Below are 55130 nucleotides of genomic sequence, written 5' to 3'. Positions count from 1 at the left end.
ACGCGACGGCGTCTATTTTGTTCCCTCGGCCTATGACGGAAAAAAGCCGCTGCCCGTGGTATTCGATTTCCATGGTTCCAACAGCAATCCGCATGGCCAGCTGAACCGCAGCGGCTGGGACAAGCTGGCCGAACGTGACGGTCTGGTGGTGGTGGCGCTGGCCGGCAGCCTGAATGGCGAATTGCCCGGCACCCATGCCTGGAATGTTCCCGGTGTTACCAAGCGTCCGGGCGGGCTGGACGAGGTCGGTTTCATTCGCGATGCCATCACCATGGTGAAGGGTAAGTTCTGTGTGGATGAGGAGCGTTTTTACGGTTCCGGTTATTCCGGCGGCGGGCGCATGCTGTCGCAATTCATCTGCAATGGCAGCGTGGATTTCACCGCTGCCGGTTTCGTCGCTTCGCTGCGCGCGGGTTATCCGCTGGAGACCGAGGGCAAATGGGGACCGGATGCGGCAAGCTGCACGCCGGCGCGGCCGATGTCCATCATCGCCTTTGCGGGGCTGAAGGATCCCGCCAACCCCTATCAGGGCGGCGGCAAGTCCTATTGGCAATATGGCGGCGAGACGGCGCTGAAGCGCTGGGCCGAGATGGATGGCTGCAAGGGCGCCGCCAAAAGCAAGGTGGGCGAAAGTTTTACCGTCAATTCCTATGATGTCTGCAAGGCCGGCGCACGTATTCAGTCCTATGTCATCAACGACTGGGACCACGCCTGGCCGCGCGCCACCATGAAGGCGGAAGTGCTGGCCGCAAGCGCCGTCGTTACCCGCAAGCCGGGCGGCGAACAGACGCCGAAGGCGGAACCGGCCGTGGAGCGCAAGATGCCCACAGGCGAAGTGACGCGCACGGTTGATGCGGCGGAAAGAATGTGGGATTTCTTCCGCAATACGGAAGGGCAGCTGGTCGTGGATGCCGTCGTCAAGAAGGATTGCGGCGCAAAGGCCTCGTCCACTTCCGCAACCGCTTCGGAGACCGCGTGCAGCCAGAACAGCAAGCCATCGGCCCTTCCGGTCGCCAAGACGCTCAACCTGTCCGGCAGCAGCGCGCCCGTGGCAGAGGACGCATTGTAACCAAAGCGGTTGAAGGGCGCAGCCGGCTGGAGGAACTGTTCCAGGAAGGCTGCGCCAAAATCCGCCTGCCGGATACGTTTTCGAACGAAGCCGAAGCCATTCTCATCAATTCCTCCGGCGGCCTGACCGGCGGAGACGAACTTGAATGGCAGGCAGTCGCCGGCGCCGGCACCTCGCTGGTGGTAACCACGCAGGCCTGCGAGAAGGTCTATAAGGCATCCTCCGGCACAGCCACCGTTACCGCCCGGGTTTCCGCCGGGCCGGGCGCCAGATTGCACTGGCTGCCGCAGGAAACAATCCTTTTCGACCGGGCGTCGCTGACCCGCCGGCTGGAAGCCGATCTCGACCGGTCTTCCGAATTCATCGCTGTCGAAGCCGTGCTGCTCGGTCGCCAGGCCATGGGCGAGGCGATGGCGCATGGTCTTTTCCGCGACCGCTGGCGCATTCGCCACGGCGGCAAGCTGGTGCATGCCGAAGAGCTTCTGCTGGAAGGCGAGGTGGCGGCCCTGACCGCGAAACCGGCGGTTCTGGCCGGTCAGGTCGCCTTTGCGACGCTGCTTTATATCGGGCCTCTCTCCGAGGCGCTTCTGCCTAAAATCCGGGCTATTGCCGGGGAAAGCGGCGGCGCCAGCGAATGGCAGGGCAAGCTTGTCGTTCGCGTCTCTGCCGCCGATGGTTTCTCCTTGAGAAAATTGCTTTTTCCGATCATTTCGCTCTTGCGAAACGGCGCGCCAGTGCCGAAAGTCTGGAATCTGTAAACCCTTCGGATCGTCGGCAACCGGCGGCCTTCGGGGTCTGTCAACATGTCGGATCTGCTTGCCGCAACCATGCTTGCGGAACAGGTTCCAAGCTGCGGGACCACGATGAACCTTAGCCCAAGAGAAAAAGACAAGCTGCTGATTTCCATGGCCGCCATGGTGGCGCGCCGCCGGCTGGAACGCGGCGTGAAGCTGAACTATCCCGAAGCGATTGCGCTGATTACCGATTTCGTGGTCGAGGGCGCCCGCGACGGCCGTGCCGTGGCGGAGCTTATGGAAGCCGGCGCGCATGTCATCTCCCGCGACCAGGTGATGGATGGCATTGCCGAGATGATTCACGATGTGCAGGTGGAAGCGACGTTTCCCGATGGCACCAAGCTGGTGACCGTTCACGAACCGATACGGTAAGGAGAGCGAATATGGCGCTGGAGCTTCGGCCCAATTGCGAATGCTGCGACCGCGATCTTGCTCCCGACAGCCGGGATGCGATGATTTGCTCGTTCGAATGCACCTTCTGCGTCGATTGCGTGACGGATGTGCTTCACTGCGCCTGCCCGAATTGCGGCGGTGAGCTGGTTCGCAGGCCCGTTCGCCCGGCGGCGAAACTCGTCAATAATCCCGCGTCGACACGGCGCGTCCTGAAGGCCGAAGGCTGCACGGCGGCCAAAGTTGCTTGAGACAAAAGGGGAAATACCATGAAACCCGGCGAAATCATTGCCGCAGAGGGCAGCATCGAACTCAATGCCGGCCAGCCGACCGTGACCATCGAAGTCGCCAATTCGGGCGACCGGCCGGTGCAGGTGGGCAGCCACTATCATTTCTATGAGACCAATGCGGGTCTCCTGTTCGACCGCGACAAGGCGCGCGGCATGCGCCTCGATATTCCGGCCGGCACGGCGGTTCGTTTCGAACCCGGCCAGAAGCGGGAAGTGACGCTGGTGCCGCTTTCCGGCAAGCGCGAGGTTTACGGTTTCCGTCAACAGGTCATGGGGAGGTTATGAAATGGCGACGGCGCATTATCATGGAAGCTGCCAGTGCGGCGATGTGAGCTTCGAGGTCGACGCCGATCTCGATCATACCATCATCTGCAATTGTTCGCGCTGCAAGCGCCTGGGTTCCACACTGGCCTTCGCGCCGCGTGAGAGATTCACGCTGCTTTCCGGCGAGGACAAGCTGGCGGAATATCTCTTCAACAAACACAAGATCCATCATCTTTTCTGCTCCACCTGCGGCATCGAGAGCTTTGCTTATGCCGATGGTCCGGATGGAACGCCGATGGTGGCGGTAAACGCCAACTGTCTCGATGGTGTCGATCCCCGGGCGCTAAAGCCGCAGGCTTTCGATGGCGCGGCGGCCTGAGCGATGGAGATGAGCCGAAAAAACGTCCTTCTGGCGACCGTGCTTCTCTGCGCGACCGCCGGCCTGTCCATGCCGGCCGCCGCGCAGGGCGAGCCGGATTGCAAGGCCCCGCAGACGCAGGCGGACATGACCATCTGCGCCGACAAGGATTACGAAAAGGCCGACAAGCAGTTGAACGTCGAATATCAGAAGCTGCGCAAGCTGCTCACCGAGCGCGACAAGACGGCGGATGCAGACGGTAAGGGTGCGACCGACGCGCTGGTGACCGCCCAGCGTGCCTGGGTAGCGTTTCGTGACGCCAATTGCGCGCTTTCAGGCTTTCAGGCCCGCGGCGGCTCGATGGAACCGATGCTGATTTCCTCCTGCCTCGCCGAAATGAGCGGCAAGCGGGCGGAAGAATTGCGTCAGTTGTCGGAAGGTTTCTGAACGCATGGGGCGGCGCATCACGATCGTCGGAAATGGGGAGCTGCCGCCGGGCGCAGCCCGGCTCATCGACCGTTCGGACATCGTCATCCGCTTCAACGATTGCCGGTCGCTGGGGCTGGGCGGCACGCGCACCGATGTTGTGGCTGTGTGTAACACCGGGCGGCCGGGTCTCGAGATGACCGAGGGAACCGAATGGCGCGAGAGTGACGGTGTGCGGCAGGCCGCCGTCATCTGGTCCGTGCGTGATCCCGCAAAATTTTCCGAAATGGAACCGGACATACGCGCATGCTGGCCGGAGCTGACCGATTTCTGCGCTGATTACACCGAAGGCTTTGCCGCCATCGCCCGGGAAACCGGCAAGGGCCACATCGTCATTCCGCGCGGTGTGCATGAAAGGCTCGATGCCGCGCTCGAAGCCTATGCGCCCGGGCCCTATGTCTGCCCCAGCACCGGTCTTTTTGCCATCGCCCATGTTCTTGAGAGCGTGAGCGACGATGGCGACGAGGTGGCGATTGCCGGTTTCGGCCATCAGGGCTGGAGTGGCCATCCATTCGCTGCCGAACAACAGCTGGTCGAAGCCCTTGCGGGCGAGGGCCGGCTGACACGAATTTCTCCCACATCGATTTTCTCCGCGTCCGAAGGAGCCTGAGCCCATGCCCTACAAGATTTCCCGCGCCGCCTATGCCGGCATGTTCGGCCCGACCGTTGGCGACAAGGTGCGTCTTGCCGATACCGAACTCTTCATCGAGATCGAGAAGGACCACACGATCTATGGCGAGGAAGTGAAATTCGGCGGCGGCAAGGTCATTCGCGACGGCATGGGCCAAAGCCAGGCGACGCGGGCCGAAGGCGCGGTCGATACTGTCATCACCAATGTGGTGATCGTTGACCATAGCGGCATCTACAAGGCGGATGTGGGCCTGAAGAACGGCCGCATTCACGCCATCGGCAAGGCGGGCAACCCGGATACGCAGCCCGGCGTGACGATCATCGTCGGCCCGTCGACCGAGGCGATTGCCGGCGAAGGCAAAATTCTGACGGCTGGCGGCATGGACGCGCATATCCACTACATCTGCCCGCAGCAGATCGAAGAAGCGCTGATGAGCGGTGTGACCTGCATGCTGGGCGGCGGCTCCGGCCCGGCGCATGGCACGCTCGCCACCACCTGCACCGGCGCATGGCACATCGAGCGGATGATAGAAAGCTTCGATGCCTTCCCGATGAATCTGGCGCTGGCCGGCAAGGGCAATGCCTCGCTGCCCGCACCGCTGGAGGAGATGATCCTTGCCGGCGCGTCGTCGCTGAAGCTGCATGAGGACTGGGGCACGACACCCGCCGCCATCGACAATTGCCTGACGGTGGCCGATCAATACGATGTGCAGGTGATGATCCACACCGACACGCTGAACGAAAGCGGTTTCGTGGAAGATACGGTCGCCGCCATCAAGGGCCGCACCATCCATGCCTTCCATACCGAAGGGGCGGGCGGCGGGCACGCGCCTGATATCATCAAGGTCTGTGGCAATCCCAACGTCATTCCGTCTTCCACCAACCCGACACGGCCCTATACCGTCAATACGCTCGCCGAACATCTCGACATGCTGATGGTGTGCCACCACCTGTCGCCGTCCATTCCCGAAGATATCGCCTTTGCCGAAAGCCGCATCCGCAAGGAAACCATCGCGGCGGAGGATATTCTCCATGATATCGGCGCGTTTTCGATCATCTCTTCCGACAGCCAGGCCATGGGCCGCGTCGGCGAAGTGGCGATCCGCACATGGCAGACGGCCGACAAGATGAAGCGCCAGCGCGGCCGCCTGAAGGAAGAGACCGGCGAAAACGACAATTTCCGTGTCCGCCGTTACATCGCCAAATATACGATCAACCCCGCCATCGCCCAGGGTGTCAGCCACGAGATCGGCTCCATCGAAGTCGGCAAGCGCGCCGATCTGGTGTTGTGGAACCCGGCCTTTTTCGGCGTGAAGCCGGAGATGGTGCTGCTCGGCGGCTCGATTGCCGCCGCCCCGATGGGCGATCCGAATGCCTCCATTCCCACGCCGCAGCCGATGCATTACCGGCCGATGTTCGCCGCCTATGGCAAGCTGCGCACCAATTCCTCGGTCACTTTCGTGTCGCAGGCGTCGCTGGATGCGGGCCTTGCCCAGCGCCTCGGCGTCGCCAAGAAGCTGTTGCCGGTGAAGAATGTCCGCGGCGGCATCTCCAAGGCGTCGATGATCCACAATTCGCTCACCCCACATATCGAGGTCGATCCGGAAACCTACGAAGTGCGGGCGGATGGCGAGCTTTTGACCTGCGAACCGGCAACCGTGCTGCCGATGGCGCAGCGTTATTTCCTGTTCTGAGAAACGGCTGCTCCGCGCTCAGATGCACATGAGCGCGGTCAGCAGGCTTGCAATGCCGGCCATGAATAGCCCCATGGCCGCCATTGCGGGGACCTTTATCCTCGGCTGATCGATGATTGCGTCCGCTTCGCCCGCAAGCAGGGTTATGGCTTGCAGAAACAGGTAGAGGCAGAACAGCAAAGAGGCGCTGAAAAACAGGGCGGCTGGGTAAACCAGCCAATTGGAAAGGTCCGGCGTCCTGTTCTTGAAAGTGGCCAGAAGGAGGATCAGCGAAAGCCCGGCGCTGGCGATGATGCGGAAAACCGCCAGCATTTCCTTGGTCGATTCCTTGTTGCCGTCGTTCATTTGGACCGCTTGCGCCACCAGGACAGCCCCAGGATATCTTTCATCAGGTACGGCGGCTCGGTGTGGCTGTTGCGCTTGTCCTGAAATTTTTTCGATGAAGGCAGCTTTTCCTTCTCCGCTTGCCGCTTTGCATAGGTCTCCTCCCAGCAGGCGATGAATTCATCCGCGTGTCTGTAGCCAAGCTCGCAGGGCACTTTTCCGCTGCGCGCCGAGGCGCTGAGCGTTTCCACGTCAATGATGCGATGGGCGAATGCGCCCACCGCACTGGCCTGCAAAGTCACGACTTCATCAATGTACCATGACCGCCATTCGGCGAAACTCTTGCCGTCTACCTTTTCCGCGACCTTCCGCAGCAAGTCTCCATCCATCTTTTCGCAGACATCCGTGACCAGCCCTGCGACGAAGCCACGCAGATTGGAGCATTGCGGGCCGTCGCTATAGTCGAAATAGGCTCTGAGGGTACTGTCGAGATGATTGAGTACGCGATCTTTCAAAATCAATTTCAGTGTCTCCCGTTGGGTGGCGGAATATTACTTAAAAGTGCATTTTTGTAAACTGTACTTTATAGTTGTATCAGGTAGTACATGCCCTGTTTGAATCTCCTTTGAAATCGGGATTTTTATGCTGCACCGCAGCGCGTCTTGCGCTATGGAAACGGCAAAAGAATTCCGCGCGGATCGATCCCAAGCGATCCTCGTAAAACGCCAGAACAGGAGACAAGATATGCTCGGCAAAAAAGTGCCCGCCGTAACCTTCCGCACGCGCGTTCGCGATGAGGCCGTCGGTGGCCCCAACCCGTTCCGTTGGCAGGACATGACCTCCGACGATTATTTCAAGGGCAAGAAGGTCGTCCTGTTTTCGCTGCCCGGCGCCTTCACGCCGACCTGCTCGACCTACCAGCTTCCCGATTTCGAAAAGCTGGCGGGCGAGTTCCGTGCGCTCGGCGTCGATGACATCTATTGCCTGTCGGTCAATGACGCCTTTGTCATGAATGCCTGGGCAAAGGGCCAGAACCTCGAAAACGTCAAGGTCATTCCGGATGGTTCGGGTGAGTTCACCCGCAAGATGGGCATGCTGGTCGCCAAGGACAATCTCGGTTTCGGCATGCGCTCCTGGCGTTACGCCGCCGTCGTCAACGATGGCGTCGTCGAGCAGTGGTTCGAGGAAGAGGGCTATTCGGACAATTGCGAATCCGACCCCTATGGCGTTTCCGCGCCGCAGAACATTCTGGAAAACCTGAAGGCACGCGCTGCGGCCTGATTTTGGTTTTACGGTTTGACGAAGGCCCGGCCGCAATGCCGGGCTTTTTTCGTTTTCTGGGACGTGATTGTCTTTCGCGATGCCGCCTCATCCGCGCACCGTCACCCCGGACGCCTCAAGTCTTTACGCCGGCAATGCCGGCCTTTTTCATACCTTGCATTCATTCACCTTGAAATCACCCCGCCTATCCGGCAAAAATCGGACCCCCAAGACTGTTTCTGAAACGGATCATCCCATGCTGCGCGTCACCTCCTATCATCCGGCCGGAACCCCTGCCGACGAAGCTTCCGGTTATGTCACCCTGGCGCATGACCAGCGGCATCTGCGCCGCAAGCTGCTGCATCTGCAAAATGATGAGATGGTGATGCTGGACCTGAAGGAAGCGGTGCTGTTTGCCCATGGCGATCTTCTGGTGGTGGAGAACGGCGACCTGATCGAGGTTCGCGCGGCGGATGAAAAGCTGTTCGAAATCAAGGCGAAGGACCGCCTTCACCTGATCGAGCTTGCCTGGCATCTGGGCAACCGGCATCTTTCCGCGCAGATTGAGGAAGAGCGTATTCTCATCCTGCGCGACCATGTCATTCGCGCCATGCTGGAAGGTCTGGGCGCCACCGTGCGTGAGGTGGAGGAGCCCTTCCAGCCGGCGCGCGGCGCTTACCACGCCCATGGCGGCCATTCCCATGGGCATGACCACGGGCACCACCATCACGATCACGGCTGAGCCGTGAGTGACGATCGCGGCGTCGCCGCGCTGCTGCGGCTCATGGCCTGGATGTCGCCGGCCTTTCCCGTCGGTGGTTTTTCCTATTCCGGCGGGCTTGAAAAGGCGGTGGAGGATCGTCGCATCGGCGATGCGGCGGCCCTGCGCGACTGGCTCGAAACGCTGCTGCGCCACGGCAGCCTGTGGAACGATGCGGTGTTTCTGGCGCATGCCTGGCGCAGCGCCGGGGATGCGGCCATCTTGAGCGAAACGGCCGATCTGGCGCGGGCGCTGGCCGGTTCGGCGGAGCGATACCGCGAGACGGTGCTTCTGGGCGATGCCTTCGTTGCCGCCGCCGGGGCATGGCCGCATGCGGTTCTTGAGTTGTTGCCGAAAGACGTTCCTTATCCCATCGCCGTCGGCGCGGTTGCCGCCGGTCATGCGGTGCCGCTCAGGGAAACGATTGCCGCCTTTTTGCATGCCGGCGCCTCGCAGATCGTTTCAGCGGGCATCCGCCTCGGGGTCGCGGGACAGAAGGATGGCGTTGCCATTCTGGCCGCAAGCGAGGCGATCATCGCAGAGATGGCGGCGCGGGCGATGCAATCCACGCTCGACGATCTCGGCAGCGCGACGATCATCGCCGATACGGCAGCCATGCGCCATGAAACGCAGGGCACCCGGCTTTTCCGGTCCTGAAAGGGCGGCACGATCCTTGCATATATTGAAGCGTCCCGTTGAGGGACTATGGTGAAACAAGACCAAAGCATATCGAAGGGAACAGAGTGATGAAATCGGGTAATGGGCCGCTGCGCGTCGGCATTGGCGGGCCGGTCGGTTCTGGCAAGACGGCGCTGACGGAAAAGCTCTGCAAGGCGATGAGCGCCGATTATTCGGTCGCCGTCGTCACCAACGATATCTACACCAAGGAAGATGCCGAGGCGCTGGTGCGCATGCAGGCGCTGCCGTCCGAGCGTATCGTCGGGGTCGAGACGGGCGGTTGCCCGCATACGGCCATTCGTGAGGATGCGACGATCAACCTGCAGGCGATTGCCGGGCTCAATGCGCGGTTTCCCGATCTCGATGTGGTCTTCATCGAATCCGGCGGCGACAATCTCGCCGCGACCTTCTCGCCCGATCTGGCCGATATCACCATCTATGTCATCTCGGTCTGCCAGGGTGAGGAAATTCCGCGCAAGGGCGGGCCGGGCATCACCCGCTCGGACCTGCTGGTCATCAACAAGAAGGACCTTGCGCCCTATGTCGGTGCTGACCTCACCGTCATGGACAGCGATGCGACCCGCATGCGCAACGCCATGCCCTTCGTCTTCACCGACATGAAACGCGGCGATGGCGTGGATCGCATCGTCGGTTTTCTGAAAGAGCAGGGCGGTCTCTGAAATATGGCTATCGCCCGCCGTTTCGGTGCTTACGAGGTTTCCCGTTTTGTCGACGGTGTCTACAAGGCGCCGGTCGGCCATCTCATCCATCGTCAGGGCGCCGAAGCGCTGGCTGCGGCCCTTGCCGGCCATCGGGGCGAAACGGTGGATATGGACGTCAACTGCTTCGCGCTGTCCGGGCCTGACGGCATCTGGCTGATCGATGCCGGTTGCGGCACGGCCTGGGGTGAGGCCTATGGCCATGCCCGCGCGGCGATGATTGCCGCCGGGATTCAGCCGGCCGATGTGACGCGTATCATCCTCACCCATATTCATGGCGACCATGCGCTTGGCCTCATCGATGGCGACCGGCCTTATTTTCCCAATGCCGACATATGGGTTCCCGAGGCCGATCTTGGCTTTTTCAGCAGCGCGGAGGCGCGCAAAAGCCTGCCGCCGGCCCGGCAGGGCGGGTTCGACCTTGCCGCGCGGCTGCTAGACATTTGCGGCCCGATGTTGCGGCCGATCCCCATGGGCGCGGTCGCCGAGGGTATCGAGGCAGTCGCCATGCCTGGCCATACACCGGGGCACACCGGTTATCTGATCGGCAATGGCGATGAGCGGCTGTTATTATGGGGCGACGTGCTGCATGTCAGCGAGTTGCAGGTGAGAGATCCCGGCGTCGGTTTCGTCTACGATATCGATTCCGCTCTTGCTTATGAAACACGCCTCAAGGCGCTGGCCGAGGCAGCCGATCATGGCTGGCTGGTTTCCGGCGGTCATCTCGGCGGATTTTTCCGTGTCGAGCGGCAGGGCGACAGCTTCCGTTTTGTGCTGCAGCCGGACTGATTTTCCGATTTCGGGCATGCAGAAGGGCGGAATGCCTGATGGCATCCCGCCCTTCGTCCTCTCCCGGTATTTTCAGATCTGCTTCAGTGCGGCGACGTCATTGACCTGCACGATGCGTCCGCGCACGGTGACGCCAGCCTTTTTCAGTGCCGAAAAGGCCCTCGACAGCGCTTCCGGCGCGAGGCCGAGCTTGCCGGCGAGCAGGCTTTTCTGGAACGGCAGCCGCAGCGAAAAGGATGTCGCGTCGCGCGGGCCCTGATTGATGAGGTAATGGGCGACACGTTGCGGCGCCGTCTGTAGCCGGTCGTTCGCGATGCAATCCATCGTGGCCAGCAGGCTGTTGGACAGGCAGCGCATGACGGCCTTGGCGATGGCCGGCTCCTGATCGATCAGACTGCGGATTCTCGCAAGTTCGAACCGCGCCACGGTGCAGCTTTCCGCCGCCTGCGCGCTGTAGCGATAGGTATCGCTGCCGAAAATCAGGCATTCGTTGAAGGTATCGCCGGGGCCGCTGACGCGCACATCCGCCTCGCGTCCATGCCGGTCCAGCCGGTAAAGCCTGACGTAACCCGACAGTACGCAGTAGAAATGCTGCGCCGCTTCGCCTTCCTTGAAGAGCACATGGCGGGCGTTCACATTGGTGATGGTCGCCGCCTCCATCAGCTTCAACGCCGCCGCATCATCCGCTATCCCGATCAAGGGTGCACGCAGCAGAATGTTCCTGTCCCTGTTGCTCAGCTTCACGGTCTTGTTCACGTCCATCCGGCTCCCGCTCATACCTTTTGCCGGGCTGTCCGAAGCGAGACGAAACCGGGGATGTTCGTGTTCCCGCACGCCTATCTGAAAAGAGCTCATCGCATTATCCTTCGACCGGCAATTCCCGATGCGAGGGAGATTAGCAGTTCACCTGGAAAGCGAATTGATTTCGATCAAACAGAATTGCAGTCGTTACGGGAGGAAATGGTTCGTCCATTCGGGCTTAGAAGCACAGGGGGAATATGGGGCGGGCGAGCGCCGCATATTTCTTCTCCCAGAGGGGGAGAAGGTCGCGGCAGCGGGATGAGGGGGCAAGGCCAGAGATAGATCGAGCGCTAGCCCCCTCATCCGACCCTTCGGGCCACCTTCTCCCCCTCTGGGAGAAGAAACAGGTGGCGACGTTTTGCCCCTTAAACACCCCCAAAAGAAACGCCGGGCACAGGGCCCGGCGTCTCAATCGTTATTCTGCGAGCTTCACTCCGCAGCAAGCGGCGGCAGCCGCAATATGTTGCTGCCCTTGTCCGCGGCCTTGTCGCCGGTGCCCTTTTCCATGCTGGCGACGCGTGCCTCCAGCGAGGAGAGCGCCAGGCTGTTTTCGCGGGCGATCTCCGAGAGTTTTTCGTTGGAGAGGGCCTCTTCCTCCTCTTCCTTCTTGCCGACGAAGCGGCCGAAGAGGTGGGCGAGCAGGCGCGACAGGTCGTCCATGATGAGGAAGAAGGCCGGCACCACGATGAGCGACAGCACCGTCGAGACGATGATGCCGCCGATCACCGCAATCGCCATCGGCGCGCGGAACGAACCGCCTTCGCCGACGCCGAGCGCGGAGGGCAACATGCCCGCCGACATGGCGATGGAGGTCATGATGATCGGGCGGGCGCGCTTGCGGCCGGCCTCGACCATGGCATGCACCCGTTCCATGCCGTGACGGCGCATTTCGATGGCGAAATCCACCAGCAGGATGGCGTTCTTCGTCACGATGCCCATCAGCATCAGGATGCCGATGAGAACGGGCATGGACAGCGCGTTCTGCGTGATGATGAGCGCGACCGCCACGCCGCCGATGGCAAGCGGCAGCGAGAACAGGATGGTGAAGGGCTGGATGACATCCTTGAACAGCAGGATGAGCACCACCAGCACCAGCATCAGACCGAGCAGCATGGCGTTGACGAAGCCCTGCTGCATTTCGCCCTGCACCTTGGCGTCGCCGCTTTCGGCAAGGCGCACACTCGCCGGCAGGTCGGTTTCCGACACGATGCGCTTGAACTCGGCCGTCGATGTATCGAGCGCCGTGCCGAAGGGAACGTCGGAGCCGATGGAGACGACGCGGTTGCGGTCGTTGCGCTTGATCGAGCTTGGACCTTCCGAATAGTCGATATCGGCAACGCTATAGAGCGGCACCAGCGATCCGGAGGCGGTCTTGATCTTCAGCGCGCGGATGGTGGCGAGATCGCGGCGGGTATCGAGCGAGGCCTGCACGCGGATCGGAATCTGCCGGTCATCCAGCGAAATCTTCGTCAGCTGCGCATCGATATCGCCGATGGTGGCGACACGCACGGTCTGCGAAATCTGCTGCGGCGTGATGCCGAGGCGGGCGATCTCATCCTTGCGCGGGCGAATCTGCAGTTCGGGGCGGGGCAACGCACCTTCCGAGCTGACATTGGCAAGGATGGGCGAGGCGCGCAGGCGGCTTTCGAGAATGCCGACGGCGTCGTTCAGGTCCTTCTCGTTCGTCGAGAGGAAGTTGAAGGAGAGCTCGCGTTCCGCACGGTCGTTCAGCTTGATGATGCGGACATCCGGGATGCCGCGCACCTGTGCGAAAATATCCCGTTCCACATCCCATTGCGGACGTGTGCGGCCCTTTTCCTCCACCTTCGGCAAGTATGGGCCGATGAGCGGGATGGAGCCGAGGCCCTTGTTGACCACCAGCTTGAGCAGCGAATGGTCGATGTGCTGGAGGATGACGTTGACGGTGGCGCGGCGAAGCTCCAGATCGCCCTTGGGCGAAGCGCCGCCGAGGATGAAGACGCTTTCGACGCCGTTGATGTCACGCAGGGCATGATAAATCTGCGTCGTCGTGCGGTCGGTTTCGTCGAGCGTCGCATTGGGCGGCAGTTCCACCGAAAGCGTCACGCGCGAGGCGTCGTCCGGCGGCAGGAAGCTGCCCGGAACGCCGGCAAGCAGAATGACGGAAGCGACGAGGAAGCCGATGGCGCCGAGCAGCGTCAGATAGCGCGCCCACCACTTGCGGGTGGTGGCGGTTACCATGCGCGTATAGGCCTTCATCAACCGGCTGTCATTGTCGTGGTGATCGTCCATCGCATCTTCGGCGCGCATCAGATAGGCCGCCATCAACGGTGTGATGAGGCGGGCCACGGCGAGCGAGAAGAACACCGAGAAGGCGACGGTGAGGCCGAACTGGATGAAGTACTGGCCAGGAATGCCGGGCATGAACGACACCGGCACGAAGACCGCGATGATGGTGAAGCTGGTGGCGATGACGGCGAGGCCGATTTCATCCGCCGCTTCCAGCGCCGCCCGATAGGGCGTCTTGCCCATCTTGATATGGCGGGCGATGTTCTCGATTTCCACGATGGCGTCGTCGACGAGAATACCCGTGGCGAGCGTGAGCGCCAGGAAGCTGACGAGGTTGAGCGAGAAGCCCATGATGTCCATGATCCAGAAGGTCGGGATCGCGGAAAGCGGCAGCGCCACGGCGGCAATCAGGGTCGCGCGCCAGTTGCGCAGGAAGAGCAGGACGACGATGACGGCGAGGATCGCGCCTTCGATCAGCGTGTCGAGCGCGGCCTTGTAGTTGCCATAGGTGAAATAAACGGCGTCATCGACCATTTCGATCGACACATCCGGATGATTCTTGCGCACTTCATTGAGGCTTGCCGCCACGGTTTCGGCGACCGAGACCTCGCTTGCGCCCTTTGAGCGGAACACCGCGAAGGTGACGGCGGGATTGCCGTTGAAGCGCGAGAAGGATTTCTGCTCCTCATAGGTGTCGGTGACCGTGCCGAGTTCGGAAAGCTTGACGAAACGACCGTTGGAAAGCGCAATCGTGGTATTGGCAAGCTGGCTCACATCGCGCGTATCGCCGAGCGTGCGGATGGTCTGTTCGTTGCCGCCAACCTGGCCTCGGCCCGAGCCGAGATCGACGTTCGTACCGCGCAGCTGGCTGTTCACCTCGGTGGCGGTGATGCCATAGGCGTCGAGCTTTTCGGGGCTCAGCGACACGCGCACTTCGCGGTCGGCGCCGCCGTAACGGTCGACCTTGCCGATGCCGGACTGGCCCTGGAGCGAACGCTTGATCGTGTCATCCACGAACCAGGACAGTTCTTCCAGCGTCATGTTGGGCGAAGAGACGGCAAACGTCTGGATCGCCTGTCCCTCGACGTCGATCTTGCTGACGACGGGCACTTCGATATCGGCGGGCAGATCGCTGCGGATCTTGTCGATGGCGTCCTTGGTGTCCTGAACCGCTTCTTCCGTCGGCTTTTCGATGCGGAAGACAACCGTTGTCGTCGACTGTCCGTCGACCACTGTGGACTGGATTTCGTCGACGCCGCTGATGGCGGCGACGGCGTCCTCGATCTCCTTCGTCACCTGCATTTCCAGCTCGGAGGGCGAAGCGCCGCTCTGGGTCACGGTCACGGCCACGACGGGAACGTCGATATTCGGAAAACGGGTGATGGGCAGGGTGTTGAACGCCTGCATGCCGAGGATCATCAAAAGCGCGAAGCCGAGCAGCGGCGCAATCGGGTTACGGATTGACCATGCGGAAAAGTTCATCTCATTCCCTCAGTCAGTTGGACGCAGCCGTCTGGGCTTCCACCGGTCTTATCCGGTCACCATCACGCACGAATGCTCCAGCTTTCTCGACAACCTTGTCTCCAGCGGCAAGACCGCTGACAATCTCGATAAAACCGCCGTCTTCGATGCCGGTCTCGATCTTCACCTGCTTGACGACGTCGCCTTCCACCTTGCGGGTGGTCGAGCCTTCACGCCCTGAGGTGACGGCCGACAGCGGCAAAGCGAGCGCATTCGTCTCCTCGACGATGATCGCCGCGCTGGCATACATGCCGGAACGCGCCGGGCTGTCGGTCGGCAGAACCACATGCACGGAGCCGAGGCGCGTCGTCGGGTCGACGGTGGGTGAAACGAGGCGCACCTTGCCTTCTATTTTCTCAGCTCCGCCGGCAACCGTCAAATAGGCTTTCTGGCCTGCCTTGACCTTCTGGATATCGGTCTCGGAGAGATCGGCGACGAGTTCTATCGCGCCGTCCTTGATGACGGTGAACAGCGGATTTCCCGCACCGCTGGCGATTGCGCCAACCTTGGCGTTCTTGGCGGATACGATGCCGGCGACCGGGGTTTTCACGCCGGTGCGCGTCAGCTTCAGATCGATGTCGTCGATCTGCGCGTCGACGACCTTGATGTCGGCCTCGCCGGCGGAAACGGCCTGTTTGGCCGCATCGAGGCGGGCCTGCGCCACCTGCGCGGCCGCTTCGGTCTTTTCCGTCTCGGAGACGGAGCCGGAGCCGCTCTGGCCGAGCTTTGCAGCGCGGTCGCGCTGGCGAAGGGCGTCATTGAGATTGGCCTGCGCTTCCAGCACCTGGGCTTTCGACTGGGTGACGGAGGCTTCGGCCTTGGCCTTGTTGGCCTCAAGCTGGCTCTTTTGCAGCACGAGGCTGTCGGAGGACAGCACGGCCAGAACCGCATTCGCTTCCACCCGGTCGCCGATATCGGCATTCAGCGTGTCGATCGACAGGCCGTCGACCAGCGGCTGGACGTAAATCTCGTCCACGGGGCGGATCGTGCCGGTGGCGATGATGCGGTCCACGAGATCGCGTTTTGCCGCATGGGCGACGATGATGGAAGGCAGGTTCTGCTGTTTGACCGGCGCCTGCGCCTCTCCCTCGGCGGCTGCGGAGAGGGGAAGCGCCGTTGCGGAAAGAAGAAGGAATACAAAGCGGTTAAACGTGACTTTATGCTGCATGTGTCTTGGCTCGCGCAATATCCGATCACATGTCCTGCAGCCCCAGGGCTCAATTAGAAGGTCATGCGATAGCGAATGTGAAACAAGGGATCACAATACTTCCTTTTCGATCCTCCCGATTCAAACGCCCCTCAACGCGAATCTTAAGCACCTTTGCCCTGTGCTTATTTTACAAGATCAAATTTGGCAGTCTTGTGGGCGGGACTGTAATTCTTGTTGTCGTACAAATCAATCCGCATAGCCGCGATGGTTGATATACATTTTTGTATAGGTCGGGATATTGTAATTCGTCAAATGGGTTACCAGCGAAATGGGCGCATTTCGGCAAAGCCTCCAAAAGAAGATCGACGCCAGATGGGAAATCGAGTTAAGCGATTCTCACCGACGTCATCTTCGGCCTTGTGCCGAGGATCTGCAACGTTTTGATTTTGTTGACGTGGTTAGATCCTTGGGACAAGCCCAAGGATGACGTCGAGAGAATTGTCGCCCTGGTACGAATCATAAATCAGAACGCGCGGACCTCCCGCGCGCTCCATTATCTAGGCGTCACTTCGAACTATTTCAGCGCCGCATCGGTGATTTCGGTGGTGTAGGCGCCTGTCGGTTCCTTGGTAATGACCGGGTCGGAACCGCCGCCCAGCAGCGTCTTGACCGTGCGGTCATAGTCCGCCTTGTCGAGTGCGCCCTTCGAACCGGCGGTGAGTTTTGCCACTTCGCCCATCATGCGCTTCTGGTGTTTTTCGGTCTGGGCGCCGGAGGCGTCGTTTTCAAGAACGATATCGGCGGCGTCGTCAGGGTTTTCTTCGGCCCATTTCCAGCCCTTCATGGAAGCGCGGACGAATTTGACCATGTCTTCCTTGAACTTGGCGTCCTTCAGCTTGTCTTCCAGAACGTAAAGCCCGTCTTCCAGCGTCGCCACGCCTTCCGCCTCGTATTTAAAGGTGACGAGTTCCGCCGGCTTGATGCCGGCATCGATGACCTGCCAATATTCATTATAGGTCATGGTGGAAATGCAGGCGGCCTGCTTTTGCAGCAGCGGATCGACATTGAAGCCCTGTTTGAGAACAGTCACGCCGTCGGCGCCGCCGGTTGTCGGGATTTTCAGGTGCGCCATCCAGGACAGGAACGGGTATTCATTGCCGAAGAACCAGACGCCCAGCGTCTTGCCCTTGAAATCCTCCGGCTTGGTGATGCCGGTTTCTTTCAGGCAGGTCAGCATCATGCCTGACGATTTGAACGGCTGGGCGATATTGACCAGCGGCACGCCCTTTTCGCGGGTGGCGAGTGCGGATGGCATCCAGTCGACGATGACGTCCGCACCGCCGCCGGCCAGAACCTGCGCGGGTGCAATGTCCGGGCCGCCGGGCTTGATGTCGACATCGAGGCCTTCGGCTTCGTAAAAACCCTTGTCCTTGGCGACGTAATATCCGGCGAACTGCGCCTGGGTCACCCATTTGAGTTGAAGGGTGATCTTGTCGGCGGCCTGCGCGCTGAATGCCGTCATCACTGACGCGCCGGCAAGAAGCATGGATGCAAGTTTCATTTTCATCGCTGTTCCCTTTTTCGTTATTACGTTCGTCCCCCACGGACGGACGGATGCCAGAAGGTGACGGCCCGCTCTGCGAGCGCCACGAGACCATAAAAGCCGGAGCCGGCGAGTGCTGCGACCGCGATTTCGGCCCAGACCATATCGACATTGCTGCGGCCCATTTCCGCCGAGATGCGGAAACCCATGCCGACGATGGGCGTGCCGAAGAATTCCGCGACGATGGCGCCGATCAGCGCCAGCGTGGAATTGATCTTCAACGCGTTGAAGATGAACGGCCAGGCGGCGGGCAGGCGCAGCTTCAGCAACGTCTGCCACCAGCCAGCGGCATAGGTGCGCATCAGGTCGCGTTCCATGTGGCTGGAAGCGGCAAGCCCCTGAACCGTGTTCACCAGCATGGGGAAGAAGGTCATGATGACAACGACGGCGACTTTCGACTGCCAGTCGAAGCCGAACCACATGACCATGATGGGTGCTACGCCGACGACCGGCAGAGCCGAGACGAAATTGCCGATGGGCAGCAGCCCGCGCTGGAGGAAAGGCGAGCGGTCGATGAGGATGGCGACGGCAAAGCCGAGGCCGCAGCCCAGCACATAGCCCGTCAGTACCGATTTGATGAAGGTCTGGCGGAAATCCGCCCAGAGGATCGGCAGGGAGCCGGCGAGCCGTACGAGGATGGCGCTTGGGGCGGGCAGCAGAATGCGCGGCACGGAAAAACCGCGCACCACGCCTTCCCACAACGCGAGGATGGCCAGCCCGAAGAGGAGCGGCACGGCGATGCGGCCGATGCGCTTTGCCGCTGGCGTGGAGACGTGGCGGCGCACCAGCCATTCGTTGAAGGCCCAGGCGGCAAACCAGAACAGGATCGCGCCGAAAAACCAGCCGGGATGGGTCATGGCCGGGCTCCCATTCTCTTGAGGACGGCGGCATGGGCGATGCCGATGATGGATACCAGCAGCGCAGCCACACCGGCGGCCATGAACAGCGCCGCCCATATCTGCACCGTCTGGCCGTAATAGGAACCGGAAAGCAGACGCGCGCCAAGCCCGGCAACGGCGCCTGTCGGCAATTCACCGACGATGGCGCCGACCAGCGCAATGGCGACGGCGATCTTCAGCGAGGTGAAGAGATAGGGCAGCGCCGCGGGCCAGCGCAGCTTCCAGAATATCTGGCCGGGCGAGGCATTATAGGTGTGCATCAGGTCGAGCTGGATCGTCTCCGGGCTTCGGAGACCCTTCACCATGCCGACGACGATGGGAAAGAAGGAAAGATAGGTGGAGATCAGCGCCTTCGGCAGCAGCCCGGAAATGCCGATGGAGTTCAGGACGACGATGATCATCGGCGCGACGGCGAGGATCGGAATGGTCTGGCTGGCGATGATCCACGGCATGACGGAGCGGTCCATGGCGCGGTTATGCACGATGGCGACGGCAAGCAGGATGCCGAGTACCGCACCGATGGCGAAACCGAGCAGCGTGGCCGAGAGCGTAACGCCGGCGTGGTAAATGAGGCTGCGCTTGGAGGTGATGGCCTTGTTGACCGTGGTGTCCCACAATTCTGCGGCAATCTGGTGCGGGGCGGGGAGAACCGGACGCTCCTGGACAAAGGTTTGCGGCAGGAGCTCGAAGAAGCCCGGTGTTTGACCGGCGCGGGTGGCCTGATCGCGGGCGAAGGGCATGTTGAGGTAGACGACCGCGAGGTGCCAGAGGATGAGGATGGCGAGGAGGACGGTGAGGATGGGGAGGATGCGGTGGCGGAGGAGGGTCATGGGTTTTCGCTCCGCCGCTTTTGCCGCGGGTGGGGTTTAGCGGTGCCTTGTGGGTGTGGCTTACCCCCCTCTGCCCTGCCGGGCATCTCCCCCTCAAGGGGGGAGATCGACTCGTGGTGAGGTCTCGCCCATCTCAGCGTTTGCGAATAGAGCGGTGGTAGGGCCTCCTGCCGATCTCCCCCCTTGAGAGGGAGATGCCCGGCAGGGCAGAGGGGGGGAATGCTGGCGCTGACCTCACCCCTCATAGCTATGCCCCGCCTTCAACCCCTCACGCACCCGATGTGCGATCGCCAGAAACTCCGGCGTCTCGCGAATCTCGAGCGGCCTTTCCCGTGGCAGCGTCGATGTGATCACATCCGTCACTCTGCCCGGCCGCGGCGACATCACAACGATCTTGGTCGAGAGATAGACCGCTTCGGGAATGGAGTGGGTGACGAAGCAAATTGTCTTGCCGGTCGCATCCCAGAGTTTCAGAAGCTGTTCGTTGAGGTGATCGCGCACGATCTCATCCAGTGCGCCGAAGGGCTCGTCCATCAACAGCAGGTCGGCATCGAAGGCGAGAGCACGGGCAATGGAGGCGCGCTGCTGCATGCCGCCGGAAAGCTGCCAGGGATATTTCTTGCCGAAACCGTTGAGATTGACGAGATCGAGCGTGCGCTCGATGCGCTCGCGCTGCTCGGCCTTGGTATAGCCCATGATTTCGAGCGGCAGCGCAATGTTCTTTTCGATGCTGCGCCACGGATAAAGGGCGGCGGCCTGAAAAACGTAACCGTAGGAGCGGTCCCGGCGGGCGTTTTCCGGCGTCGTGCCGTTGACGGTGATGTCGCCGGATGTGTGTTTTTCCAGATCGGCGATGACCCGCAGGAAGGTGGTCTTGCCGCAGCCGGAAGGGCCGATGAAGGAGACGAAATCGCCCTTGCCGACCTCCAGGTCGACATTGGAAAGTGCGTGCACCGGGCCATCGCCCGTTTCGAAAGTGAGGCCGAGATTTCTGGCGGAAACGACGGAATAGGGGGAGGCCTGGTTCATCTGGGCTTGGTTTCGCTTTCCGTCAGGGCCGCGCGCGCCAGCGGCAGCATTTGGGTTTCCGTAAGCCTTGCGATCGTTATGCCGGTGTGGCGGTCGAGATCGAGCCAGCGCACTTCCTCTATTTCCGCCTGCGGGGCGACATCGGCATGAAGCCTCGCGATGAATGTATGGGCGACGACGTCCGCCCCCGTCTCATTGGCGGCCTCCTCGCGAAAGACGCCTTCATAACGGGCGGCATTTTCGGGCAGCGTCAGGCCGATTTCCTCGGCAAGTTCGCGGTGAAGCGCCTGTTCCGGCGTTTCGCCTGGATCGATCTTGCCGCCCGGCTGCATGAATTGCGTGGTGCCGCGCTTGCGCACGACCAGCATCTGCCGTCGCTCATTGAGGAGAACGGCTGCGGCGATGACGATTTCGCGTTTCGGCCCGGCGCTCACGGTCATACACCCGATGCCGGAATGCCGCTGCGCTCGACCTTGCGCGGCGCTACGAGTTCCTTCCAGGTGGAAAGCGCCCGGCTGACGGCTGGATAAGCATCGCGGGCGATGAACTGGCCGTGACCCGGCTGCGTTTCGATGGTGGCCTCCTCGATGCTGACGAGACCGCGCGACAGGGTGTAGCGCGGCAGGCCTTTGACCTTCTGGCCTTCGAACACGTTGTAATCGATGGCCGATTGCTGGCTCGCCGCGCTGATGGTCTTTTCCAGCGCCGGATCCCAGACGACGATATCGGCATCGCTACCGACGAGGATCGCGCCCTTTCTGGGGTAGATGTTCAGAATCTTGGCGATGTTGGTGGAGGTGACGGCGACGAATTCGTTCATCGTCAGGCGGCCGGTCGCCACGCCATGGGTCCAGAGCAGCGGCATGCGATCTTCCAGCCCGCCGGTGCCGTTCGGAATCCTTCGGAAATCGCCAAGACCAAAGCGTTTCTGTTCGGTGGTGAAGGCGCAATGGTCGGTCGCCACGCATTGCAGCGAGCCGGAGGCGAGGCCCGCCCAGAGGCTGTCCTGATGCTGCCGGTTGCGGAAGGGCGGCGACATCACCCGACGCGCGGCGTGATCCCAGTCGGGATTGGCATATTCGCTTTCATCGAGGATCAGGTGCTGGATCAGCGGTTCGCCATAGACCCGCATGCCGTTTTGCCGGGCGCGGCGGATGGCTTCATGGGCCTGCTCGCAGGAGGTATGGACGACATAAAGCGGCGCACCGGCCATATCGGCGATGATGATGGCGCGGTTGGTGGCCTCGCCTTCCACGGAGGGTGGGCGGGAATAGGCATGCGCCTCCGGCCCGACATTGCCTTCCGCCATCAGCTTTTCCTGCATCTGCGCGACGATATCGCCGTTTTCCGCATGCACGAAGGGAATGGCGCCCAGTTCGGCGCAGCGCGAGAAGGAGGCGAACATCTCGTCGTCATTCACCATTAAAGCGCCCTTATAGGCCATGAAGTGCTTGAAGGAGTTGATGCCTTTTTCCCGAACCACCGTCTTCATCTCATCGAAGACCTGCTCGCCCCACCAGGTGACGGCCATGTGGAAGGAATAATCGCAACTGGCGCGCGTCGCCTTGTTGTCCCAGCGCTGCAGGGCGTCAAGAAGCGATTGCCCCGGCTCCGGCAGGCAGAAATCCACCACCATGGTCGTGCCGCCGGCAAGCGCCGCGCGCGTGCCGCTCTCGAAATCATCGGCGGAATAGGTGCCCATGAAGGGCATTTCCAGATGCACATGCGGATCGATGCCGCCGGGCATGACATAACATCCGGTGGCATCGAGTACCGTGCCGCCGGTCAGATCAGGCCCGATCTCGGTGATCCTGCCGCCTTCGATCTTCACATCGGCCTTATAGGTGAGGTCGGCGGTGACGATGGTGCCGTTCTTGATGATGGTGGCGGTCATTCCGCGATCTCCGCAGTCTCCAGCACTGCATGCAGCAGCACATCGCAGCCGGCGGCTGCCCATTCCGGCGAAATTTCTTCGGCCTCGTTGTGGGAAAGCCCGTCCACGCAAGGGCAGAAGATCATGGTGGAGGGGGCGACCCTTGCCGTCCAGCAGGCATCGTGGCCGGCGCCGGAGATGATATCCATGTGGCTGTAGCCGAGTTTTTCGGCGGCGGAGCGTACGCGGCCGACCAAAACGGGGTCGAAGGTGACGGGATCGAAATGGCCGATGGCCTCGATTGAGCAGCCCACGCCGAGTTCTTCGGCGATCTGCGGCACCTCGCGCTCGAAGATGGCGCGCATGCTGTCGAGTTTCGCCTGTGAGGGGGTTCTGAGGTCGATGGTGAAGACCACCTTGCCGGGCAGCACATTGCGGGAATTGGGCGTGAAGATCATCTGGCCAACGCCGGCGACGGCGCCGGGCTGGTGAGCCATGGCCACCTCCTGCACCTTTTCGAGAATGCGGGCGGCGGCAAGACCGGCATTGACGCGCATGGCCATAGGCGTGGAGCCGGTGTGGGCTTCCTTGCCGGTCAGCGTCACTTCCAGCCACCACAGGCCCTGGCAATGGGTGACAACGCCGATCTGTTTGCTTTCCGCCTCCAGGATCGGACCCTGTTCGATGTGATATTCGAAATAGGCGTGCATTTTGCGCGCGCCCACCTCTTCCTCGCCCAGCCAGCCGATGCGTTTCAGCTCTTCGCCATAGGTCTTGCCGTCGGTATCGGTGCGGCCATAGGCATAATCGAGATCGTGAATGCCGGCGAAGACGCCGGAGGCCAGCATGGCCGGGGCAAAGCGCGCGCCTTCCTCGTTTGACCAGTTGGTGACGGTGATCGGGTGTCTGGTTTTGATGTTCAAGTCATTCAGGCTGCGCACCACCTCCAGCCCGGCCAGCACGCCGAGCACGCCATCGAACTTGCCGCCGGTCGGCTGGGTGTCGAGGTGGCTGCCGATATAAACGGGAAGCGCATCCGAATCCTCGCCGGGGCGGGTGGCGAACATGGTGCCCATGCGGTCGACGCCCATCGTCAGGCCCGCCGCTTCGCACCAGCGCTGAAAGAGGCGGCGGCCTTCCGCATCCTCATCCGTCAGCGTGCGGCGATTATTGCCGCCGGCAATGCCGGGGCCAATCTTCGCCATATCCATCAGACTGTCCCACAGACGGTCGCCATTGACCGTCAAGTTCTTACCCGCCGCCATAAAGTGTCGTCCTCACCTGTTTTGTTTTTATCGAAGCAAAGCTTGTGCCGTTCCCTTTTTTGCCGGTTAAGATAACAGCCATTGCCTTGTGATGGCGATGGGGGATAAATTGACCGGCTGGTAAACATTGCAAATTCGCGGTGGCGTCAGCAAGGGATTTCGTGACGAATCGCAGTAATTTTGCCTAAACTGTACGCGGAGATTATTTTTTAAGCATACTGTAACGGCAATTGCATGGAAAAGAAACAGAGAGCTGAGAATGGCCATACCGCGCGCAGCGAAAACACAGAAGCGGACCCGCATTCAGGAAGAAAAGCAGGAAGCGATTCTTGAAGCCGCGCTCAGTGTTTTTTCCACAAACGGGTTTCGCGGTTCCACCATCGATCAGATTGCCGAGGCGGCCGGCATGTCGAAACCGAACGTGCTTTATTATTTCCGCACCAAAGAGGCGATGCATCGCGCGCTGATCGAGCGGGTGCTGGACACATGGCTCGACCCGCTGCGCGCTTTCGATGCCGAGGGCAATCCTGAAAGCGAGATTCGCTCCTATATTCGTCGCAAGCTGGAAATGTCGCGCGATTTCCCGCGTGAAAGCCGCCTGTTCGCCAATGAAATCCTACAGGGCGCGCCGCATATCGAGGATGAGCTGAAGGGGCCGCTGAAACAACTGGTGGATGAAAAGGCCGAGGTGATCCGCGCCTGGGTGAAGGCCGGACGGATGGCCAAATGCGATCCTTATCACCTCATTTTTTCCATCTGGTCTACCACCCAGCATTATGCGGATTTCGATGTGCAGGTGCGGGCGGTGCTGGGCGAGAAGAATGGCGGCGAGGGCCGTTTCGAGGATGCGGCCCGGCATTTGGAGCAGCTTTTCATGGGCGGATTGCGGATAAACGGCTGAAGGGAACCGTTCTCGCGCCTAGAGTGTTTTCGCGTTCTTCGAATCGCGAAAACACTCTAACTCTTTGTTTTGGCGCATTTCCGGACGGAAAACCGGGTCCACTTTTCCTGGAAATGCTCTAAGCAATCGATTCTTTATGCCGAAACATGAGGAAAATTATCACCTTTATACTTTACTCCAAAACTCATCTTTATTATGGTGCCGGCATCCCGAACGTCCGGGGCATTGAAAAATCAACCGGCAGGTGAGGGAATGGCACGCAAGGAAAAGAAGAAGGCCGAACGTGGCGGCAAGCAGGGCAAGGGCGTTCCCCAAACCGAGCGGGACGTGGCCGAACAGCAGCTTTCCGGTCCCAAAAGCTTTCTTTATGTCGGCGGCCGTGACTGTCAGGTTGCTCATCTTCGCCAGATCGCCAGCAATTTCGGCGCGGAGCTCATTCATCACGATGGCGGCCTGCGTGAGGCCGTCTCGCGCATCGATACCGTGCTTCCCTCCGTCGACTGCGTTTTCTGCCCGATCGACTGTATCAGCCACGATGCGTGTCTGCGGGTGAAGTCCGGTTGCAAGAAATTCGGCAAGACGTTCATTCCGCTGCGCAACGGCAGCAAATCCAGTCTGGAGCGGGCGCTGCAGACGATGAATGAACGGACCTCCAGCGATGAGCGACGAGCGCAATAATTTTAAGGGTGAAGAGCCGGCGGCGGAAGCCTGCCGTGTGGAACTGCACAAGATGGCCGAGCAGGCTGCCGATCCGGCCCTGACGGATATCTATGAAATCATCGGTGAACGCGAAAGGCGCAACCGCCTTGCCAGAAGCGGCGGGAATGTTGTGACCTTTCCCTATCTGCGCACCCGCCAGCCCGGTGAAACGCCGTCCTTCAAGATCGGCACGGCGGCCGAAGAGGGCCGCAATATCCTCTCGTTTCGCTGGACGCGGCGTAAGGGCTAAAGCCTAACCCTTCGGCTTCAGAAATGCTCCCGCGCACAGCACCAGCCACCCGCCGATCATGCCGAGGCCGCCAGTGGGTGCGGCGTAGGGAAACAGGCTGTGGCCGGAAAAATGCCTGGTAACGAGATCGCCGACAAAGACCGCAGTACCGAGGCCGAGGATCAGGCCTGCCGGAACGGCGGTTCTGATGCGATCCGCGCCGATATGAAGCGCCACCAGCACCGGCGCATGCGCCAGCGCCATGGCCGAAGCATTGCCGAGCATATAGGTTTCGCCGGTGTGGGTGGCGGCGGCGGCAAGCATGACGCCCGCAGCACCCAGGAGGCCGCCCAGCAACAGAATGAAGGCCCGCAATCTTTCGCGCGGCAGGCTTGCGATGGTCGCGCTCTGCGTGGTCATTGGCTGTCCGCCTCCTGGTTCTGCATGTGAAAGGCCAGCCGCTCCACCGGCGTCCAGATGATCTCGCGCAGCTTCGGGTTTTCGATGGTCTCGTCCATGGCGCGTCGGAAGCAGAGCAGCCATTCATCCCGCTCTGCCGGGCCGATGGGGGCGACGAAATGGCGGCGGCGCAGCATCGGGTGGCCATGTTTCTCGACATAGACGGGCGGTCCGCCAAGATATCCCGTCAGATAATCGTAAAACTTCGCCTCGCTGCCGGAAAGATCGGCGGGATGGATGGCGCGGCAGCGCGCCGCTTCCGGCAGGGTATCCATCAATTCGTAGAAGCGCCGGGTCAGTGCCCTGACGGTCGCATCGCCACCGATCGCTTCATAAAGGGTAATGGTCTCGCCGCTCATAATCCGCCTCTCGTGGCCCTCCGGTCCTTATCGCTCCATGGAGCCGGAAGAGCAACTGGGCACGGGCGGGGTGCGACATTTGCGACACGGCGCTGATAAGTCCTCAGTTTTCACTTTCGACGGATCGTTGGATAGCCTCAACAGCGATTTTGAGCGGCGGCACATGTTCGGTGACCACGGCCCAAACGACGTCATTCGCGATCTTGTGGTACTCATGACGCAGAATATTGCCGATTCCCCGAATCTGTTTCCACGGTACGTCCGGCGCAAGCTCCAGCAAGTCATCGGGTAGGTGACGGGACGCCTCGGAGACGATTTCGAGGGCGCGTTGCACGGCGAGTTTGAGGAGCCAATTTTGCTGGAAATCAGTGAGCGACAGGCCTGCGGTGTGGGTCTCAATGCCGTTTATGGCCTCCAGAATTTCGGCGAGAACCGGCCCGACCCTACGTCTGGTCATCAAAATATCCGTACGGCGGATTGCTCGATGTCATTCCGGAGCAGCGGGTGGAGGCTGTTGCGTGTCGTCAAGTCGACTTCCACGGCCAATTCTTCTTCCAGAAACTGCTTGATACCGACGAGATCGATCAACGAAAAACGGCGGCCCGGATCATAGTCGATGAAGATGTCCAGATCGCTGGAGGCAAGGGCCTCATCGCGGGCCGTCGATCCGAAAAGATAGAGCGACGTCGCGCCCATGCTTTTCACTGCATGGGCGTGGCGCTTGAGTTTCCTGATTGCGTCCGTTCTCTTCATGCGTGCAGCTTACACCATCGCGTATGCGGCATCCACTCTCACCCAAAATTGCGGATGAGATCGAGCCCCTCGTTCAAAAGCGTTTCGGCCTCGTCCTGATTGGCGGCTTCGACGTAGCAGCGCATTTCGGGAGCGTTGCCGGATGGGCGGAAATGGATGGTGCTGCCATCGGTGAGCGCGACGCGCAGGCCGTCGATGTCGCTCAGCGCCTTCACGGTGCCGACCGGCGCGAGGAAGGCCTCGAGATTGCTGCGCGAGGCGCGCAGATGCGTCATCAGGGCGGCGCTCTTTTCCTGCGCGAAATTTTCCAGGCGGTCGGCGGCGGCGACCGGTAGGTTATAGGCGGCGGCGATCTGCGACAGCGGCTTTTTCTGTTCTGCCGAGAGAAGCAGCACGGCGAGAACCGGCAGGAAGCTGTCACGCGTCGGCAGCGGCGAAAGCGCCCGGCCGTTAAGTGTGAAGGCAGACGCCGTCAGCAGGCCGCCATTGGCCTCGAAGCCCATGACGCCGTTCTTGCCGGCGGCGAGCGCCTCAGCCATGCCCGCGATCACGAAGGGGGAGCCGACTTTGGTGCGGACGACATCGAACGAACCGCTCGCCTCGATGCCGGAATTGGAGGTGACGGGGGTGACGACCACGCCGGCGCCGAGGAAATTGGCGGTGATCAGGCCGATGAGGTCGCCGCGCAGCGGCACGCCGTTTTGATCGGTCAGCAGGGGACGGTCTCCGTCGCCATCGGCGGAAACGATGGCGTCGAGACCGTGCTCCGGCGACCATTTCTTGAGAAGGGCCAGCGTTTCCGGCGAGACCGCTTCGGTATCGACAGGGATGAAGGTTTCGGAGCGGCCGAGCGGAACGACATCCGCACCATAATGGGCAAGCACGTCGACAAAGAGATCGCGCGCCACCGTGCTGTGCTGGTAAACGCCGATCTTGAGGCCGGAGAGCGCTTTTTCCGGCAGCAGCGCGATGTTGCGCTCGTAGAAAAGTTCGGCTGCGGTGGCGGAATGGTCCTCGGCGGTCGCCGCCTCGTCGCTGATGCCTTCCGCTTCGATTTCGGTGGCAAGAGCGGCAATCGCCGTCTCGTCCTGCTTGTCGATTTCGCCGTCCGGGCGGTAGAACTTGATGCCGTTGCGGTCGGCCGGAATATGCGAGCCGGTGATCATCAGCGCGCCGGCCTTCAGTGACAGGCCGTAAAGCGCCAGCGCCGGTGTCGGCACCGTGCCGCAATCGAACGGGGTCAGGCCGGCTTTTTTGAGCGCGGCGATGCAGGTGGCGGAAACATCCGGGCTCGAATCGCGGAAATCGCGGCCGACGAGAATGGGATCGCCCGCCTTTGCCTGGCCCGATGTGAGAAGGTGCCTCGCAAATGCCGTGGCATAGACGGCAGAAGCTTTTCCTTTCAGATCGACAGAGAGGCCGCGAAGGCCGCTCGTTCCAAATTTCAGGCTCATTCCAAACTCCGTTTCGATAAAATCTTTGAGGGTCAAATGGATAATGCAAAAATATAACGGTTGAAAGAACCGTATCGATCCATTCAAGTCAATCATCCCTTTCAACGCCGACGCGAATAGGCGATGATGGCGGGACTGATGCGGGTAACCTAAAATTCACCCGTCATATTTAAACTTGTCCGTCGATAGCGGCTCTGGCGACGATGGGAACCCTCTGTTGCCGGCCTTTTTGTGGTTCGTTCGAGTTGGATTGGCTGATGTACAGGCTTCAAAAGGCGGGACATAAGCAGGCACGTCCGCTCGATGAAAAAACGGCGCCTGCCGCGAGAACCCATGGTTCCCTGCTGGACGATCTGGTGGATGAGGACGAGGTTTTCGAGCGCACGGTGCTGAAGGAGCATCTGGAGCCGAAACCGGCGAAAACCGTCGCCGAGCCGGCTGCGGCCGAGACGCCGGTGAAGACGGCTTCGCCGAGCGGCAGTCTGGCGACTGCGCTGCCGGGCCTGAAACATATCGACAGGATCGGTGTGGATGACGTCATCCTCTGGCTTCGCAAAGGCATTGTCTGGATCGTGCTGGCAATCGTTCTCTGCGTTGCCGGCGCGCTGACCTATGCCTCCATGACGCCGCCGCGCTACAAGGCCTATACGGATATCGTCGTCAATCCCTCCAACCTGAATGTCGTCAATGACGGCGTGTTTTCACCCAACCAGCAGCGCGACACGCAAATCCTCGAGGTGGAAAGCAAGCTGCGCACCATCACCTCGCGCAACGTGCTGGCACGGGTGGTGGACGAGCTGAAGCTCGATCAGGATCCTGAATTCATCAGCCCGCCGCCGCTCGCCCGGCTGAAGGCGATGTTCTCATCGAAACCGGAAGATGACGACAACCGGGTCGGCGCGCTTCGTTCGCTCGGCGATCGGGTGGCGGCGGAACGCGACCCGCGATCCTTTGTCGTGACGCTTTCGGTCTGGACCAATGACGCCGAAAAATCGGTGACTGTCTCCAAGGCCATCGTGAAGGCTTTCGAAAGCGAGCTATTCCAGACAAACTCCGACAGCAGTCAACGCGTCGTTGACGATCTCAGGAAGCGGCTCGAGGAAATGCGCGAGAATGTGACCGCCGCCGAAAAGCGCGTGGCCGATTTTCGCCGTGAGAACGGCCTGCAGGAAAATAACGGCCAGCTCGTCAGCAATCTGGCTTCCGGTGAGCTGAACGCTCAGGTGCTTGCGACCCAGCAGCGCCTCATTCAGGAAGAATCGCGCCTCAAGCAGATGGAGGCGGCGATTGCGCAGAACCGCACCCAGAGCGACGCCATATTCGACAGCCAGACGATGAATACGATCCGCGCGCAATACAGCACGCTGCAACAGCAGATCGGTGCGATGACGCTGACCTATGGCGCGCGCCATCCGCGGCTTGCGACAGCAGGGGCGGAGCGGGCGATGCTGGAACAGGGAATGGCGGATGAGGCGCGGCGTATCCTTCAAGCGGCAAAGATCAACGTCGCGGAGGCGCGCTCCTCACTCGATGCCCTGCGGCTGAAAGCGGTGGCGGAACGCGCCAATGTCTTTACCGACAATGAGGCGCAGGTGCGGCTGCGTGATCTCGATCGTGACGCCCGCTCGGCGGCGGCGATCTATGAGACTTATCTCACCCGCTCCCGCCAGCTTGCCGAACAGCAGTCGATCGATTCCACCAATGTACGGGTGATTTCGCAGCCGGTTGCGCCCAATTCCAGAAGCTGGCCGCCGGGCAAGCTGACGTTCCTGATCGCCGGCGGCATGGGCGGCCTGTTCCTTGGTCTGGCAATTGCCGTGGCGCTCGGTCTCTGGGGTTATCTTCGCCGGGACGACCACGCGGATGTCGCGGCGCGGTAAGACAAGGCGGCTGTGCGTCGCCTTATTCTTCCGAAATCAGACCGTCATAAACCTCGAGCAGCGCGGCGGCGATGGCCGCGCCCAGTGCATTGCCGGCATCGCGAATGCCCGCTTCGTCACCGTCGCGAACCGAAATGGCAAGGTCGGACGCCTCGTTGGCGACGATTTCTTTCGCCCGTTCTATCGCCCAGAGGCCGAAATCGCCGCGATTGTCGATCGAGATTGTTTCCATGGCCGGAGCCCTTCCGTGGTTTGATTTCCGCGTCCCTTAACCCATCGGCTGGAAAACCGGAATAGGCGGAAAATGTGGCGCACAACCTTCAGGCGTGTAAAATGGCCGCCGCATACGGGGATTTATAAAAATATTAATGATAGTTCTTCGTAGTGTTTGAAGCCTTATACCCTAAGCATAAGCGTGAATATAACAATGAAACGATGCCTATCTTGGACACCGGACAGATTATGACAGGGAGAGAGATGCCGGATGCGGAGGGGACTGGCCAGGTCTGGCCGGTTATTCCGCTTGCGGCGTTACCCATTACCGACGCGACCATCGACGAAACCGCGCGGGATTTCATCCTGCGCGCGACGACGGCGCGTGCGGCCGGTGCAAAACCGTTTTATTCGACATCGGCAAACGGTCAGGTCATCGCGCTCTGCCATCACGACCGGGAATTCGACGCCATGCTTCGGCAGGCGGACCAGATCCATGCGGACGGCATGTCGCTGGTGATCTTCTCCCGCAAATTCTGCCCGAAGGCGTTGAGAGAACGGGTTGCGACCACGGATCTCGTTCATGCCGTTGCGAAGCGCGCCGAAGAGACGGGCAGCCGTTTTTATTTCCTCGGCGGCTCCGAAGAGGTGAACCGTGCGGCGGTCGAGGAAATGCAGAGGCTTTATCCGCGCCTCGTATTTGCGGGGCGGAGCAACGGTTATTTCAGCCGGGCCGAGGAAGAGGCGATCCTCGCCGATATCGCGGCATCCCGGACGGATATTCTCTGGGTTGGCTTCGGCATACCGCTGGAGCAGCGTTTCGTCTCGCGCAATCTGGACAGGCTTTCCGGCATCGCCGTGATCAAGACCTGCGGCGGCCTTTTCGATTTCCTCGCCGGCAAGAACAGCCGGGCGCCGCAATGGATGCAGGATATGGGGCTGGAATGGCTTTACCGGGCCATGCTCGAGCCGAAGCGGCTCGGAAAACGTTACCTGCTGACCAATCCTATCGCCATATATTCGCTGCTGAAGTATCGCTTCGGAGCGTCGGGACAAGGTCGCTAGATCATCGCGACAAGCTGCTGCGGCGCGAAGAATAAAGCGCGCGTGCGCCTCTCGCCCGACAATATAAGATTGTCCTAACTTATTGAATGGATGTGCTGCGTCGCTGAAATCCGTTGCAACTGCGAACATCTGCGCTACAGTGCATCAATATTACAAATTTATTCGAATCATAGATTTATTGAGGCCACCAATGGTGATTACGTCCATTTCTCTTTTCATATATGGAATTGGCACCGTTACCTCTCTCGCCATGACCTATATCGAAGGCGCCCGCCGCGGCAAGGACTGGGATTTTTATCGCGTGACCGGCATCGTCCTTTGTTTCTTCTGGCCGGTGCTCGTGCCGCTCCTCGTCCTCGCGACCGCCTTGTCGTCGTTCGGTTTCCAGAAACGGTTCACGAATACGATCTCGCTCGGCAGGCAAAAAACCCTTGGCTGAGCCGAAGCAATCCCGCTTCAGCTCTTCTTCGCCGGCGCCTTGTAGGGCGTGAGCGTAATGCCGAGGCTTGCCATCACGCGGCCGATGGACATCAGCGGCGGATGCGTTGCTGGCAGCAGGGTTCCGGTTTTCACGAAGGCGGAAACGGCGCGGACAAGAGACAGGCACAGGCTGACGGCGTTTTTGGCGGCAAGCAGCAGCCCACCCTTCAGGCCGGGGCGTCGGGCACGGTCGATGCTGTAATTGATGATGCCGGTTCGGAGCGAGCGCTCCATGATCCAGCGCGGCGCCATGCGGTTTTCCGGCACATATTCGATGATGAGCGCTTGCGCATTCCAGGCGAATTTGAAACCGGCCTTGCGGCAGCGGGTGAAGAAATCCATGTCGCCGCCGCCGAGGAAGTTGAAGCGCACGTCGAATTCCGGTTTCGCCAGCGTCTCGAAAACCCGCCGTGAGATCAGGCAGTTACCCGATCCATGGATTTGCTCGACGGGGCCGGTCGGCGCTTCGATGGAGCCGAACAGCGGATGCGAGAGAACCGCCTTCGAAGCCGGCGCGTCGAATTCCCGGTTGACCGGGCCGCCGACGATATCGACGCCGAAGGATTTCGCCGCCGAAACCATTTCGGCAAGCCAGACGGGGGAGGCGGCCTCGTCGTCATCGATCATCAGGAACCACTCAGCCGAAACATAGCTTTGCCGGGCGGTGCGGAAGGCGGTGTTGATGGCGTAACAATTGCCCTGCGTCGGTTCGACCAATGCCTCGCCGGCCATGCCGCTTTCGGCGAAAAAGGCGCGCGCGACCGCGAGACCCGCCTGGCCCGCGCCGTCATTATCGACCACGACGATGGCGAAGGGAAAATCGACCTTCTGGGCCGCGAGCGACCGAAGCGTCTTTTTCAGGCCTTCCGGCCGGCGGAAACTCGGAATGCACACCACCGCTTCCGGCATGATCTCGGACATGGAAACTCCTAAATTCCGGCAAGCGCTGCGGCGGAAAAAACGACGGCCCTGAGGCTCTGGCGCGGGCGATTGAGGAAGGTATCGGCCAGCGCCGAAAAGGCCTCGCGGTAGCGGCGGGCGCGGAAGGCCTGCGCCACGGTATAGGCATTCATGTGGTTTTCGGACCGGCGGCGAAGCCGTCGCAGCTCCGGCGGCGAAACGGCAGCGACGATGGCCGGGTCGGAAAACACGGCCTCGATTGCCGGTTCGCAATCCCGGAAGGTCAAAAGCCGGTTCATCATCACGCTCGTTCTGTGCACGCGGTAATCCAGCACATGGCAGCCAGGCAGGTAAACGAAACGGCCGGCGGCGGCCAGCCTGCACCAGCCATACCAGTCTTCGGCATAACGCAAAGTCTCGTCGAAACCGCCGAATTCCTGAAAGATGCGGGTCCTGACCAGCATGATGCCGCCATTGACGATGAAGTTGCCGCCGAGCAGCGGCTGGAGAATGAAACCATCGGGTTTTTCCCGGCGGCGAATGAGATTGCGCCGGCCGATCTTGACGCCGTTTTCATCGATGCGCTCGTAATCGCCATAGACGGCGACGACATCCGGCCCGGAAATGCCGGCGCAAAGGGCCGCGATGGCGCCCGGTTTCAGGCGATCGTCGGCATCGAGAAACATCGTCCATTCGCCGCGCGCCTGCGACAGGCCGAAATTTCGCACGGCGGAAACGCCCTGCCTTCCCTGTGGCCGGGCAAGCAATTTGACGCGAGGGTCGGAAAAACCTTCCACCTTTTGTGCGGTGGTGTCGGTGGAGCCGTCATCGACCACCAGCACTTCGCCGATGGTCTCGCCCTGCAGCAACACGCTTTCGATCGCTTCCACGATGTAACGCTCGCCATTGCGAACGGGAATGACAATCGAAACGGAAACCAAGACTTCAAACTCCATGCGGCGTGGGCCAAGAATTCGCACAGCGAAGTTACTACCGCATTAAGCGGGTCTGGCCAATTATGACGTGGTATAACGTCGGTTAACCTTGCAAATCTTTAATATCCTTTTCCTATGATCGGAATGTTATGTTTTGGGAATAAAGGTTGCGGAGGCGGGTGCATGCGGATTGGGCGGCGGAATTTTATGGGCGGTGCGGCAAGCGCTGGCCTGCTGCATGCCGTGGCCGGCCCGGCCTTTGCCGCGCAGAAGAAAGCGGCGAGTAAAACCGCCCCTTACGGCGCGGCCGTTTACCTGCCGGATCTCACGGCCGATAGCCGCATCGGCGAGGCGGTGGTGAAATATTGCTCGCGCATTACCCCCGTTACCGAAATGAAATGGGAGGTCCTGCGGCCTTCGGCGGAGGCGTTCGATTTCGCCGCCGCCGATGCAATCGCCAATTTCGCCCGTCAGCATAAGCTTTCCATGCACGGCCATCCGCTGATCTGGTATGCCTCCAATGCGCCCTGGCTTGCGAGCATCGGCGGCGGCGTGAAGGTCGAGAAGCTGATGGAGACCCATATCGTCACGGTGATGGAGCGTTATAAGGACGTGATCCATAGCTGGGACGTGGTCAATGAGCCGATCCCCGACGTGCCGGGCAATGTGCGCGCGCGGCGCGATGCCTGGTATTACGGCGCCGGGCCGGACGCCATCAAGAAGGCTTTCGAGATCGCCCATGCCGTCGATCCGAAGGCGCAGCTCGTGCTCAACGAATATGATGTGGAATTTGCCGCCGAGAAATCGCCGGCCAAACGCGCCGCCTTTCGCAATCTCATTCTCGAACTGCTGGAGAAGGGCGCGCCGATCAACGCCGTCGGCCTGCAGGGGCATTTGCGCGGCGGCTGGCCGATCGCCAAGGACGAGCTTGCCGCCTTCACGGCGGAAATGCGCAGTTACGGTCTTGCCGTTCTGGTGACGGAGCTGGATGTGATGGACCAGACGCTGCCCGCACCGGAAGCCGAACGCGATATGCTGATCAACGGCCAGGTCCGTGAATTTCTGGAGGCGGCTTCCGCGGGCGGCGCACTTTCCTCCATCACCACATGGGGCATCTCGGATCAATATAGCTGGATCCGCTGGGCCTATCCGCGCCGGGACGGCACCGCCAACCGGCCGCTGCCGCTGGACTGGAGTTTCAACGAAAAACCCATGATGGCCATCATCAATGAATTCCGGAACCGTGGTGCATGACTATGAATGCTGAAATGCCGCTTCCTCCCGTGCAAAAGGCGCTGCAAATCAACCTGCACCCCTTCGATGCCCCGCATGCGGCCCTGACCCTGCCGCATCAGCTTAGGGTCTGGGGCGGACAGGTGGACCGCATTCTGCTGACCGTCGATACGGGCCAGGTCGGAGCCGGCCGCTACAAGGGGAACGGTTTCGATGCGGCGCGTCAGCGTCTCTTCGACATGCTGGAGGAAATGCAGACCAATTATCCGCATCTCTCCGTGGATATCGTCGATTACAGCGATGCGGCGCGCAGCGCCGTGACGGAAACCTTCTTTCCCCGCTCGCCGATCCCCTATCCCGCCAAGGCTTTCGATGGCGGGCCTTTCCATGTCTATTTCTACGGGCTGAAACGCGCCAATGCCCGTTATGTGCTGCATATGGACAGCGACATGATGTTCGGCGGCGGCAGCCAGAGCTGGTTCGGCGAGGCCATCGCGCTTCAGAAGGCCAATCCGGATGCGCTGTGCATCACGCCCTTTTCCGGGCCGCCGACAGTGCGCGGCGATCTGGATATTTCCCGCCATGTCGGCATGCCCGGCGTAAAGAACATACCTGCGCCGCGCAAGCTGCCGTCGCGCATTCCCACCTGGCGTTTCGCCACCGTTTCCACCCGGCTTTTCATGATCGACATGGAACGTTTTGCGAAACGCATCGGTTCGCTGGAACTGCTCAAGCCAGATGTCAAACGGCGCATCCGCTCCTATGCCTATAACCAGCAGCCTGTCTCGATGCCCGCCGAGGAGGTGCTGAGCACGAACATGATGCGCACGGGTGTTTATCGCCTCGATTTTCTCGGCACGGGCAAGGGCATGTATTCACTGCATCCGCCCTATCGCTCGCCGGAATTTTATGCGGCGCTCGCCTCCATCGTCGAGCGCATCGAAAAGGGCGATATTCCCGAAGGCCAGCTCGGCGATTTCGATATTAACGGGTCGATGGTGGACTGGACCAGCGCGCTGGCGGCCAAGACGCGCTCCAAACGTTATGCGAAAGCGCTGCGCCATCTCATCTCGGCCAATGTCGGGCGGTTCAGCAAGGCTTGAGGGTTTCGATCCGTCTTCCGTCGTGAGGCGGGGCGGGGGCTCAATAGTCGGTGATGAGCTTGCTCCAGCTCTCCGAGCACAGTCCGCCAATATAGATATCGCCGGCCAGCGCCCTTTCGCGCAGGGCGTCATCGCGCGTCGCCATGCAGAAATAGCCGTCATGGCGGAAGCTCATGTGGTTCTGGCGGTAAAGCGCGTTGATGAGAAAGGGCTGTGCCATGCCGGTGACATGGGCATAGTTCTCGTCATCGAAATGGCGGAACAGGGTGTTGAGGACATCGTTTTCGCAACCGGCATCGCAGACGAGATTGAGCACATAGGCCGTTCTGCCCCGCTGGCCGAAAAACAGCGCAGCGCCCATGGCATGGCCTTCGGCATTCTCGATCACCACGCCCTTCAGTTCGCCGAGGCTTTCATTGGTCCTGCTCATCTCGATCAGCCAGTGGAATTCCTCATGAGACCATTCCGGGCGGATGGAAAAACGCTCGATCATCGCGAGCGCCCTGCGGCGGAAGGTTTCGTAATCCACGGTTCTCACCCTAGCGCCGGCAGCCTCCTGCGGTCTCAGACCCTTTTTCCACCGTCGCAGGATTCCATCCACAAATCCGAGCGCGGCGAGCGCCAGCGTGGTTTTGGCCAGTTTCGAACGGCGCGGCATGCGCAGCGCGATGGTGCAGAAGGGCTTGAGCGCCTTGTGCCATTGCAGGCTTTCAATCGGCAGCATGTTGCCGCCGGTCGCCACCCAGTGATCGGCGCTGACGGGTGAAGCCGTATCCGAGAACAACATGTCGTGTTTGGCGGCCCGCATGCCCCGGGACAGACGCGCCGCGCCGAGTGCGCCGCGTTTCCCGTCCGATGCGAAGGCGCAGAGCAGCCGTGCGGTAATGGTTTTTCCATTCGCAACGAAGCGCATGGGCACGGCGAGAATGACGCTGGTGACCCCGTTCTCCCCGGCATCGTAGACAACGCTGCCGTTTTCCGGGCTGAAGGCGGGGCTGCCGAAAAACAGTTTTTCGATATAGGAGCCGAAATCGAAGTTCCGCTCCTGCCCGGTTTTCCTGAAAGCGCTGTTGAGCACGGCCTCGACAGCCGGAACGTCTTCCCTGCGCATGGGGCGGATGCCGGACACACCGATTTGAACCGGGCGTTGTGTCAGGTGACAGCTATCGCCATCGTCCACATGGGTGTGTATCGGAACGTCCACCGTCGGCCCCCACCTTTTTACGCATTGACGAAATCAACCATAGGCAGCGTATATTTGAATGTATTAATATAGATATAAAGCCTGCAATCCGGTGGAATCGAAAGTATCGGTTTTGGAATAAATGATATTAATATCAATATATTGATCTGCATAAACCGCATAGGTTGAGGTTAATAAAATGCGCTCAAGCAAGCAACCTTTGGATGAAATATGGATAAATTTTTATAGGCGATTTTTTGGGGTCTGGCGTCAATTTTGGCAAGCTTCCGTCTTGTCCTTTGTCTCCGGGCTCCGATTTCCCGAGGAAAAGCGCACGATCGCGGTGCTATTTCCCCGTGCATCATGAATAACTAAAAAATAGGATTTGCGCGGGATATTAGTATTATCGAATATGCGAAGCACGAGCTTCAATGCGGGTGGCTTCAGGAAAGAGGGAGAGAAAAACCCCTTATGGATGCAGCGCATGGCGAACAGGGGCGTGGCCACTGGCGGGACGTGTTGTTTTACGTGACGTTCCTGTTTTTCACGGTCGGCTTTTCGCCCTATATCTCGCTCTCATCGACCTATCAGGGCTCCGCCATGGCGGCCGGGTCCAACCTGCTCAACCAGTTGACCGCGATTATCCTGTTTTTCAGTTTCCTGACCTTCATGGCGAAGGAGCGGTCGTTTTCCATCCTCTTCATGCCGCGCCTGCTGATGGCGGCGATTTTCGGCTGGTTTGTCCTGACCTCGCTTGCGGGCGAAGCGCCGCTATTTTCGCTCAGGCGGCTGGTCATGTGCGCCATCATCTGCGTGCTTGCCGGCGGCTTCCTGCAATTGCCGCGCACCGAGCGGCATTTCACGACGCTGCTTGCCACATGCGCCCTGATCATATTGTTCCTGTGCTATTTCGGAATCACCGTGCTGCCCTCGCGCTCGATCCATCAGGCCAGCGATGCGCTGGAGCCGCTGCTGGCGGGGGACTGGCGCGGGGTTTTCCGCCATAAGAACGAGGCCGCCTCGGTCATGGCGGTGTTGATTATAGTCGGTATTTATCTCTGCAAGCGCTGGTCCTTCATCGGCGGGCTGTCGGTGCTGTTGCTGTCGCTGGTCTTTCTGGTCAAGTCGGGCGGCAAGACCGCGCTCGGGCTGATGCCGATCATTATTGCGGCAGGCTGGTTCATCCTGCGCTGGCCGCGCTGGCGTTATACGGTCGTGACCCTGTTTCTGGCGGTTTTTGCGCTGGTGACCGTCGGCACCACGGTCGATCCCGTCTTTTCGCAGATGCTGACGAAGCTGGGGCTCGACGCCAGCTTTACCGGCAGACGGGATATCTGGACCGTCGCCATTGATTACATCCGTCAAAGCCCGCTTCTGGGATACGGCTATCAGGCCTTCTGGCGCAGCGATGCCCTGATGTCGAGTTTCACCGAGAACAATACCTGGGCGACGACCGCGCCGGATTCGCACAATGGTTATTTCGACCTTCTGCTGGCCGGTGGCGTGCCGGGTCTGGTGCTGGTGATGGTGTGGATTTATCTCCTGCCGCTGCACTATCTCGGCAAAATGAACGAGGCCACGCGCAACAGTCCGCTGACGCGGCTTTATGTCGGCGTATGGCTTTATGTGCTGCTCTACGGCTTTCTGGAAACGCTGTTTTTCCTCAGTACCGGGTTCGTCTGGTTCTTCCTCATCGTCGCCGTGATGGGTCTGCACCTTCAGGCCAATGCCAGCCTCGTGGAGGACGAGGCGGAGCGGGAACCGGAGAGAGCCGTGGGTGGAGCGGGCATTGCCCCGACACCGCTGTCAGGGCAGGTTTCTCCTGTCGTTCGCTCCAGATGATATTTTGAAATGATTTTTCGTTGCAAATATGTAAAAGAGCCGATTGTTGCGCGCGTCTGCGGCTATTTTCGCTAAACATGCGCGGCTCAAGTCTTTGTTATTGTGCACGTCGCACCGCGAAACCCCGGCTATTGGCGCGGCGGCACTAAAAAAACGGATCGGCTAGGTCAATCGATGGCAGATACAGGCGCCTGCGCGCTCGAGGCGGATGACATCCACAAGAGCTTCGGCACGCATGAAGTTTTGAAGGGCGTTTCCTTGCAGGCCCACAAGGGCGATGTCATCTCGATCATCGGGTCTTCCGGTTCCGGCAAAAGCACCTTTCTGCGCTGCATGAATTTTCTCGAAACGCCGGATCGCGGCCGCGTCATCGTCAATGGCGAGGAAATCGCCACGAAAACCGGACGCGACGGCAAGGCGGTGCCGAAAAGCTGGCGGCAGGTGGAAAAACTGCGCACCGGCCTTGGCATGGTGTTCCAGAATTTCAATCTCTGGGCCCATCGCACCGTTCTGGAAAACGTGATCGAGGCGCCCGTTCATGTTCTCGGCGTCAGGCGGCAGGAGGCGGTTGAAAAGGCCGAAGCCCTGCTGAACAAGGTCGGGCTTTATGACAAGAAAAACGCCTATCCGGCATTCCTGTCCGGCGGGCAGCAGCAACGTGCCGCCATTGCGCGCGCGCTCTGCATGGAGCCGGCGGTGATGCTGTTCGACGAACCCACTTCGGCGCTCGATCCGGAACTGGTGGGCGAGGTTCTGAAGGTCATCCGCGATCTGGCCGAAGAAGGCCGCACCATGCTGCTCGTCACCCACGAAATGCGCTTTGCGCGCGATGTATCCTCGCAGGTCGTGTTTTTGCATCAGGGCCGGGTGGAGGAGGCGGGGCCGCCGGCGCAGGTGTTCGGAAACCCCTTGAGCGCCCGCTGCCGGGAATTTACCGGCGCGCTCACCAATTGACCCTTTTGCCTGACAGTCCGTATTTAACAGGAGAGACTTGAATGAAATTCTTCGCCACGCTGCTTGCCGGAACGGCATTTGCGTTTTCCGCCTTCACCGCCAGCGCCGAGGTGCGCTTCGGCATCATGAACGAGGCCTACCCGCCCTTCTTCGCCAAGGATGCCAGCGGCAAGTGGCAGGGCTGGGAAATCGACCTCATGGACGCCGTCTGCGCGGAAATGAAGGAAGAATGCTCGATCGTGGAGCTCTCCTGGGACGGCCTCATCCCGGCGCTGCAGACGAAGAAATTCGACGTTATCTGGTCCTCCATGTCGAACACGGAAGAGCGTCAGAAGATCATCGATTTCACCGATAAATATTACAACACGCCAAGCAAGCTGATCGGCGCCAAGGGCGAAAAGGCGGGTGCGACGGCCGAGGACGTAAAGGGCAAGACCATCGGCATTCAGGTGGCCACCATCCAGTCCGAATATTACAAGAAATATTTCGCCGGTGTCGCCGATGAGAAGACCTACCAGACGCTGGACGAGGCGTTTCAGGATCTCGCGGCCGGCCGCATCGACTACGTCTTCGGCGATTCCATCGTTCTCGACGCTTTCGTGAAGAGCGATGCGGGCAAGGATTGCTGCGCCGACATGGGCGATGTCGCCGACGACAAGGAAATCCTCGGTCTCGGCGTTTCCGGCGGCCTGCGCAAGGAAGACACCGAACTCAAGGCCAAGCTGAATGCGGCAATCGCCGCCGTGCGCGCCAGCGGCAAATATGACGAGATCACCAGGAAGTACTTCAGCTTCAATATTTACGGGCAGTAATTCGGTCTGATCGGTCACGCATATGGCAAGCCTTGAAACCACGTTGCAACTTCTGTCTCCCTATCCTCCGGGATGGGGCGGCACCCTGTTGAAGGGTGCGGCGTCGACGCTTGCCATTTCCGCCGGCGCCTATCTGATCGGCCTTGCCATCGGCATGGCCGGGGCGCTCGGCAAGCTTTCGGGCAACAGGCCGCTGGGCCTGCTGCTCAACCTCTATACCACTGCGATCCGCGCCGTTCCCGAACTCATTCTCATCGTCGGGCTTTATTATGCCGGTACGGATGGGCTCAACCGGCTGCTCTTGCTGGCTGGCATGCCGCCGCTTGAGGTAAACGGTTTTGTTGCCGCTGTTGCGGTTCTGGGTTTCGTGCAGGGCGCCTATATGACCGAGGTGCTGCGCGGGGCGATCCTTGCCATTCCGAGCGGCCAGATCGAGGCGGCGCGCGCCTTCGGCATGTCGCCTTTCCTGCGTTTCCGTCGCGTGGTCCTGCCGGCATTGCTGCCGAATGCGCTGCCGGGTCTTGCCAATCTCTGGCTTGCCGTGACCAAGGACAGCGCGCTGGTGGCCGTCGTCGGTTATCAGGAACTGGCGCTGGCAACGCGCTTGGCAGGGGCCAGCACCAAGCAATATTTCCTGTTCTTCCTGGCGGCGGCGTTCCTTTATCTCGCCATCACGCTCGTCTCCAATCTCGTCTTCTCGCTGTTGGAACGCCGGGTGCGGCGCGGCCAACCGGCCCTGGCCTGAGGAGGGGACGGCATGGATTTTTCATGGGTCGCAAAATATTGGCCGCTGCTTCTCTCGGGTGCCTGGCAGACGGTGGCGCTGCTCGTCATCTCCGTCAGCATCGGTTTTCTCCTCGCCATCGGGCTTGCCTTTGCGCAGGTGAGCGGCGGGCGGATGACGAAAATCCTGGCGCGGGCCTATTGCACCTTCTTTCGCGGCACGCCGTTGCTCATCCAGCTCTGGCTGCTTTATTACGGCGTTGGCTCGCTTCTGCCGATGATCCCCGGCCTGCGCCAAAGCTTCATGTGGCCGGTGCTGCGCGAAGGGTTCTTCTTTGCGGCCGTCAGCTTCACGCTGAATTATGCGGCCTATGAGGCGGAAGTTCTGCGCGGCGCGCTGTTGGCGGTTCCGAAAGGTGAGCTGGAGGCGGGCAGGGCTTTCGGCATGGGCCGTTTCACCCTCATTCGCCGCATCTGGCTGCCGCGCGCCATCCGCATCGCGCTGCCGACGATTGCCGGCGAGGTGGTGATGCAGCTGAAAGCCACGCCGCTTGCTTTCACCGTGACGGTGATGGACCTCTACGCCGTCGCCTACAAGGTGCGGCAGGATACGCTTCTGGTCTATGAGCCGCTGATCGTCGTCACCGTCTTCTATCTCATTCTCACCGCCATCATCGCCCGCTGTTTCGGCCTTGTCGAACAGCAGGTGCCGGTCAGGCGATAAACATTCAGGGAGTATGACCATGAGCACAATCCGTATCCTCGACGGCGGCATGAGCCGCGAATTGCAGCGGCTCGGCGCCGAACTGAAACAGCCGGAATGGTCGGCGCTGGCGCTGATCGACGCGCCCGATATCGTGCGGCAGGTGCATGCGGAATTCATCGAGGCCGGCGCCGATGTCGTCACCACCAATTCTTATGCGCTGGTGCCCTTCCACATCGGCGAAGAGCGTTTCCAGGAGGATGGCGCATCGCTGATCGCCCTTTCTGGCAAGCTGGCGCGCGAAGCGGCGGATGCTTCCGGCCGCAAGGTGCTGGTGGCGGGTTCGCTGCCGCCGATTTTCGGTTCCTATGAGCCGCAGAATTTCGATGCCACGCGGGTGCAGGCCTATCTGAAGGTGCTGGTCGACAATCTTGCGCCCCATGTCGATGTCTGGCTCGGTGAGACCCTCAGCCTGATCGCCGAGGGCGAAGCGGTGCGCGAGGCCGTTGCCGCAACCGGCAAACCGTTCTGGATTTCCTTCACGCTCAACGACGATGCGGCTGCGGCCGGCGCCGAGCCTGCGCTTCGCTCCGGTGAAACGGTCAGGGCGGCGGCCGAATGGGCGGCGCAATCGGGTGCCGCCGCGCTTCTGTTCAATTGCAGCAAGCCGGAAGTCATGAAGGCCGCCGTCGAGACGGCCGCCGCCGTCTTCGCGGAAAAGGCTGTGTCGCTGGAAATCGGCGTCTACGCCAATGCCTTCGAAGGCGAGCAGGGCGATTCCGCCGCCAATGAAGGGCTGCATAGCACGCGCGCCGATCTGACCGGCGATGTCTATTCCCGTTTTGCCTGCTCCTGGGCGGATGCGGGCGCGACCATGATCGGCGGCTGCTGCGGCATTGGTGCGGCGCATATCCACACGGTTGCGACAGCGCTGCGGCGCGCGGCGGCCTGACGCGAGCGCTTCCAACGCCACTATCGGAAATGCATGCGGCAGGCTGAAAAGCCTGCCGTTTTTTTGTTCCGTGCGCGCTCGAAACAGCATGCGGCATAAAGGAATTTTAAAGTTTTTAAGTATAATTGTTATTATATAAAGTAAATTTGAACATTATAAAGTACTGTTCTCCATTTTTTCCGGTCGCGGTCAGTCGTTTCCCGGTTTTGCGGGCAGGTGCATGATGCAGGCTGCGACATGGCTGATGATCCGGCTGACGGGGCCTTGATGATGTAGGCTTTCGACGTGCAATGTCATTTTTGCCGAACACCTCCGGCACGGGAAAGGAGCGGCGTCAATTTCAGGAGTTTCCCGTGTCGTTTCTTCAAAACGCCAGTATCCGCACCAAAATCCTGTCGCTCATTCTTCCGCTCTGCATCGTCGGCCTTGGCGCCGCCGCCTTCATGTCCACCCGCTACAAGGAAGCGGACACGGCCTACTCGCTCTTTATCGCCAACGACAACGCCGCTCTGGTGGAGCTTGCGCGTGCCAACCGAAATCTGGTTGCCCTGGCCTATGGCGCCTATCAGGTCATGGCGTACGACGTGAACGGGCCGGAGATAAAGGCCGCCAAGCAGGCCTACAGTGACAGCAAGGGTGCGCTCCTCCAGCGTCTCAATAATGTGAAGACTGTTTTTCCCGAAGAGTCCGCCGCCATGGACGCCTTCATCGCGCAGTCGCAGGCCATAACCGCCATGACGGATAAGGCTGTCGAACTTGGTATGGCAAACCGTAATGACGAATCCGCTGCCCAGTTGCTCAAGGCGGACGCCTCCATTCACGCGACTTCGGTTGCCATGACGGCGCTGCTGGACAAGCTTGCCAAGGGCGTCGTCCAGGGAAGCGACGAACTGACGGACCAGACCAATTCGACCATCTTCACCTCGCTGGTGGTTGTCGGCGTCGCTTTTGCGGTCGGCATCATTCTGGCGCTGTTCGTGGCGTCCCGCGGCATCACAACCCCTATCGCCCGCCTGCGCGAGCGCATGGTGTCGCTTGCCGGCGGCGAGACGGCGACGGAAATCGACGGCATGACGCGCCGCGACGAAGTGGGCCAGATGGCGAAGGCCGTGCAGGTCTTCCGTGAAAACGCCATCGAGCGCATTCGTCTCGAGCAGGAAACCGAAGCCAATCGCAGCCTCTCGGAGAAAGACCGGATGGAGCGCGAGCAGCAGAAGGCAAGGGAAGCGGCCGACGTCAAGTTCGCCGTCGACAATCTCGCCGCCGGTCTCTCGAAGCTTTCGGAGGGCGATGTTTCCTATCGCATCGGCCAGCCGTTCACCGCCACGCTCGACGCCGTTCGTAACGATTTCAACATGTCCGCCGAAAAGCTGCAGGCGGCCCTGACCAAGGTGGCCCAGAACGCCAGTGGCATCGGCGCGGGCGCGGACGAGATCAAATCTGCGGCCGACGATCTGGCCAAGCGCACCGAACAGCAGGCCGCTGCCGTGGAAGAAACCGCCGCAGCTCTGGAAGAAATCACCACGACGGTGCACGATTCCACCCGTCGTGCGCAGGAGGCGGGCGAGATCGTCAGCCGCGCCAAGGCGGGCGCCGAGCAATCCGGCGACGTGGTGCGCCGCGCCGTGGTCGCCATGGAGCAGATTGCGAAATCCGCCAATGAGATCAGCAACATCATCGGCGTCATCGACGAAATTGCCTTCCAGACCAACCTTCTGGCGCTGAATGCCGGCGTGGAAGCCGCGCGTGCGGGCGAGGCCGGCAAGGGTTTTGCCGTCGTCGCGCAGGAAGTGCGTGAGCTTGCCCAGCGCTCCGCCCATGCCGCCAAGGAGATCAAGGCGCTGATCAACACCTCAAACGATCAGGTGCAGCAGGGCGTTCAGCTGGTGGGCGACACCGGCAAGGCGCTGGCGACCATCGTTTCTGAAGTGCAGGAAATCAACCGGCACGTCGTTTCCATCGTGGAGGCCGCGCAGGAACAGTCTTCCGGACTGCAGCAGATCAATACGGCGGTCAACCAGATGGATCAGGACACGCAGAAAAATGCGGCCATGGTGGAAGAAACCAATGCCGCCAGCCACAGCCTCGCCAAGGAAGTGGCGTCGCTCAACCAGCTGCTCTCCCAGTTCCGGCTCGCCGACGGCGCCTATCAACCGAAAAGCCAGCCTGCGCCGGTTCGCAGCGCCGGTGGCAGCGACAAATATGTCGCCTCTCCGGTCCGTGCACTGGGCCGCAAGATCGCCTCGGCGTTTTCGGGCAATGCCGCCGTCGATACAAAGGGCGACTGGCAGGAGTTCTGAGCGGCGATCCGTTTCCAACATGCGTTTCGGCGGGGAGGCATCCCCGCCGGCGTTCAACGACGATGTGGCTTGATCGAAAGCCGCTCTGGCAAAATCGATGTCCACCGTGCGAAACGCAACATCTTCGCGACGGCTGGATCATCCGCATCGGCAACCATCGCCATGCGGTTCCCCGGCACCGGTTCACGCGCGAAAACATCCATCCAATGATATCTGAACTTTTCGCTGCCCGACCGGCGGGCGCTTACGGGCCGCTGGGGCCCTTTTCCTTCTTCGCCTGATCGTGATGCCACTTGATGGCGAAGAACATGCCCGTGCCCAACACGATAATCTTGAACGGAAAGAAGACCAAGGGGAACAAATCTACCCAATCCCATTCCATCATCTGAGTATTTCCAGTCTGTTACTTGATACAATCTATCGAGGACAGGGGTACCTCAATCCGGCTGCTTCAACAACGCCAATTCATGCCCTCGGGCAGGGGCCTTTTGACGCAGCCCAGCCGGATCGCCTCATCCGAGGCTCTTGAAGCTTACCCTCGATGTGTTTCTGTGATTGTTTCAGGGGTAGTATGAAACGCTGAAGTCCCTGAGAAATGGCGCACCCGACAGGATTCGAACCTGTGACCTTTGGAATCGGAATCCAACACTCTATCCAGCTGAGCTACGGGTGCAGCGGTCACGCTTGAATCGCGTGCAGCGGTTGGTTCATACCCCAGCTTTGTTTTCGCATCAATGTCTAAAAATCAGAGATTTGCGAAACGTTGCCTGTTTTTGGGCGGGGTGGGGCGCGGGGCCTGTTTTGGGGTGGTCGCGGGCCATTGTGCGGCCGTGGGGCGATGCGTCGTTTGACGTATTGTCTTTTTGCCGGAACGGGGTTTCCCTTATAAGTAGTATGTTATTGCCGGGGCGGGCCGCTGTTTTGCCGCTTTCACGAACAGGCGGCCGGATGGGGGCAACGCCTTTCAAATACGGCGCGGGACGCGATTTCATCCCCTCAAAATTGGCGGGTAAATAGTCATACTTTTTTCGTTGGCCGGGTGGCGATCAGGAGTCCTGATTTGCTTTTCCGGCGATTAACTGTCAAATTATTATACAATATTAGTATCATCTACATTTATTTGGGATACAGTTTCGTGATGTTGTCGGTTATGATTTCGACAAGGTAAAGGAACGAATCAGGCGGGGGATCGGATGGCTTTGCGATTGGCACACAGCAACGGGCCGCGGACGGAAAAGGCCGAAAGCGGCAGCGCGGAAGCGGCGCATATCACGGCAATCGACTATGGGTTGCTGACGACTGCGATCAGCTATCATTTGCGGCACTCGCAACTTGCCGTGGCAAACGGTTTTGCCGATGTGCTGGCGGAGCAGGGGTTACGGCCGGCCGATTTTTCCGTTCTCGTCATCGTCGGCGGCAATCCGGGTCTCAAGCAGAGCGATGTGGCGGAAGCGCTCGGCATACAGCGCGCCAATTTCGTCGCCATCGTCGACAGCATGGAAGAGAAGGGACTGCTCGTCCGCCGCAAATCGGAAGAGGACAGGCGCGTTCATTTCCTCGATATGACGGAGGAGGGCAGCAGCCTTCTCGACCGGCTTTCCAACACCTGGCGGGATCGTGAGGAAAAGCTGATCGACAGGATCGGCGGCAAGAAGGCCCGCGACCAGCTTCTGGCGCTGCTCGGACGCCTGCGCGACTGAGCTTCGACGAGAGCGGGGCAATCCGGGCGCTGGCCGCCGCAGGGTGCGGCCTGTGACGCAGGTGTTCCGTCTTGCCATTGCCTTCGGCACCGGCGACGGTTTTCCTGCGCGGGTCGTTCACGCCAGCCTGATCGGTAGCGGGGCTGAATTGCGTTGCAATTTTCCTGTGAAACCGCCAAGACGCATAAGCATCTTCACGCCTTTGGGCGTGGAACCGCAATCATGCGATCGACTGGAAAGGCCCGGGACGGGAATGCCATGCTGAATATCGATACGAGTCATCCGCTTTATCGTCCCCTGTGGGTCCGGTTGCTCATCGTCGGCTTTTGCGCCGCGTGGGCCGTCATCGAATTCGTCAATCGCGAGTTTTTCTGGGGAACCATCGTTGCCGGCATCGGCGCTTATGCGGCCTATGAATTGCTGCTGAAGTTCAAACCCGCAAGCGATGCTGCCAAGAGCGGAACTGGTGCGGATGAGCCTGCCGCCGAAAGCGCGCCCACCGACAAGAACGATGCGGGCTGAAGCGCTTCCTGTCTTTCGTCTCATGTATTTTACGAGATAAGGCCGTCCGGCGCTTTACCGGAAATGCTCCCGCGCCCGCAGCATCCGTATAGCCTGGTCAATCAGGAGATTGGCCGCGGTCATGCGCAGCGTCGCATTGTGCCGGAACTGCGGTTTCACCCGGTCGGGATGATTGAGGCGGGCAAAGGCGCGGCGCTTTTCCGCAAGCGTTGCGGCCGTGTCGGTGTCGTGGATCGCCAGTTCCGCCGAAACATCGGCAAGCGACGTCCTTTCGAGATGGGCCGGCATGGATTCCGGTTCGGGCGCCGGCTCCGGTTCAGGTGGTGGCGCGGGGTCGGCCAGGAAGGCGAGATAGGCATCGAGATTGCCGTTCGCGGGCGGCGGCGTTTCAATATGTGTATCGATAACAAAGCCCGAGCTGAAACCGGCAATGCGGTGACCGGCGGGCGGTGGCGGCTCCGCGCCTTCCTCTTCCGTTTCTTTTTCGTGTTTCAGCCTGTCGACGACCGACTGGAAGACGGATTGTCCGAAGAGCATGCGGCTTTCCCTCGCCGGTCTGACTATCCGGCCTTTATGGATCATGAAGGTGGTGTCTGGCTTGCCGCCGTCACGGGCCGGTCAGCTTGCGGCTTTCATCCAGAACCAGATCGTAGAGCAGGCGGGCGCTGGGCGGCAAAACGCGGCCCTTGGTGGTGATGATGCTGTATGGCTTTACGACGAGTTCGAAATCCGTCGGCAATATGCGGGTTCGGCCGATATCGGCCTGCTGGCCGGCAACGAATTCGGCCATGTCCTGCGCGATCGGGGCGATGGCATCCGTGTTGCAGACAAGCGCAAGGGTGAGCACCACGGATGGTGTGTTGATGACGTTGCGCGGCATGGCGACGCCATGGGTTAGGAAGACATCTTCCATGGTTCTGCGCAGAAGCGCGCCGGGCGGCTGGAAGACCCAGTCGTAACCGGAGAGATCCTGCAGGGTCACGGGCTCGCCGCGAAGCAGCGGGTGGCCTTCGCGCACCACCAGACAGGCGCGCTCTATGCCAATTTCATGGATGGAAAAGAGGCCGGGATCGAAATCGTCCGGTATCCGGCCGATGATGAAATCGTGCCGGGCCGCCAGCAGTTCGCGGGCCAGCACGTTGCTGCTTTCCACCTGCACGTTGATTTCGATGCCGGGATAGGTGTCCATGGCGCGCCTTATAGCGGGAACCACGAGGCTGATCGCAGGTGCTGTGACGGCGCCGATATAAACCGAGCCGCCGCTGCCGGATTTCATCTGGTTCAGCTCGCGGCTCGCCTCGCGCAGTTCCAGCAATATGGTGCGCGCCCGCCGCGCCAGCGCCTCGCCGAATTTCGTCAGCACAACGCCGCGCGAGGCCCGCTGACAAAGGGGTGATTTGACGATCGCCTCCATTTCCGAGAGCATGCGCGAGGCGGCCGGCTGCGTCATGTTCATGGCGGCGGCGGCCGCGCTGACCTGCCCGTGCTCCTCGATCATGACCAGCATGCGCAGGTGGCTCATCTTCAATCCGGCCCGCAGCAAAGGGTTGTCCTCAAAGACGAAAAGGGCATCCGTTGTTTGCGCCTGCTCATACACTTTTTGGTTGTTCATTCGTGGTTTTATACCCCTCATCGGTTTTTGTATCGATTTAATATATCATAATTGATATATGGAAACTGATTTATTCTATTTGACAGTTATATGGATTCAGAACAATTTGCGGAATGCCGGGGAGGAGCGGCAGCTGTTCCATTTCGCAATTGCGAAATCGGAATAAGCGCAATGCGGCTTCTTCCTTTGACGGCATGAATTTCATGGTGCACCGCAGCATGCGGGCTCCAGAGAAGGGCTCAAGGGAGAGAGTTAATGAAGTCCATTATTTCGCTGATGGCGGCTTGTGCCATCGGTGCTGCTTCTTTCGCAGTGCCGGCTTTCGCACAGGACAAGGGTTCCGTTGGTATCGCCATGCCGACCAAGTCGTCCGCACGCTGGATCGACGACGGCAACAACATCGTGAAGCAGCTTCAGGAAGCCGGTTACACGACCGACCTGCAATATGCCGATGACGATATTCCGAACCAGCTTTCCCAGATCGAAAACATGGTCACCAAGGGCGTCAAGGTCCTCGTGATCGCATCGATCGACGGCACGACGCTGTCGGACGTTCTGAAGCAGGCCGGCGAGCAGGGCATCAAGGTCATCGCTTATGACCGCCTGATCCGCAACAGCGGCGACGTCAGCTACTACGCCACCTTCGACAACTTCCAGGTTGGCGTTCTGCAGGCGACTTCGATCGTCGACAAGCTCGGCCTGAAGGACGGCAAGGGCCCGTTCAACATCGAGCTCTTCGGCGGCTCCCCGGACGACAACAACGCCTTCTTCTTCTATGACGGCGCGATGTCGGTTCTCCAGCCTTACATCGACAGCGGCAAGCTCGTCGTGAAGTCCGGCCAGACCGGCATGGACAAGGTCGGTACGCTGCGTTGGGACCCGGCAACGGCCCAGGCCCGCATGGACAACCTGCTGTCGGCCTATTACACCGACGCCAAGGTTGACGCCGTTCTGTCGCCTTACGACGGTCTCTCCATCGGCATCATCTCCTCGCTGAAGGGCGTTGGTTATGGCACGAAGGACCAGCCGCTGCCGGTCGTTTCCGGTCAGGACGCTGAAGTTCCTTCCGTCAAGTCGATCATTGCCGGCGAGCAGTATTCCACCATCTTCAAGGACACCCGCGAACTCGCCAAGGTGACCGTGAACATGGTCAACGCCGTGATGGAAGGCAAGGAGCCGGAAGTGAACGACACCAAGACCTATGAAAATGGCGTCAAGGTCGTTCCGTCCTACCTGCTGAAGCCGGTTGCAGTGACCAAGGAGAACTACAAGCAGGTTCTCGTCGATGGCGGTTACTACAAGGAAGACCAGCTGAAATAAGCTCGACACACATGCGGGGATGACTTGGCGTCATCCCCGTTTTTCCATAAAAATAAAAACGCCGGAATTAATCGGGCGCTGGATTGCGATATGGCCAATACCATTCTCGAAATGCGGAACATCACCAAGACGTTTCCGGGCGTGAAAGCGCTTGAGAACGTCAACCTCAAGGTTAAAGAGGGTGAGATCCACGCACTCGTCGGTGAGAACGGCGCGGGGAAGTCGACCTTGATGAAGGTCCTTTCCGGTGTTTACCCCGCCGGCACCTATGAGGGCGAAATCCACTATGAAGGCGCTGTGCGGAATTTTCGCGCCATCAACGACAGTGAAGATATTGGTATCATCATCATTCACCAGGAGCTGGCGCTCGTGCCGCTTCTGTCGATTGCGGAAAACATCTTCCTTGGCAACGAGGTCGCTTCGAGCGGCGTCATCAGCTGGCAGGAGACCTTCAACCGTACCCGCGAACTTTTAAAGAAGGTGGGCCTGAAGGAATCGCCGGAGACGCTGATCACCGATATCGGTGTGGGCAAGCAGCAGCTCGTCGAAATCGCCAAGGCGTTGTCGAAGAGCGTGAAGCTGCTCATCCTCGATGAGCCGACGGCTTCGCTCAACGAAAGCGATTCCGAGGCGCTGCTGAACCTGCTGATGGAATTCCGCAAGCAGGGCATGACCTCGATCATCATCACCCACAAGCTGAACGAAGTGCGCAAGGTGGCCGACCAGATCACCGTTTTGCGCGACGGCATGACGGTGAAGACGCTCGACTGTCATCAGGAAGAAATCAGCGAGGATGTCATCATCCGCAACATGGTGGGGCGCGATCTCGAGGATCGTTATCCGCCGCGCGACGTGCCGATCGGCGAGACCATTCTCGAAGTAAAGAACTGGAACGCCTATCACCAGCAGCACCGCGACCGCCAGGTTCTGCACGATATCAACGTTACCGTGCGCAAGGGCGAAGTCGTCGGCATTGCCGGTCTGATGGGTGCCGGGCGCACCGAATTCGCCATGAGCGTGTTTGGCAAGTCCTATGGCCACAAGATCAGCGGCGAAGTGCTGATCGACGGCAAGCCGGTCGATGTCAGCACCGTGCGCAAGGCCATCGATGCCGGTCTCGCCTATGTCACGGAAGACCGCAAGCATCTCGGTCTCGTGCTCAACGACAACATCCTGCACAATACCACGCTTGCCAATCTGGCCGGCGTGTCGAGTGCCAGCATCATCGACGACATCAAGGAAATGAAGGTGGCGAGCGATTTTCGCACGCGCCTGCGCATCCGCTCGTCGGGGATTTTTCAGGAAACGGTCAATCTTTCGGGCGGCAACCAGCAGAAGGTCGTGCTCTCCAAGTGGCTGTTCTCCAATCCCGACGTGCTGATCCTCGATGAACCGACCCGCGGTATCGATGTCGGCGCGAAATACGAAATCTACACCATCATCAACCAGCTCGCTGCCGATGGTAAAGGCGTTCTGATGATCTCATCGGAAATGCCCGAACTGCTCGGCAATTGCGACCGCATCTACGTCATGAACGAAGGCCGCATCGTCGCTGAATTGCCGAAGGGAGAGGCGAGCCAGGAAAGCATCATGCGCGCTATCATGCGCTCAGGGGAGAAGAACTCATGAGTTCGGCAAACACCACAAACGAAGAAAGTAACGTCGTCTCGATCTCGTCCTATATTCGCGCCAATATTCGCGAATACGGCATGCTGATCGCGCTCGTCGCCATCATGGTTTTCTTCCAGTTCTACACCGGCGGCATCCTGTTCCGCCCTGTGAACCTGACCAACCTCATCCTGCAGAACTCGTTCATCGTCATCATGGCGCTGGGCATGCTGCTCGTCATCGTGGCCGGGCATATCGACCTTTCGGTCGGCTCCATCGTCGCCTTTGTCGGCGCGATAGCGGCCATATTGACCGTGCAATGGGGCATGAACCCGTTCCTTGCGGCGCTGATTTGTCTCGTCATCGGCGGCATCATCGGTGCTGCACAGGGTTACTGGATCGCCTATCACCGCATCCCGTCCTTCATCGTGACGCTGGCGGGCATGCTGGTGTTCCGCGGCCTGACGCTGTTCGTGCTCGGCGGCAAGAACATCGGTCCGTTCCCGACCGATTTCCAGATCATCAGCACCGGCTTCCTGCCTGATATCGGCGGTATTGAAGGTCTCAACACCACCTCGATGATCCTGACGGTCTTGATTACCGTCGTGCTGTTCTATCTCGCATGGCGCCGTCGCGTCGTGAACGTGAAGCACGGTATCGATGTCGAGCCTTTCGGTTTCTTCATCGCCCAGAACCTTTTGATCGCGGCCGCGATCCTGTTCCTCGGCTACCAGCTTTCCACCTATCGCGGCCTGCCGAACGTGCTGATCGTGATGCTTGTTCTCGTTGCGCTCTACAGCTTCGTGACCCGCCGCACCACCATCGGCCGTCGCATCTACGCGATGGGCGGCAATGAAAAGGCGACCAAGCTTTCCGGTATCAATACCGAACGACTGAGCTTCCTCACCTTCGTCAACATGGGCGTGCTGGCCGGTCTTGCCGGCATGATCATCGCGACACGCCTCAACTCGGCGACGCCGAAGGCGGGTGTGGGCTTCGAACTTGACGTTATCGCGGCCTGCTTCATCGGTGGCGCTTCGGCATCCGGCGGCGTTGGCAAGATCACCGGTGCGGTCATCGGCGCCTTCATCATGGGCGTCATGAACAACGGCATGTCGATCGTCGGCCTCGGCATCGATTTCCAGCAGATGGTCAAGGGCCTCGTGCTGCTCGCCGCCGTGTTCTTCGACGTTTACAACAAGAACAAGGGCTGATTGCCCAACCCACATAGCAAGTCAAAAAAGTGGCCGGTTTCCGGCCACTTTCATAAGATGCAGGCGTTATGCGCCGCGTAGAAGAGATAAAGGCGCGTTGCGCCGGAGGAAGGAAATCCCGTGCTCATTTCACAGATCAAAGATGCCAGTGGCCAGATCACCGTAGCCGTTCGCGAAGAAGGCGGGCAGGCGCAGGCCGTCAAGGATGCGGCGTCGGTTTATGCGCTTGCCATGGAAGCCGCCAATGGCGGCAAGAGCCTTGCCGATGTCATTTCCGCCCATGGTCTCGGCGATGTCGTCGATCTCGAAAAGGCCTATGCCGAAGGCCGTTTCCTGCCGCCGATCACCCATCCCGATCCGGCGCATCTGCATCTGACCGGCACGGGCCTCACCCATCTGGGTTCGGCCGCGACCCGCGACAGCATGCACAAGAAGACCACGGAAGCGGCGGAAGAAAGCCTGACGGACTCCATGAAGATGTTCCGCATGGGTCTTGAAAACGGCAAGCCCAAGGCCGGTGAAAAGGGCGTTCAGCCCGAGTGGTTCTACAAGGGCAACGGCCATGTGGCGGCAGCACCGGGTGCGGCTCTCACCTCTCCCTCCTTCGCGCTCGATGGCGGCGAAGAGCCTGAGATGGCCGGCATCTATGTGATCTCCGATAAGGGCGAAGCCGTGCGCATCGGCTTTGCCGTCTCGAACGAGTTTTCCGATCACGTCACCGAGCGGATCAACTATCTCTACCTCGCCCATTCTAAACTGCGCCCGGCAAGCTTCGGCCCGGAAATCCGCGTCGGCGCCCCGCCGTCGGATATTCGTGGCACCTCGCGCATCCGCCGCGGCGACAAGGTCATTTTCGAAAAGCCGTTCGTTTCGGGTGAGGACAACATGTCTCACACCTTTGCGAACCTCGAATATCACCACTTCAAATACGGCCTGTTCCGCGCGCCCGGCGACGTGCATGTGCACATGTTCGGCACTGCGACGCTCTCCTTCGCAGAAGGCATCAAGCCGGAAGCGGGCGACGTCTTCGAGATCGAAGCCGCCGGTTTCGGCCTGCCGCTGAGAAACCCGCTGGCTGTGGATGCGGAAGAAGAGATCACCGTTCGCCGGATCTGATCTGCGGACTGCGCGTGAAAAATGGTCGGGGGTGGGTCATCCCTCCCTCGACGTCATCCTCGGGCTTGTCCCACTGCTGTCCGGTTTAAATTTGGTGGACATGGCGCACGGTGTTGATTCTACTCGTATTCGAGCGTTTGGCGACGATCTCGGACACGAAAG

58 protein-coding genes, 1 tRNA gene and 1 pseudogene (1 of these 60 running past the window's edge) are annotated in these 55130 nt (G+C 60.3%); 35 read left to right on the top strand and 25 right to left on the bottom strand.

Translation table 11 applies throughout. The features are described 5' to 3' along the window. The 9 genes from ACQZ40_RS14190 to ureC form a co-directional block, all read left to right on the top strand. Positions 1-1069, top strand: the 3' portion of a protein-coding gene (locus ACQZ40_RS14190; RefSeq protein ID WP_448748193.1) for an alpha/beta hydrolase family esterase. 185 nt of this gene lie to the left of the window's left edge; the window shows 1069 of its 1254 coding nt (coding positions 186-1254); its start codon lies off the left edge, out of view; the stop codon is at positions 1067-1069. After that, positions 976-1827, top strand: coding sequence for an urease accessory protein UreD (locus tag ACQZ40_RS14185; RefSeq protein WP_448748192.1), 852 nt, complete (start codon positions 976-978; stop codon positions 1825-1827). Before ACQZ40_RS14190 ends, ACQZ40_RS14185 begins: the two co-directional genes overlap by 94 nt. 105 nt (positions 1828-1932) lie before the next feature. Next, complete coding sequence (locus ACQZ40_RS14180; protein ID WP_003520609.1) at positions 1933-2235, top strand: urease subunit gamma; 303 nt, start codon at positions 1933-1935, stop codon at positions 2233-2235. A gap of 11 nt (positions 2236-2246) precedes the next feature. After that, on the top strand, positions 2247-2504 hold the full coding sequence (locus tag ACQZ40_RS14175; protein ID WP_065655123.1) for a DUF1272 domain-containing protein: 258 nt from the start codon (positions 2247-2249) through the stop codon (positions 2502-2504). A gap of 18 nt (positions 2505-2522) precedes the next feature. Next, positions 2523-2828 (top strand): urease subunit beta, encoded by a 306-nt coding sequence (locus ACQZ40_RS14170; protein ID WP_003520607.1) that lies wholly within the window; start codon positions 2523-2525, stop codon positions 2826-2828. Between the two features lies 1 nt (position 2829). Beyond that, a complete protein-coding gene (locus ACQZ40_RS14165) occupies positions 2830-3186 on the top strand; it encodes a GFA family protein (protein ID WP_065655122.1) in 357 nt (118 codons plus the stop codon). 9 nt (positions 3187-3195) lie between these two features. Then, positions 3196-3612, top strand: a complete 417-nt coding sequence (locus ACQZ40_RS14160; RefSeq protein ID WP_448748191.1) for a lysozyme inhibitor LprI family protein — start codon at positions 3196-3198, stop codon at positions 3610-3612. Between the two features lie 4 nt (positions 3613-3616). Continuing rightward, on the top strand, positions 3617-4261 hold the full coding sequence (locus ACQZ40_RS14155) for a Urease operon accessory protein (RefSeq protein WP_080856705.1): 645 nt from the start codon (positions 3617-3619) through the stop codon (positions 4259-4261). A 4-nt stretch (positions 4262-4265) separates the two neighbouring features. Then, positions 4266-5975 (top strand): urease subunit alpha, encoded by a 1710-nt coding sequence (gene ureC / locus ACQZ40_RS14150; protein ID WP_448748190.1) that lies wholly within the window; start codon positions 4266-4268, stop codon positions 5973-5975. Positions 5976-5993: 18 nt separating this feature from the next. Here the strand turns inward: ureC and ACQZ40_RS14145 are convergent, their stop codons facing one another. Together ACQZ40_RS14145 and ACQZ40_RS14140 are read right to left on the bottom strand one after the other, a co-directional pair. Next, on the bottom strand, positions 5994-6320 hold the full coding sequence (locus tag ACQZ40_RS14145; protein ID WP_065655119.1) for a hypothetical protein: 327 nt from the start codon (positions 6318-6320) through the stop codon (positions 5994-5996). After that, positions 6317-6820 carry a hypothetical protein gene (locus tag ACQZ40_RS14140; RefSeq protein WP_065655118.1) on the bottom strand — a complete coding sequence of 168 codons (504 nt, stop codon included), beginning with the start codon at positions 6818-6820 and terminating at the stop codon, positions 6317-6319. Before ACQZ40_RS14140 ends, ACQZ40_RS14145 begins: the two co-directional genes overlap by 4 nt. Positions 6821-7043: 223 nt before the next feature. Between ACQZ40_RS14140 and ACQZ40_RS14135 the strand changes: the two genes are divergently transcribed. From ACQZ40_RS14135 to aidB, 5 genes are all read left to right on the top strand, one after another. Next, positions 7044-7580, top strand: a complete 537-nt coding sequence (locus ACQZ40_RS14135) for a peroxiredoxin (protein ID WP_003520599.1) — start codon at positions 7044-7046, stop codon at positions 7578-7580. A gap of 235 nt (positions 7581-7815) precedes the next feature. Further along, positions 7816-8301, top strand: a complete 486-nt coding sequence (gene ureE / locus ACQZ40_RS14130; RefSeq protein WP_003520598.1) for an urease accessory protein UreE — start codon at positions 7816-7818, stop codon at positions 8299-8301. Positions 8302-8304: 3 nt separating this feature from the next. Then, on the top strand, positions 8305-8976 hold the full coding sequence (locus ACQZ40_RS14125) for an urease accessory protein UreF (protein ID WP_162934114.1): 672 nt from the start codon (positions 8305-8307) through the stop codon (positions 8974-8976). An 89-nt stretch (positions 8977-9065) separates the two neighbouring features. Continuing rightward, positions 9066-9677, top strand: coding sequence for an urease accessory protein UreG (gene ureG / locus ACQZ40_RS14120; protein WP_003520595.1), 612 nt, complete (start codon positions 9066-9068; stop codon positions 9675-9677). Positions 9678-9680: 3 nt separating this feature from the next. Further along, complete coding sequence (aidB, locus tag ACQZ40_RS14115) at positions 9681-10505, top strand: AidB family quorum-quenching N-acyl homoserine lactonase (RefSeq protein ID WP_448748189.1); 825 nt, start codon at positions 9681-9683, stop codon at positions 10503-10505. Positions 10506-10577: 72 nt separating this feature from the next. On the opposite strand, the gene ACQZ40_RS14110 is transcribed toward aidB, so the two are convergent. The 10 genes from ACQZ40_RS14110 to ACQZ40_RS14065 form a co-directional block, all read right to left on the bottom strand. Further along, the gene (locus ACQZ40_RS14110; RefSeq protein WP_078051694.1) at positions 10578-11267 is read right to left on the bottom strand and encodes a Crp/Fnr family transcriptional regulator; all 690 of its coding nucleotides are present in this window, start codon (positions 11265-11267) and stop codon (positions 10578-10580) included. Positions 11268-11735: 468 nt separating this feature from the next. After that, on the bottom strand, positions 11736-15056 hold the full coding sequence (locus ACQZ40_RS14105) for an efflux RND transporter permease subunit (RefSeq protein ID WP_174036390.1): 3321 nt from the start codon (positions 15054-15056) through the stop codon (positions 11736-11738). Positions 15057-15069: 13 nt separating this feature from the next. Continuing rightward, the gene (locus tag ACQZ40_RS14100; protein ID WP_003520590.1) at positions 15070-16263 is read right to left on the bottom strand and encodes an efflux RND transporter periplasmic adaptor subunit; all 1194 of its coding nucleotides are present in this window, start codon (positions 16261-16263) and stop codon (positions 15070-15072) included. 556 nt (positions 16264-16819) lie between these two features. Continuing rightward, the gene (locus tag ACQZ40_RS14095) at positions 16820-17812 is read right to left on the bottom strand and encodes an ABC transporter substrate-binding protein (protein ID WP_080856701.1); all 993 of its coding nucleotides are present in this window, start codon (positions 17810-17812) and stop codon (positions 16820-16822) included. A gap of 20 nt (positions 17813-17832) precedes the next feature. After that, complete coding sequence (locus ACQZ40_RS14090) at positions 17833-18705, bottom strand: ABC transporter permease (protein ID WP_174039599.1); 873 nt, start codon at positions 18703-18705, stop codon at positions 17833-17835. Further along, positions 18702-19577 (bottom strand): ABC transporter permease, encoded by an 876-nt coding sequence (locus ACQZ40_RS14085; protein ID WP_065655111.1) that lies wholly within the window; start codon positions 19575-19577, stop codon positions 18702-18704. The genes ACQZ40_RS14090 and ACQZ40_RS14085 overlap by 4 nt, the downstream gene beginning before the upstream one ends. Positions 19578-19811: 234 nt before the next feature. Further along, a complete protein-coding gene (locus ACQZ40_RS14080; RefSeq protein ID WP_220317311.1) occupies positions 19812-20606 on the bottom strand; it encodes an ABC transporter ATP-binding protein in 795 nt (264 codons plus the stop codon). Then, entirely contained in the window at positions 20603-21046 is a 444-nt protein-coding gene (locus tag ACQZ40_RS14075) for an NUDIX hydrolase (protein ID WP_162934113.1), read from the bottom strand. The genes ACQZ40_RS14080 and ACQZ40_RS14075 overlap by 4 nt, the downstream gene beginning before the upstream one ends. Next, positions 21043-22500, bottom strand: coding sequence for a dihydropyrimidinase (gene hydA / locus ACQZ40_RS14070; RefSeq protein WP_448748188.1), 1458 nt, complete (start codon positions 22498-22500; stop codon positions 21043-21045). Before hydA ends, ACQZ40_RS14075 begins: the two co-directional genes overlap by 4 nt. Next, positions 22497-23744, bottom strand: a complete 1248-nt coding sequence (locus ACQZ40_RS14065; protein ID WP_448748187.1) for a Zn-dependent hydrolase — start codon at positions 23742-23744, stop codon at positions 22497-22499. The genes hydA and ACQZ40_RS14065 overlap by 4 nt, the downstream gene beginning before the upstream one ends. Before the next feature lie 259 nt (positions 23745-24003). On the opposite strand from ACQZ40_RS14065, the gene rutR reads away from it, so the two are divergent. From rutR to ACQZ40_RS14050, 3 genes and pseudogenes are all read left to right on the top strand, one after another. Next, positions 24004-24645: an HTH-type transcriptional regulator RutR gene (gene rutR, locus ACQZ40_RS14060; RefSeq protein ID WP_003520582.1), complete on the top strand. Its 642-nt coding sequence runs from the start codon at positions 24004-24006 to the stop codon at positions 24643-24645. Positions 24646-24999: 354 nt separating this feature from the next. Continuing rightward, a pseudogene (locus ACQZ40_RS14055) lies at positions 25000-25323 on the top strand (DUF2325 domain-containing protein); the annotation flags it as partial. After that, complete coding sequence (locus tag ACQZ40_RS14050; RefSeq protein WP_174036383.1) at positions 25304-25594, top strand: hypothetical protein; 291 nt, start codon at positions 25304-25306, stop codon at positions 25592-25594. The pseudogene ACQZ40_RS14055 and the gene ACQZ40_RS14050, both read left to right, overlap by 20 nt. A gap of 3 nt (positions 25595-25597) precedes the next feature. Here the strand turns inward: ACQZ40_RS14050 and ACQZ40_RS14045 are convergent, their stop codons facing one another. The 5 genes from ACQZ40_RS14045 to uppO all read right to left on the bottom strand — a co-directional run bounded on the left by ACQZ40_RS14045 (position 25598) and on the right by uppO (position 28598). Then, on the bottom strand, positions 25598-25993 hold the full coding sequence (locus ACQZ40_RS14045) for a DUF423 domain-containing protein (protein WP_174036382.1): 396 nt from the start codon (positions 25991-25993) through the stop codon (positions 25598-25600). Further along, positions 25990-26391 (bottom strand): group II truncated hemoglobin, encoded by a 402-nt coding sequence (locus tag ACQZ40_RS14040; RefSeq protein ID WP_035220023.1) that lies wholly within the window; start codon positions 26389-26391, stop codon positions 25990-25992. Before ACQZ40_RS14040 ends, ACQZ40_RS14045 begins: the two co-directional genes overlap by 4 nt. A gap of 103 nt (positions 26392-26494) precedes the next feature. Continuing rightward, positions 26495-26848 (bottom strand): HepT-like ribonuclease domain-containing protein, encoded by a 354-nt coding sequence (locus ACQZ40_RS14035; protein WP_174036381.1) that lies wholly within the window; start codon positions 26846-26848, stop codon positions 26495-26497. After that, the gene (locus ACQZ40_RS14030; protein ID WP_448748186.1) at positions 26848-27144 is read right to left on the bottom strand and encodes a nucleotidyltransferase family protein; all 297 of its coding nucleotides are present in this window, start codon (positions 27142-27144) and stop codon (positions 26848-26850) included. The genes ACQZ40_RS14035 and ACQZ40_RS14030 overlap by 1 nt, the downstream gene beginning before the upstream one ends. A 38-nt stretch (positions 27145-27182) precedes the next feature. Continuing rightward, complete coding sequence (uppO, locus tag ACQZ40_RS14025) at positions 27183-28598, bottom strand: polysaccharide biosynthesis phosphomannomutase UppO (protein ID WP_448748185.1); 1416 nt, start codon at positions 28596-28598, stop codon at positions 27183-27185. Between the two features lie 257 nt (positions 28599-28855). On the opposite strand from uppO, the gene uppM reads away from it, so the two are divergent. Beyond that, on the top strand, positions 28856-30478 hold the full coding sequence (gene uppM / locus ACQZ40_RS14020; protein WP_448748184.1) for a polysaccharide biosynthesis protein UppM: 1623 nt from the start codon (positions 28856-28858) through the stop codon (positions 30476-30478). 22 nt (positions 30479-30500) lie between these two features. Here the strand turns inward: uppM and ACQZ40_RS14015 are convergent, their stop codons facing one another. Continuing rightward, on the bottom strand, positions 30501-30710 hold the full coding sequence (locus ACQZ40_RS14015) for a hypothetical protein (protein WP_003509414.1): 210 nt from the start codon (positions 30708-30710) through the stop codon (positions 30501-30503). A gap of 245 nt (positions 30711-30955) precedes the next feature. On the opposite strand from ACQZ40_RS14015, the gene uppL reads away from it, so the two are divergent. Continuing rightward, the gene (gene uppL / locus ACQZ40_RS14010; RefSeq protein WP_448748213.1) at positions 30956-31756 is read left to right on the top strand and encodes a polysaccharide biosynthesis UDP-hexose transferase UppL; all 801 of its coding nucleotides are present in this window, start codon (positions 30956-30958) and stop codon (positions 31754-31756) included. Between the two features lie 190 nt (positions 31757-31946). Beyond that, positions 31947-32195, top strand: a complete 249-nt coding sequence (locus tag ACQZ40_RS14005; protein ID WP_065655100.1) for a hypothetical protein — start codon at positions 31947-31949, stop codon at positions 32193-32195. Between the two features lie 17 nt (positions 32196-32212). Here ACQZ40_RS14005 and uppJ read toward each other — a convergent pair whose 3' ends face one another. Then, the gene (gene uppJ / locus ACQZ40_RS14000; protein ID WP_448748183.1) at positions 32213-33157 is read right to left on the bottom strand and encodes a polysaccharide biosynthesis UDP-hexose transferase UppJ; all 945 of its coding nucleotides are present in this window, start codon (positions 33155-33157) and stop codon (positions 32213-32215) included. An 8-nt stretch (positions 33158-33165) separates the two neighbouring features. After that, a complete protein-coding gene (gene uppH, locus ACQZ40_RS13995; protein ID WP_233283546.1) occupies positions 33166-34077 on the bottom strand; it encodes a polysaccharide biosynthesis endo-1,4-beta-xylanase UppH in 912 nt (303 codons plus the stop codon). Positions 34078-34254: 177 nt separating this feature from the next. On the opposite strand from uppH, the gene uppI reads away from it, so the two are divergent. Then, on the top strand, positions 34255-35325 hold the full coding sequence (gene uppI, locus ACQZ40_RS13990; protein WP_448748182.1) for a polysaccharide biosynthesis UDP-hexose transferase UppI: 1071 nt from the start codon (positions 34255-34257) through the stop codon (positions 35323-35325). A gap of 2 nt (positions 35326-35327) precedes the next feature. Then, entirely contained in the window at positions 35328-36407 is a 1080-nt protein-coding gene (gene uppG / locus ACQZ40_RS13985; protein ID WP_065655097.1) for a polysaccharide biosynthesis glycosyltransferase UppG, read from the top strand. A 40-nt stretch (positions 36408-36447) separates the two neighbouring features. On the opposite strand, the gene ACQZ40_RS13980 is transcribed toward uppG, so the two are convergent. Further along, a complete protein-coding gene (locus ACQZ40_RS13980) occupies positions 36448-37518 on the bottom strand; it encodes a GNAT family N-acetyltransferase (RefSeq protein ID WP_448748212.1) in 1071 nt (356 codons plus the stop codon). 543 nt (positions 37519-38061) lie between these two features. Here ACQZ40_RS13980 and uppW point away from each other — a divergent pair. The 7 genes from uppW to ACQZ40_RS13945 all read left to right on the top strand — a co-directional run bounded on the left by uppW (position 38062) and on the right by ACQZ40_RS13945 (position 45876). After that, positions 38062-39432, top strand: coding sequence for a Wzy-type polysaccharide biosynthesis protein UppW (uppW, locus tag ACQZ40_RS13975; protein ID WP_448748181.1), 1371 nt, complete (start codon positions 38062-38064; stop codon positions 39430-39432). 174 nt (positions 39433-39606) lie between these two features. Then, positions 39607-40386, top strand: a complete 780-nt coding sequence (locus ACQZ40_RS13970) for an ABC transporter ATP-binding protein (protein WP_065655095.1) — start codon at positions 39607-39609, stop codon at positions 40384-40386. Between the two features lie 41 nt (positions 40387-40427). Beyond that, positions 40428-41198: a transporter substrate-binding domain-containing protein gene (locus ACQZ40_RS13965; protein WP_003520561.1), complete on the top strand. Its 771-nt coding sequence runs from the start codon at positions 40428-40430 to the stop codon at positions 41196-41198. 22 nt (positions 41199-41220) lie between these two features. After that, positions 41221-41943, top strand: a complete 723-nt coding sequence (locus ACQZ40_RS13960) for an ABC transporter permease (protein WP_448748180.1) — start codon at positions 41221-41223, stop codon at positions 41941-41943. Between the two features lie 12 nt (positions 41944-41955). After that, positions 41956-42645 carry an ABC transporter permease gene (locus tag ACQZ40_RS13955; RefSeq protein ID WP_020808864.1) on the top strand — a complete coding sequence of 230 codons (690 nt, stop codon included), beginning with the start codon at positions 41956-41958 and terminating at the stop codon, positions 42643-42645. A gap of 19 nt (positions 42646-42664) precedes the next feature. Next, positions 42665-43576 (top strand): homocysteine S-methyltransferase family protein, encoded by a 912-nt coding sequence (locus ACQZ40_RS13950; RefSeq protein ID WP_078051709.1) that lies wholly within the window; start codon positions 42665-42667, stop codon positions 43574-43576. A gap of 353 nt (positions 43577-43929) precedes the next feature. After that, a complete protein-coding gene (locus tag ACQZ40_RS13945; protein ID WP_174039587.1) occupies positions 43930-45876 on the top strand; it encodes a methyl-accepting chemotaxis protein in 1947 nt (648 codons plus the stop codon). A 244-nt stretch (positions 45877-46120) separates the two neighbouring features. Here the strand turns inward: ACQZ40_RS13945 and ACQZ40_RS13940 are convergent, their stop codons facing one another. Together ACQZ40_RS13940 and ACQZ40_RS13935 are read right to left on the bottom strand one after the other, a co-directional pair. Next, on the bottom strand, positions 46121-46261 hold the full coding sequence (locus ACQZ40_RS13940; protein WP_104679577.1) for a hypothetical protein: 141 nt from the start codon (positions 46259-46261) through the stop codon (positions 46121-46123). Positions 46262-46472: 211 nt separating this feature from the next. Beyond that, positions 46473-46549: transfer RNA gene (locus tag ACQZ40_RS13935), tRNA-Arg, on the bottom strand. Positions 46550-47069: 520 nt separating this feature from the next. Between ACQZ40_RS13935 and ACQZ40_RS13930 the strand changes: the two genes are divergently transcribed. Both ACQZ40_RS13930 and ACQZ40_RS13925 read left to right on the top strand, forming a co-directional pair. After that, positions 47070-47576: a MarR family winged helix-turn-helix transcriptional regulator gene (locus tag ACQZ40_RS13930; protein WP_003520548.1), complete on the top strand. Its 507-nt coding sequence runs from the start codon at positions 47070-47072 to the stop codon at positions 47574-47576. A gap of 258 nt (positions 47577-47834) precedes the next feature. After that, positions 47835-48098, top strand: coding sequence for a hypothetical protein (locus ACQZ40_RS13925; protein WP_125147015.1), 264 nt, complete (start codon positions 47835-47837; stop codon positions 48096-48098). A gap of 54 nt (positions 48099-48152) precedes the next feature. On the opposite strand, the gene ACQZ40_RS13920 is transcribed toward ACQZ40_RS13925, so the two are convergent. Both ACQZ40_RS13920 and ACQZ40_RS13915 read right to left on the bottom strand, forming a co-directional pair. Further along, entirely contained in the window at positions 48153-48635 is a 483-nt protein-coding gene (locus ACQZ40_RS13920) for a hypothetical protein (RefSeq protein ID WP_448748179.1), read from the bottom strand. 70 nt (positions 48636-48705) lie between these two features. Beyond that, positions 48706-49710 carry a LysR family transcriptional regulator gene (locus ACQZ40_RS13915; RefSeq protein WP_020808912.1) on the bottom strand — a complete coding sequence of 335 codons (1005 nt, stop codon included), beginning with the start codon at positions 49708-49710 and terminating at the stop codon, positions 48706-48708. A gap of 255 nt (positions 49711-49965) precedes the next feature. Here ACQZ40_RS13915 and chvE point away from each other — a divergent pair, with 255 nt between their 5' ends. From chvE to araD1, 4 genes are all read left to right on the top strand, one after another. After that, entirely contained in the window at positions 49966-51030 is a 1065-nt protein-coding gene (gene chvE, locus ACQZ40_RS13910; RefSeq protein WP_065655068.1) for a sugar ABC transporter substrate-binding protein ChvE, read from the top strand. A 90-nt stretch (positions 51031-51120) separates the two neighbouring features. After that, entirely contained in the window at positions 51121-52659 is a 1539-nt protein-coding gene (gguA, locus tag ACQZ40_RS13905) for a sugar ABC transporter ATP-binding protein GguA (RefSeq protein WP_338810701.1), read from the top strand. Continuing rightward, positions 52656-53852: a sugar ABC transporter permease GguB gene (gguB, locus tag ACQZ40_RS13900; RefSeq protein WP_065655067.1), complete on the top strand. Its 1197-nt coding sequence runs from the start codon at positions 52656-52658 to the stop codon at positions 53850-53852. Before gguA ends, gguB begins: the two co-directional genes overlap by 4 nt. A 120-nt stretch (positions 53853-53972) precedes the next feature. Continuing rightward, positions 53973-54968, top strand: coding sequence for a 2-keto-3-deoxy-L-arabinonate dehydratase AraD1 (gene araD1 / locus ACQZ40_RS13895; RefSeq protein ID WP_448748178.1), 996 nt, complete (start codon positions 53973-53975; stop codon positions 54966-54968). Positions 54969-55130: the final 162 nt, after the last annotated feature.

The sequence above is a fragment of the Agrobacterium sp. 16-172Ci genome (genome assembly GCF_053522725.1).
The sequence above is the reverse complement of the archived record's forward strand: the minus strand, read 5'-3'. Positions and strand labels throughout refer to the sequence as shown.

Excerpts from the sequence above, each read along its gene's own strand:
- ACQZ40_RS14045 (WP_174036382.1), bottom strand. The coding sequence starts at position 25,993 with ATGACCACGCAGAGCGCGACCATCGCAAGCCTGCCGCGCGAAAGATTG.
- ACQZ40_RS14175 (WP_065655123.1), top strand. The coding sequence starts at position 2,247 with ATGGCGCTGGAGCTTCGGCCCAATTGCGAATGCTGCGACCGCGATCTT.
- ACQZ40_RS14065 (WP_448748187.1), bottom strand. The coding sequence starts at position 23,744 with ATGGCGGCGGGTAAGAACTTGACGGTCAATGGCGACCGTCTGTGGGAC.
- ACQZ40_RS14015 (WP_003509414.1), bottom strand. The coding sequence starts at position 30,710 with ATGGAAACAATCTCGATCGACAATCGCGGCGATTTCGGCCTCTGGGCG.
- uppI (WP_448748182.1), top strand. The coding sequence starts at position 34,255 with ATGCGGATTGGGCGGCGGAATTTTATGGGCGGTGCGGCAAGCGCTGGC.
- ACQZ40_RS14160 (WP_448748191.1), top strand. The coding sequence starts at position 3,196 with ATGAGCCGAAAAAACGTCCTTCTGGCGACCGTGCTTCTCTGCGCGACC.
- ACQZ40_RS13930 (WP_003520548.1), top strand. The coding sequence starts at position 47,070 with ATGGCTTTGCGATTGGCACACAGCAACGGGCCGCGGACGGAAAAGGCC.
- ACQZ40_RS14165 (WP_065655122.1), top strand. The coding sequence starts at position 2,830 with ATGGCGACGGCGCATTATCATGGAAGCTGCCAGTGCGGCGATGTGAGC.
- ACQZ40_RS14155 (WP_080856705.1), top strand. The coding sequence starts at position 3,617 with ATGGGGCGGCGCATCACGATCGTCGGAAATGGGGAGCTGCCGCCGGGC.
- ACQZ40_RS13920 (WP_448748179.1), bottom strand. The coding sequence starts at position 48,635 with ATGCTCTTCGGACAATCCGTCTTCCAGTCGGTCGTCGACAGGCTGAAA.
- uppW (WP_448748181.1), top strand. The coding sequence starts at position 38,062 with ATGGATGCAGCGCATGGCGAACAGGGGCGTGGCCACTGGCGGGACGTG.
- ACQZ40_RS13925 (WP_125147015.1), top strand. The coding sequence starts at position 47,835 with ATGCTGAATATCGATACGAGTCATCCGCTTTATCGTCCCCTGTGGGTC.
- ACQZ40_RS14040 (WP_035220023.1), bottom strand. The coding sequence starts at position 26,391 with ATGAGCGGCGAGACCATTACCCTTTATGAAGCGATCGGTGGCGATGCG.
- ACQZ40_RS14145 (WP_065655119.1), bottom strand. The coding sequence starts at position 6,320 with ATGAACGACGGCAACAAGGAATCGACCAAGGAAATGCTGGCGGTTTTC.
- ACQZ40_RS13980 (WP_448748212.1), bottom strand. The coding sequence starts at position 37,518 with ATGCGCAGGGAAGACGTTCCGGCTGTCGAGGCCGTGCTCAACAGCGCT.
- uppG (WP_065655097.1), top strand. The coding sequence starts at position 35,328 with ATGAATGCTGAAATGCCGCTTCCTCCCGTGCAAAAGGCGCTGCAAATC.
- ACQZ40_RS13960 (WP_448748180.1), top strand. The coding sequence starts at position 41,221 with ATGGCAAGCCTTGAAACCACGTTGCAACTTCTGTCTCCCTATCCTCCG.
- ACQZ40_RS13915 (WP_020808912.1), bottom strand. The coding sequence starts at position 49,710 with ATGAACAACCAAAAAGTGTATGAGCAGGCGCAAACAACGGATGCCCTT.
- ACQZ40_RS14110 (WP_078051694.1), bottom strand. The coding sequence starts at position 11,267 with ATGGACGTGAACAAGACCGTGAAGCTGAGCAACAGGGACAGGAACATT.
- ACQZ40_RS13955 (WP_020808864.1), top strand. The coding sequence starts at position 41,956 with ATGGATTTTTCATGGGTCGCAAAATATTGGCCGCTGCTTCTCTCGGGT.
- ACQZ40_RS14080 (WP_220317311.1), bottom strand. The coding sequence starts at position 20,606 with ATGAACCAGGCCTCCCCCTATTCCGTCGTTTCCGCCAGAAATCTCGGC.
- ureE (WP_003520598.1), top strand. The coding sequence starts at position 7,816 with ATGCTGCGCGTCACCTCCTATCATCCGGCCGGAACCCCTGCCGACGAA.
- ACQZ40_RS14075 (WP_162934113.1), bottom strand. The coding sequence starts at position 21,046 with ATGACCGTGAGCGCCGGGCCGAAACGCGAAATCGTCATCGCCGCAGCC.
- uppL (WP_448748213.1), top strand. The coding sequence starts at position 30,956 with ATGCCGGATGCGGAGGGGACTGGCCAGGTCTGGCCGGTTATTCCGCTT.
- ACQZ40_RS14180 (WP_003520609.1), top strand. The coding sequence starts at position 1,933 with ATGAACCTTAGCCCAAGAGAAAAAGACAAGCTGCTGATTTCCATGGCC.
- ACQZ40_RS14090 (WP_174039599.1), bottom strand. The coding sequence starts at position 18,705 with ATGACCCATCCCGGCTGGTTTTTCGGCGCGATCCTGTTCTGGTTTGCC.
- uppO (WP_448748185.1), bottom strand. The coding sequence starts at position 28,598 with ATGAGCCTGAAATTTGGAACGAGCGGCCTTCGCGGCCTCTCTGTCGAT.
- uppM (WP_448748184.1), top strand. The coding sequence starts at position 28,856 with ATGTACAGGCTTCAAAAGGCGGGACATAAGCAGGCACGTCCGCTCGAT.
- ureG (WP_003520595.1), top strand. The coding sequence starts at position 9,066 with ATGAAATCGGGTAATGGGCCGCTGCGCGTCGGCATTGGCGGGCCGGTC.
- ACQZ40_RS14005 (WP_065655100.1), top strand. The coding sequence starts at position 31,947 with ATGGTGATTACGTCCATTTCTCTTTTCATATATGGAATTGGCACCGTT.
- rutR (WP_003520582.1), top strand. The coding sequence starts at position 24,004 with ATGGCCATACCGCGCGCAGCGAAAACACAGAAGCGGACCCGCATTCAG.
- ACQZ40_RS14035 (WP_174036381.1), bottom strand. The coding sequence starts at position 26,848 with ATGACCAGACGTAGGGTCGGGCCGGTTCTCGCCGAAATTCTGGAGGCC.
- ACQZ40_RS14105 (WP_174036390.1), bottom strand. The coding sequence starts at position 15,056 with ATGAACTTTTCCGCATGGTCAATCCGTAACCCGATTGCGCCGCTGCTC.
- aidB (WP_448748189.1), top strand. The coding sequence starts at position 9,681 with ATGGCTATCGCCCGCCGTTTCGGTGCTTACGAGGTTTCCCGTTTTGTC.
- uppJ (WP_448748183.1), bottom strand. The coding sequence starts at position 33,157 with ATGTCCGAGATCATGCCGGAAGCGGTGGTGTGCATTCCGAGTTTCCGC.
- ACQZ40_RS13950 (WP_078051709.1), top strand. The coding sequence starts at position 42,665 with ATGAGCACAATCCGTATCCTCGACGGCGGCATGAGCCGCGAATTGCAG.
- ACQZ40_RS14135 (WP_003520599.1), top strand. The coding sequence starts at position 7,044 with ATGCTCGGCAAAAAAGTGCCCGCCGTAACCTTCCGCACGCGCGTTCGC.
- ureC (WP_448748190.1), top strand. The coding sequence starts at position 4,266 with ATGCCCTACAAGATTTCCCGCGCCGCCTATGCCGGCATGTTCGGCCCG.
- chvE (WP_065655068.1), top strand. The coding sequence starts at position 49,966 with ATGAAGTCCATTATTTCGCTGATGGCGGCTTGTGCCATCGGTGCTGCT.
- ACQZ40_RS14050 (WP_174036383.1), top strand. The coding sequence starts at position 25,304 with ATGAGCGACGAGCGCAATAATTTTAAGGGTGAAGAGCCGGCGGCGGAA.
- ACQZ40_RS14030 (WP_448748186.1), bottom strand. The coding sequence starts at position 27,144 with ATGAAGAGAACGGACGCAATCAGGAAACTCAAGCGCCACGCCCATGCA.
- gguB (WP_065655067.1), top strand. The coding sequence starts at position 52,656 with ATGAGTTCGGCAAACACCACAAACGAAGAAAGTAACGTCGTCTCGATC.
- ACQZ40_RS14085 (WP_065655111.1), bottom strand. The coding sequence starts at position 19,577 with ATGACCCTCCTCCGCCACCGCATCCTCCCCATCCTCACCGTCCTCCTC.
- ACQZ40_RS14095 (WP_080856701.1), bottom strand. The coding sequence starts at position 17,812 with ATGAAAATGAAACTTGCATCCATGCTTCTTGCCGGCGCGTCAGTGATG.
- gguA (WP_338810701.1), top strand. The coding sequence starts at position 51,121 with ATGGCCAATACCATTCTCGAAATGCGGAACATCACCAAGACGTTTCCG.
- ACQZ40_RS13970 (WP_065655095.1), top strand. The coding sequence starts at position 39,607 with ATGGCAGATACAGGCGCCTGCGCGCTCGAGGCGGATGACATCCACAAG.
- ACQZ40_RS13940 (WP_104679577.1), bottom strand. The coding sequence starts at position 46,261 with ATGATGGAATGGGATTGGGTAGATTTGTTCCCCTTGGTCTTCTTTCCG.
- ACQZ40_RS14100 (WP_003520590.1), bottom strand. The coding sequence starts at position 16,263 with ATGCAGCATAAAGTCACGTTTAACCGCTTTGTATTCCTTCTTCTTTCC.
- hydA (WP_448748188.1), bottom strand. The coding sequence starts at position 22,500 with ATGACCGCCACCATCATCAAGAACGGCACCATCGTCACCGCCGACCTC.
- ACQZ40_RS13965 (WP_003520561.1), top strand. The coding sequence starts at position 40,428 with ATGAAATTCTTCGCCACGCTGCTTGCCGGAACGGCATTTGCGTTTTCC.
- ACQZ40_RS14170 (WP_003520607.1), top strand. The coding sequence starts at position 2,523 with ATGAAACCCGGCGAAATCATTGCCGCAGAGGGCAGCATCGAACTCAAT.